The following is a 56,481-nucleotide window of genomic DNA, read 5'->3' as shown; positions in this document are numbered from 1 at the left end:
GGTGGGTGGGCCGTCGCGGCCCGAGGGGGCAGACACAACGGCGAGGGCCCTCTCATGGCGGTCGGTATGCTCGCCGACATGGCCATGCCCTCCGGAAACCCGCACTCCGCGCTCGCCGCCCCCATTGCTGCTGCAACTGGTTGCGCGGCTCCGCGGGAGCGGAACGACGCATGTCCGGGGGCGCTGCGGTTGCACCAGGCCGGCGACGGAGGGCTGGCCCGGGTACGGGTGCCCGGCGGGGTGCTCGGGGCCGGGCAGGCCGCGGCGCTCGGCGAGGCCGCGACACGGCTCGGGGACGGGGACCTGCATCTGACCTCGCGGGGAAACCTCCAACTCCGAGGGCTCGGCGAAGGTTCCGACGTCGGGCTGGCACGGCTGCTGGACGGCGCGGGACTGTTGCCCTCCGCCGCGCATGAGCGGGTACGCAACATCGTCGCCTCGCCGCTGTCGGGTCTGGACGGGTACGGGCACCGGGACATCAGGGACCAACTCGCCGAGTTGGACCGGCTGCTGTGCGCGAGCGAAGAAGCGCGCGGGCTGTCGGGCCGCTTTCTGTTCGGGGTGGACGACGGTCGCGGAGACGTGGTCACACTCGGCGCGGATGTGACATTGGTCGCCGCCCGGGAGGGCGGCGCACTGCTGCGCGTAGGGGCTGATCGGGACGCGGGAGCGCTCCGCGTCGACAGCGCACACGCCCCCGCTGCCGCCGTGACCGCCGCCGAGGTCTTCCTCGAAGCCGCGCGGGAGTGCGGCGTACGCGCCTGGCGGGTGGGCGAGCTGCCGATGACCGGTGGTGAGTTGGCTCACCGGGTCGCCCAACGGCTGGGCGACGCCGGGCGAATCGTCCCGGTTCCACCGCTTCCGGAGGTGGATGACCGGGGGCCTGCGCCCGGTCTCGTCACAGCCCCCGCCGGACCGGTCGCGCTCTCCGTACTCGCTCCCCTCGGCCGGTTGACCGGCCACCAGTGGACGCTGCTCGTCCGTACCGCCGAGCGGGACGGAAGCGGCGAGCTGCGGCTGACCCCGTGGCGCGGGGTCGTCGTACCCGGTCTCGCCCCCGGGCGGGCACCCGGAGCGCTGGCCGCGCTGGGCGACGCCGGACTGGTGGCGGACCCCGCCTCGCCGTGGCGCGGGGTGGGTGCCTGCGCCGGGCGGCCGGGCTGCGCCAAGTCGCTGACGGACGTACGGGCCGACGCCGCCGCAGCCTTGACAGGCAACGGCAACCGCAACGCCAACGGCGACGGCAACGGCAACGGCGACGGCGACGGCGACGGCAATGAAGGCGGGGCACAGGCGCTGCCCGTGTACTGGTCCGGCTGCGAGCGCCGGTGCGGGCATCCGCGCGGCGAGCGGGTGGAGGTCGTCGCGGGCATGGGCGGCTACCGGGTGTCCGTCGTCCGGGGCACCGGCGGCCCGCTTCCCGTACCCCTCTCCCGGCACGCCCCGCACACCCCGTATGCCCCGCACACCCCGCACACCCCGCACGCCGAGCTCGCCGCCACCGTGGCGGCAGCCCGCAACCCACGGTCCACCGACGAGCCGCGCCCCACGACGACGGCCCCCTCACGATGAGCGAGAGCACAGTGTTCGAGTACGAGAAGGACGGCGCTGCCATCTACCGGCAGTCCTTTGCCACCATCCGCGCGGAGGCGGATCTGGCGGGACTGCCCGCCGATGTCAGCCAGGTTGCGGTGCGGATGATCCACGCCTGCGGCATGGTCGATCTCGTACGGGACCTCGCCTACACCCCGCAGGTCGTCGAGCAGGCCCGCGCTGCCCTGCGCGCGGGGGCGCCCGTCCTCTGCGACGTCGCCATGATCGCCAGCGGCGTCACCCGCCGACGGCTTCCCGCCGACAACGAGGTGCTCTGCACACTGGCCGACCCCACCGTCCCCCGACTCGCCGCCGAGCTGGGTACGACCCGTACCGCCGCAGCCCTCGAACTGTGGCGGGACCGCCTCGAAGGGTCCGTCGTCGCGATCGGCAACGCGCCCACCGCGCTGTTCCGGCTGCTGGAGATGATCGAGGAGGGGGCGCCGCGGCCGGCCGCCGTCATCGGGGTGCCGGTCGGGTTCGTCGGCGCTGTCGAGTCCAAGCAGGCGCTGGCCGAGCACCCGTCAGGGCTGGAGCACCTGGTCGTGCACGGTCGCCGCGGCGGCAGCGCCCTGGCCGTGTCCGCGCTCAACGCCATCGCGAGTGAGGAGGAGTGAGCCGGGTGAGCAGCACCGACGGAGTGAGGAACGGCGTGGCCGGGGGCGCGACGGAGCAGCCGGAAGCGGGCGTCGGCACCGGGCGGCTGCTCGGCGTGGGGCTGGGGCCCGGTGACCCCTCGCTGATGACCGTGCGCGCCATCGAGGCGATCGCCGAGGCGGACGTCGTCGCGTATCACAGCGCCCGGCACGGCCGTTCGATCGCCCGCTCCATCGCGGCCGGGCACCTGCGCCCGGACCACATCGAGGAGGCGCTGGTCTACCCCGTCACGACGGAGTCCACCGACCATCCCGGCGGCTACCGGGGCGCGCTGGAGGAGTTCTACGCCGAGGCGGCTGCCCGGCTGGCCACGCATCTGGACGCCGGGCGCACCGTGGCCGTCCTCGCCGAGGGCGATCCGCTCTTCTACGGCTCCTACATGCATATGCACAAGCGGCTGGCGCACCGGTACCCGACCGAGGTCATTCCCGGTGTGACGTCGGTGAGCGCCGCCGCCGCGCGCCTGGGCACCCCGCTGTCCGAGGCCGAGGAGGCGCTGACCGTACTGCCCGGCACGCTGCCGGAGGAGGAACTGACCGCACGCCTCGCCTCCAGCGACGCGGTGGCCGTGATGAAGCTGGGCCGTACGTTCCCCAAGGTGCGCCGCGCGCTGGAGCGTTCCGGGCGGCTGGCCGAGGCCCGCTACGTCGAGCGCGCCACCATGAGCGGCGAACGCACCGGACGGGTCGCGGACATCGACCCGGACTCGGTGCCGTACTTCTCGGTCGCCGTACTGCCGAGCAAGGTGGGCAAGGTGGGGGCAGCCCCCGAGAAGGAGGGCGGCTCCCCCGGCGAAGTCGTCGTCGTCGGAACCGGACCGGCCGGGCCGCTGTGGCTCACCCCCGAGACGCGGGGCGCGCTGGCCGCAGCCGACGATCTGGTCGGCTACACCACCTACCTCGACCGGGTACCGGCGCGGGACGGCCAGCGCCGGCACGGCTCCGACAACCGGGTGGAGGCCGAACGCGCCGAGTTCGCCCTGGAGCTGGCGCGGCGCGGGCGGCGGGTGGCCGTCGTCTCGGGCGGCGACCCGGGGGTTTTCGCGATGGCGACGGCCGTGCTGGAGTCCGCCGACCAGGAGACGTACGCGGACGTACCCGTACGGGTACTGCCCGGCGTGACCTCCGCCAACGCGGCAGCGGCCCGCGCGGGCGCGCCGCTGGGCCACGACTACGCCACGCTCTCCCTCTCCGACCGGCTCAAGCCGTGGGAGGTCATCGCCGAACGCCTCCGCGCCGCGGCGGCGGCCGACCTGGTGCTGGCCCTCTACAACCCCGGCTCGCGCAGCCGCACCTGGCAGGTCGGCAAGGCCCGCGAGGTCCTGCTGGAGCACCGCGCCCCTGACACCCCGGTCGTGCTGGCCCGCGACGTGGGCGGCGACGGGGAGCGGGTACGGATCGTCCCGCTGGCCGAGCTGGACCCGGCCCAGGTGGACATGCGTACGTTGCTGATCGTCGGCTCCTCGCAGACCCGGACCTCCCGCGGACCCGACGGCACCGCGTACGTGTGGACCCCGCGCCGGTATCCGGAGGACGGCGACGGGGCCTGAGGCGCGGCGCGGCATGGCGTAGGGGCGCCGTATGGTGCCACTCGGTACCACTCCCCAACTCCCCTAAATTACTTGCTTGTTCACAATAGAAAAGCTCTGGACGAGGGCAACTGCCGGGCTATACTTCGATCGCTTTGCAGCCGTGCAGGAGAAAGGGTGCACATGAAGCGTTCTGTTGCCCTGGCAGTCAGCGCACTGTCGCTGGCCACATCGGGGCTGATGGGATTCAGCGCGACCGCCCAGGCCGACGCGCGGGGTCCGATATCCCAATGCGTCCCGGACATGAAGTTCTGCCTGTTCGAGCACGACAACTACAAGGGCAATTCCTGGGACGCCTGGACCGGGCGGGGCTGCGAGAATATCCGCAGCGAGGGCAGCTACGCCCTGAACAACAAGGCCAGCTCGATGTCCAACGGCTCCGAGGACCGGGTCCGGATGTACAACGACACCTGGTGTGCTGGCGCAGCGGGCTACTCCGCGCGGCCCGACAGCGACGACAAGGACCTGACGAACAACGGGTTCGACAACAAGGCCAGCTCCATCAAGTCGTAACGCAGGCAAGGCGTCACGCGAGCAACGCGTAACGCAATCAAGGCGTCTCATGAGGGAGAGGGCCGAACGGCGGGTGAGACCACACCCGTACGTCCGCTGCCGCCTCGCCGCCAATGGGGAAACGAGAAACGGGGAAGGGATTCTCATGAAAGCGAAGCGCACCATTGTGCTCGCTGCCAGTGCGCTGTCACTGGGCGCGTCGAGCCTGATCGGTTTCAGCTCGACCGCGCAGGCCGAGCCGCAGAAGATTCAGTCCGAGTGCGTCGTGGACACGCGTTTCTGCCTGTTCGAGCACGACGACTACGACGGGGACTCCTGGGAGACCTCCACGGAGAACGGCTGCCAGAATCTGCGCAGCCCCCATCCCAACCTGGACAACAAGGCGAGCTCGATGGCCAACGGCTCGAATGACAGGGTGTGGCTGTACGACAAGGCCGGGTGTTCCGGCGCGTCAGGATATTCGGCGAAGCCGAAGAGCGACGACGAGGACCTGACGAACAACGGCTTCGACAACAAGGCCAGCTCCATCTGGTCGTAGCCATGTAGCCATGTAGCCACCAAGCCTTGGTCGTAGTCAGAGCGAAGTGGCGTGCGGCACCGCTCGTGCCGCACGCCATGCATGGTCCGTACGGTTCGGAGGAGTGCAGCGTGTCTGTTCGGGTGTGGGGTCCCGCCCTGCTGCTCGCCGTGGCGGTCACGGGCTGCTCGGCGACGGCATCGGATTCGGACTCGGATTCAGATGCGTCGGCACACCAGCGGGCGAACACCCCGCAGATCACCAAGAACGTCCCTCTGCCGGGCGAGGAGGCGCGGAAAATCATCGTGCCCTTCGACGCCTACAACATTTCTCCCGCCGAGGGAATGACCATCGACCTCGCCGAGGACTCCCTCGTCGGCGACTGCCTGCGCGGCCGGGGCATGAAGTGGGCGGCCCTTCCGTACCCCGCCGAGCGGGACATCGAGCCGCCCAACCGCCGCCGCTACGGCGTTGTGGAGCCGGATGCCGCCCGCGTTTTCGGCTATCACGACCCCCAGGACCGGCCGTCCATGGCCAGGCTCCACGCGGAACGCGACGCCCGGACGGAAAAGCTCTCGGCCGAGGAACAGCGCGCCGCGTACGGCGACAAAGCGAAGTCGGGCCCCGGTGGCTGTCTGAAGAAGGCCCGGGACAAGCTGATGAAGGGGGCGCCCGAGATCAATGTGTCCCTCTTCAACAAGCGGATCAAGGATGCGTTCGACGCCTCCCAGCGGGACGGAAAGGTCAAGCGCGCCTTTCACGCCTGGAGCGGCTGCATGAAAGAAGCGGGCTTCCACTACAAGGATCCGCTCGCGGCCGTCACCGACGAGCGGTGGGGCGCGAAGAAGCCCAGTCGCCGTGAGATCCGAGCGGCGCGGGCGGATGTGCGCTGCAAAGAGAAGACCGGCGTCGTGCGGATCTGGATGGCCGCGGAGAAGCGGATTCAGACGGATTCCGTGCGCCGCCATCCCAAGGAATTCCGCGCGCTGAAGGCCAACAAGGGCGCCCAGCTGAAGGCGGCCCGCCGCATTTTGGGCCGAGGCTGAAGCGCAGAGTGGTCGCGCAGTTCCGCGCGCGCCTTCGGGGCACGTCCTCATCCTGCGAAGCCGCCAGACGCGCGAGCCTGTCGTGCCCGGTCAAGAAGGATGAGGGGCACAGCGGCTGCGGCGAGGGTGGCGCCTATCAAGCAGACCGAGGTGAGAGCGGCCCCTTGGGTGAGTGAGGCGGCTGCGAGAGCGGGGGTGATGCTGATGCCCAGCTGGAACGCCGACACGGTCGTGGCACCGGCGAGGGTCGGGGCATCGGCTGCGAGGACGAAGACGCGTCCGTAGACAGCGGGGTTCAGCACGAACGCGGCGATGCCGAGCAGGAACACCGTGGGCACCACCGCCCAGACCTGCTGGATCACGGCGACCATGACGGCCGACAGGATCACGAGCGCTGATGCGCCGGTGAGCAGTGCGAGGTGCGGCCGCCGGTCGGAGACGCGTCCGCCGATGGACAGACCGACGAAGGCGCCGACCCCGAACAGCGCGAGGATCGCCGGGATCCAGACCTCGGGGACGGCGGTGCTCTCGGCGAGCATGGCCGCCAGGTAATTGAACGTGATCATGTACGCCGCGGTGGTCAGGACCGTAATCGCGTAGATGCCCCAGAGCATCGGCTTCCGCATCGTGGCGAACTCCCGCGACACGCGTGGCGCGGAGCTCGGGTCGGCGTCCCCGGCGTCCCGTCCGGCGGCGGGGAGTCCGAGGAGGCAGCCGACGATCCCGGCGACCGTCAGGGCCGCGACGGCCCAGAAGCCGCCGCGCCAGTCGGTGAAATGGCTGAGCAGCGTGCCTGCCGGACCGCCGGCGACCACCGCCACGGTGAGACCGCTGACCACGACTCCGGAGGCGCGGGCGTTCCGGTCCGGCGTCACCAGGCTGATCGCGGTCACCGACGCGACGGCGAAGAAGCCCGCGTAGGCGATGCCCGTAACCGCTCTGGTGAGCAGCATTACCTGGTAGTTGCCGAGAAGTCCGACGACGATGCTCGCCGCGAAGACGCCCTGGGTCGCCACCAGCACGGTGCGGCGTGGCCAGTGCAGGCTGAGCACGGCGAACGGCGGCCCGCCGATCACCACACCGACCGCGAACGCGGTGATGAGCATCCCGGCCGAGGAGAGCGTGACGTCCAGGTCGGCGGCGACCGCGGGCAGTACCCCGGCCAGCAGGAACTCCGCGCTCCCCATCGCGAACAGGCTGAAGCCCAGCAGATACACCCCGGCCGGCAGCCGACCGGTCGTGTTGGTGGCGAGCGATCCGCTCGTCGAATCCGTCGTTACGTTCATGTGGGTCACCTCCGCAGGGAGTCTCGGGAGGCTCGGCCGGTATCAACAAGAACCGTTGCTGATTCCGGGAAACATTGATTGGCTGCGTCCCATGGACGACCAACCGAGCGTCGGTGCCGTGATCGAGCAGATCGCTCCGCGGCTGCGACGCGCCCGCGAGAAGAAGGACGTCAGCCTGGCCGACCTCGCGCGCGCCACCGGCATCTCGACCAGCACGCTGTCACGACTGGAGTCGGCCCAGCGCAAGCCGAGCCTCGAACTCCTGCTGCCGATCACCGCGGCGCTGGGCATCCCCCTCGACGAGATCGTCGCCGCACCCCGGGTGGTCGATCCGCGCGTGCCGCAGAAGCCCACCGGAAGAGACGGCCGGGTGCTGATCCCGTTGTCGCGGCAGCAGGGAGAGCCACGCGCGTACAAGATGACCATTCCGGCGCATGACGAACAGCCGCACCTGCGGACCCACGCAGGGTACGAATGGCTCTACGTGCTCCGCGGACGACTCCGCGTGAAGCTGGATGACCGCGACTTCCTCATGGGGGCCGGCGAGGCAGCCGAGTTCGACTGCCAGATTCCGCACTGGTTCGGTGCGGCGGGGCGAGGCAGTGTCGAAGTGCTCAGTCTCTTTGGGAAGCAGGGTGAACGGATCCATCTCCGTACCCCGCGGCGCTGAGGCTGATCGCGCAGTTCCCCGCGCCCTTACGGGGCGCGCTGCGAAGTTGGGGGGCAGGCGTTCACGCCTTGGCCATCAGGCGTAGTGCGTCCTCCTCGGGTGTGCCGGGTGCGGCGGTGTAGACGAGCAGGGCCAGTTCCGGGTCCTGCGGGAAGTGGGTGATCTCGTACGTGAGGGCCAGCGGGCCGGCGTCGGGGTGGTTGATGTGTTTGATGCCGTACGACTTCGTGCGCACCGTGTGCAGCTCCCAGTGCCGCCGGAACTCCGGGCTGTGTTCGATGAGTTCGGCGACCAGCCGCCACAGCTGAGGGTCCTCCGGGTGGCGGCCCGCCGCGATCCGGAGATGGCCCACGGCCTCCCGGGCGATCATCTCGCGGTTGGGGTAGCGGCTGCCGATCTCCCCGTTGAGCAGGTGCAGTCGGCACATGTTCCGCTCGGCCGGCGGTAGCGCGTCGAAGTCCGTGATGAGTGCGCACACGGGGCGGTTCCAGGCCAGTACGTCCATGCGCCGCCCTAGCACCAGGGCCGGTGCGGTGATCCAGTCCAGCAGCTGCTGCACCTCGGGCCGTACGGAGTCGGCCTCCGGCTCCGCCGTGCCCGCGGCGCCCCGCGCGGGGCCCGGTCGGTGCGGGCGGGCCAGCCGGAAGAGGTGCCCGCGCTCGTCCTCGTCCAGCCGCAGCGCGCCGGCCACGGCGTCCAGCACCGCGTCCGAGACGCTCTGATTGCGGCCCTGCTCCAGCCGTACGTAGTAGTCGACACTCACTCCCGCCAGGTGCGCCAGCTCCTCCCGGCGCAGCCCGGGCACCCTTCGATGGCCGGACCCTGAGGCGAACCCGACATCCTGCGGCTGGATTCTCGCCCGACGGGACCGCAGAAAGTCTCCCAACTCCGCGTGTATGCCCATGCGTTCATTGTCCCCGAACCTGGGCCCGGCGGACGGTGGGTACGCCAGACCCCCCGTACGGCAGAGCGGCCGGAGAACCCGCGCACCCGGACCACCATGGTCTTCCGGGCATGACGCGGGGCACGGGGCTCGACGTCATGAGGCTCCGGACGACGTGACACAGGCCGCCGTCGGCAGACGGCGGCCGACCAAGGCCGACCAAGGCCGACGAAACAGACCGAGAGACCGAGAGACGGGCGAGAGGTGGCGACGATGCGTGGATCCCTGCGCGAACACAGAGGACGGAGCGCGGCAACCGCGGCGGCAGCGGTCGCGGCGGTGGCGGCGGTGCTCGTCGCCGCGACACCCACGGCATCGGCGACATCCACGGCATCCCCGACACCCCCGACCTCCCCCGCACCCCGCGGCCTGCCCGGCGGAGCACCGCCCGACCCCACACCCGGTGGGCCGCAGCGCCCGTACGAGCCCGATGTCCCCGGACCACGCAACATCGACGGGCTCACCGCGACGGTGCGCCCTGACGGCGGCACGCGGGACGGTGTACGTGTGGCCTTCGACCGCACCAGCCGGGCCGATCCGGAAGGCCCGCCGGCTGCCGCGCGCCGCTTCGTCTTCCTCTTCGACGCATCGCTGCGCTTCCACCCCGCCGCCTTTCCCACCTGTGCACGCACGGTGGTCGAGCGGCAGGGCACCGACGGCTGTCCCGAAGGCTCCCGCATCGGCCGGGGTACGGCGCACGCCTACCCGCAGGGCACCTCGGCGGTGTACGCCTTCAACACCCGGTACGCGAACGGGATGCGGGGTGCCCTGGTCGTCATTCCGGCCACAGACACGATCCTGGAGCTGACCTGGGAACGCGTCACCGGTCCTTACCGGCAGCGGGGTTATCTGTGGGGTCTCGACGAGATCCTGCCGCCCTCCGACGTGCCACCGGAGGATCGGGTGGGCACCCGGCGGTTCCAGCTGGAGTGGGGCGCCGCACGCCGTACGGGCCCCCGTACCGTCAGCTTCGCCGAGACCACGGCCGAGCCCGGCACGAAGCTCCGCGTCGGGCTGTGGAGCTCCTTCGTGACAGGCCAGGTCGCCCTGCCGGAGGCCACACCCGTCCGCCAGGCATCGGAGCGACGCCGCTGAGAGCTGCCCGGGTCGGAGCTTGCCCCGGTCGGAGCTCACCGGTCGGACGACTCCGCACGTGACCGCCCGGAAACGTTCTAGCCCAGGCGCTCGACGGCTTCCTTGGCCTCCTTCAGGCCCTCGCCCGTCAACTCCCGGTATCTCTTGATCGCGTGGAGCTTCTTGCCGTTGCGGAGGAGTTCGATCACCTCGCGCAGCCGCGGGTCGTGCTCCTGCAACCCCATGTGCTCCAGCATCAGGTCAAGCTTGCGCTCGACCCGCGCCAACTGCCGGTCCGAACGCGAGATCCGGGTCTCGATGCTGAGGACCGCTCCGAACAGGAGCAAGGCCACCCAGGCCCAGCCAAGTATTTCCATGGGCGCGATCCAATCAGCCCCGCCCCGGGCCGTGCGTCCGGGGCCGTTCCCGGACCTTCATGCGCGGACGGCGGCGACGATGCGGAAGGCGATGCTGCCGCCGACGGCCGCGCCGATGGCTGTGAACAGCCCGATCTTGGTGTCGCCGATGACCAGGCCCATCCAGCCGTGGTGACCGCAGACGGCGCCCAGGCATACGGTGAACGCCGTGGTGACTACGAGGGCGGCGACGATGCCGCAGCCCTGTTCGCCGGAGCGCGCCACATTGCCCCTCTTGGACACGGCACTGGCGACGGCCAACGGCGCGAGCCCCAGCAGCGCGCCCACCCAGGCACCTTCCTCGTCGAACTCACCCAGCGAGATCACAGCGATGTCCAGCCCCCCGCCGTCGCCGATCCACCCGAGGACGAAGCCGGTCACGCACAGCGCCACGAGGACGAGAAAGCTGGTGAGCGCGGACCGCAGCCCGGCGACGATCCACGCGACGACGCCGGACAGCCCGCCGAGCCAGGCGCCGGTCACCGCGCCCAGATAGCTGGGGTGGAGCAGCCCGGCGGGGATCTCGGGCGCATCCATCGTCAGGAGGTGGGTGTGGAAGGACCGCTGGGACATGGGGATGAGATCGCCACTGTTGGCCTTCGTCGCGGCGATCACACCCCCGATCACGCCGAGAACGATGAAGGCGATATCCCTCGACCGTATGAGCACGCGGCGGGCCTTCGGCCCGGAGACGGCGGCCCTCAGGCGTTCCCGAAGGGGCGGATCCGGGCGGGGCGGAGTCCAACCGGCGGCCTGAGTAGTGGACTCGGGCCCGTCCGGCTCGCGACCGGCCGTACGTCCGCGCGCCGCACCCCCGTCCGTTGGTGAGCCGCCAGGCGATACGCCACGTACCGTCCGGGACGCCTCGCGGGTGAAGTCCCGTACCCAGGCGAACGCCCGGCGGGCCCACGCCGCGCCACCCTCCGGACGGGGCGGTACGACGACGGTCGGCTCCTCGGAGTCGGGTGGGACGTGCCGCTCGTCCGCCGCCATACGGAACCGGAGCACGTCGTCGCGCTGGGCCGCGATCATCTGGTGTATCTCGCGCGGCCAGGGCTGCTCGGGCCGCTCGGCTTGCATGAGCAACTCATGGGCCTGATCAAGGAGTTGGTCCGGGCCCGGCCGCTCGTCCGGCTCTTTGGCCAGACACGGCTGGATGAGTCCGCGCAGCCCGTCCGGTATCCCGCTGAGGTCCGGCTCGGTGTGCACGACGTTGTACATCATCTGCGGTGCCGAGGTCCCGTTGAACGGACCCTCGCCCGTGCACGCCATGACCAGCGCCGCGCCCAGCGAGAACACATCGCTGGCCGGGGTCAGCGGGTGGCCCTTGGGCTCCACCTGCTCCGGCGACATATAGCCGGGTGCACCGACCACCCAGCCGGTATGCGTGACCCAGGTGCCGTCGTCGCTGTCGGCGGCCCGCGCGATACCGAAGTCGATCACCTTGGCGTGCCCCTCGGCGAGCAGCACATTGGAGGGCTTCAGATCGCGATGCACCAGTCCGGCCTGATGGATGTCGATCAGCGCCGAGGCCAGGTCGGCGGCCAGCCGCAGCACCGCCTCCTCCGGCAGCCCGCCGGTGGCCTCCACCGCCGCGTGCAGTGAAGGTCCTGACACGAACTCCGAGGCCAGCCACGGCACCGGCTCGTCCGCGCCGTCGTCGATCACGGCCGCCGTGTAGTCGCCGGACACCTTGCGGGAGGCCACCACCTCGCGGCGGAACCGTGCGCGGAAACCGTCGTCCTCCACCAACTGCGCGCGTACGCGCTTGAGCGCGACCAGCCGTCCGCCAGGCGTATCGCCCAGCAGTACCCTCCCCATCCCTCCGCTGCCGAGTTCGGCGAGCATCCTGTACGGCCCGACCCTGCGCGGGTCGGAGGTCTCCAACGGTCGCACCGCCACCCCTTCCGGCTGCTGAGCCAAGAGATCGTAACCGAACACCCTGGGTAGCAGCGGGAGTTGAAATCGGGGGATTGGTGAAGACCTTCGGAGCTGCCCGCTCCGGGGGGCGGGTTCCGCCCTAGCCCATGCCCTGCTGCGGCGGTATCCAGGTGAGCTTGTTCCGGATGTGCGACGACATCTTCGCGTCCAGCCGCACATGCAACTGGACATTCCCGCAGGCCGCGCAGACGAAGGCATCGAATACCGTCTGTTTCGTCCCGAACGCTCCCGCGCCTGTCGGGCGGAGCCCGCCTTGCGCCACGTATTCGCCCCGGTACACCTCGCCGCCGCACGCGCCACAGCGTCCGTAGCGCAGGTCCCCGTTGGTCATACGGACCAGCCTAGCCCAGGCATTCGACAGCCTCCTTGGCCTCTTTCAGGCCCTCGCCCGTCAACTCCCGGTACTGCTTGATCGCGTGCGGCTTCTTGCCGCTGCGCAGCAGCTCGATCATCTAGCTGTGCCCTGCGGGCCTCCACGATGAGCGTTCCGAGGTCGCCCGGCTGGGGCGCGGGGAGAATGCGTGCCTCGACGTGGACGAAGCCGACGCGCTTGAGGATGTCCGCCCAGTCTTGCGGCGGGTACTGCCAGCGCAGCACGGTCAGTTCACCTTCGCGGCCCTCCAGCCATTTGCCGTGCATCTGCTGGGGCCCGTAGGCGCCGCCCGGCTCGGCGTGGGAGAAGACCAGGACGCCGCCCGGTGCGAGCCGTCGCAGGATGCGTGGCATCAGCTCTTCTGGGTCGGTGAACCAGGCCGCGCCCCAGTTGGAGAACACCGCGTCAAACGTGGTGTCGGCCTGGTCGAGATAGGCACACGCCTCCGCGCATACGAAGGTGATGCCGGGCTCGTCCGCCCAGAAGCCACGGGCGCGCTCGGTCTGTGCGGACGAGAAGTCGACGCCGGTCACCTGCACACCGAGCCGGGCCAGGTAGCCGGCTTCCTTCCCTTCGCCGGGCCCGAGTTCGAGGGCGGTCTGGCAGGGGCCGAGGAGTTCGGCGCCGGGCCCGTGACCCGGGTACTGGGTCCACTCGAACGTATCGGCCGGCGGGGTGGGCTGTTCGCCTTCGCCGCGGTACGGCTTGTACTTGTCCCAGTACTCCGGCAGGGACATCGGCAGTGTCGTGTGAGCCATGGATCTCCTCGGGCATCCGGTGGGGCCGGACACCGTAGCGAGTCCTGGGCTGCGACATGCCGGGGGGTGGGGCCGCTCACGGGCGGGGGCGAGAGCGGTGCTCTCGCCCCCGAGCAGTGCTCCTCTTCGAGGGCTCCGCTCTTCACAGCTCCGACGCACGCCCCCGGGCCGCCGCCCGCACGGCACGGATTCCAAAAACGTCACCGGTCAAGGGGGTGACGTCAACGGAAGGGCTGCGCTGGGTTGGCGGCTTCAGCCATCGAGAGCACCGCTCTTTACGGAGCTCAGGAACGCAGACCAAGCATCGGCCCGGAAGGCGAACGCGGGTCCGTCGGGCTGCTTGGAGTCCCGGACGGCCATGACGCCATCGGGCAGATGGGCACCCTCAACGCATTCGCCGCCCTGGTTGTCGCTGTAACTCGATTTGAACCAGGCGACCTCAGCCATCGAGAGCACCGCTCTTCACGGAGATCAGGAACGCAGACCAAGCATCGGCCCGGAAGGCGAACGCGGGTCCGTCGGGCTGCTTGGAGTCCCGAACGGCCATGACGCCGCTGCCGAGACGGGCTCCCTCAACGCAAGCGCCACCCTGGTCGTTGCTGTAACTCGACTTGAACCAGGCAGCGTCGTGCGGGATCACGGCCATGCTCTTCACGGACATCAATGCTCCTTGACTGCTCTCTTGATGAGGCTCAGGGACTCTTGCGGTCCTGGGGCCAGGGCTTGCAGGTCAGTGAACGCTTCCTTGTACCGCTCAATGTCCCCTTCCCTGCGACTGACCCACGCATCCGCCATATTCTCCAGGTACACGAGAGACCTCATCGTTGCTCCGTCCGGGAACTGGAGGACGAAGAACGGCCCGTTCATCCCTGAGTGGGCGCCGTAGCTGAACGGCACCACTTGGACGCGCACGTTCGGTAGCTCCGTGGCCACATCGACGATGTGGCTCAGTTGGTCACGCATCACCTTGGGTCCGCCAACCGTGCGGCGCAATACCGCTTCGTTGATGATGGCCGTCAGCTTCAGTGCCGAGCACGCACGCCGCAGAACTGCCTGGCGGTTCATCCGAACTGCGACCAGGCTATCCACTTCCTCCGCGCTCATCCCTTGGTGAGCACGCTCGTGGATCACGCGTACGTACGCCTCGGTCTGCAACAGACCAGGGACGAACTCCGACTCGTAGTTCTGCAGGGCGCTTGCTGTGGCCTCAAGTCCCAGGAACGCCTTGAAACCTGGCCGGATCACCGGCCGATACTCCGCGGACTGCCACCAGTCGCGCCGCGTCTTGGTCACCGCGGCGTAGCCCTCCAGCATGGCCCGCTTCTCAGGCGTCGCCCCGTAGATCTGGCAGAGAGCTATTACGTCGGAGGGCTCGACAGAGGCGTTGTCCCCCGTCTCCAGGCGGGTCAGTTTGGAGGAGCTCCACAGGAGCTTGCGGACGACTTGGCGGCCGTTCAAACCCGCGGCGTGCCGCAGCTGGCGCAGCTCGCTGCCGAGTTGCAGTCGGCACAGGGCGGGTGTTGCCGACTCGATGTCTGTGATCATGTGCGGACTTCCTTCCTCCGCCATTGCGCGCAACGTTCTGCGAATCTGCAGAACGTTGCGGTGAAGTGTGAACACCCCCGCTGAGCAGCAGGAATTGGCGCGGAAAGTTGTCCGCGCAAACTCCTCAACTCCGTTCCAACGCTAGCGTGCTGGTGCCAATCTGTAGGCGCCTTCTCACAGAGCGCGGCCGAAAGGAAGAATCCCGTGACGAGTTACCGCTCTGCGGCATGCGGTCTCGGCAGGCACACGGAGTGCCGTCATGCCACACCGCGGCAGGCGCCCCCGGGCGTCCCGGTGACGTATGAGGCATGCTGCTGCGTCTGCCATACAGGGGTGCGGGGGATCTGGATCTACGACCGGGAGCAGACCCCCATTCCCGCAGCCGGAGAGCTGCGGCTGCTGCCGTGGACCACCGGGTCCGGCAAACCGTGCTATCTCAGCGGCACTCCCGATTCCACCCTCTCCCGCTACGCCGACGAACTCGAGGAGGTCCAACTGGAGGACAGCGACCGGGCGTTGAAGCGGGTCCTGCCCTTGCTGACCAGGAAGGCGAGCGCCGACGACAAGACCATGCAGGCCACCGAGGAGGCCGCGCTCGCCCTCAGCAACGTCATCCGAGTCGCCGACAGTCGGGGTGCCCGGCTGCCGGAAGGCGAAGCCGAGATCAGGTGCATCCCGAAGTTCCGTGATGCGGGCAAGGAAGATCCAGGGCCGATGGGCCGATGAGGGTTCGGGCAATCCGAACCCCAGGAGGGGTGCCACCTCCATGGTTCCCGGCCGCCGGGGCCGGTGGAATGAGTGGCAGTCAGCGCGCGCCCGCCACCAGCCACGAAGAACACGAAGAACGGGGAAGACATGCGCCTTCACCGGCCTGCGCTCCTGTGCGCCCTCACCGTCCTCACCGCCGTCACGGTCGTCACGACCACGCTGCCCGCCGCTGCCGAGCAACGGCAGCCGGACAAGCACTCGCAGATCCACAAGGACTTGGCCGACATCACCCGCAACGGCGCCGTCGGCGCCCAGGTGCGGGTGACGGACAGGGGCGACAGCTGGACCGCACGGGCGGGCTCGGCAAGGGATCGGGGAACCGCACCCGTTCCCCGGGGCGGAGTGTTCCGCGCGGGCAGTACGACCAAGATGTTCACCGCGGTTGTCCTGCTGCAACTGGTCGGGGAGGGCCGCGTCGCGCTGGACGATCCCTTGTCGCGGTACCTGCCACCCGGCCTCGTACCGAACGCGGACCGCATCACCGTGCGGATGGTCCTCCAGCACAGGAGCGGCCTGCACGATCTGGCCCGCGACCTGCCACAGGGCGAGGAGTTCGTCAGGACGCGCTTCCGGCACCATGACCCGGCGGCGCTGGTGCGCGCGGCGGCGGCCAAGCCGGCCGACTTCCCGCCGGGCACCGACTACGGGTACTCCAACACCAACTACGCCGTCGCCGGACTCGTCATCGAGCGGATCACCGGCCGCCCGTACGCCGCGGAGGTCCGGCGGCGGATCACCGTACCGCTGGGGCTGCGGCACACCTCCGTGCCCGGAGACAGCGCAATACTCCCCGGGCCGCACGCACACGGCTACATCAAACTTGCCGACCGCGAGGACATCACCGAGCTGAACCCCTCGATGGCCGGCGCGGCGGGGCAGATCGTGTCCACCACGGGCGACTTGGACAAGTTCCTCACCGCGCTCACCTCGGGCAAGCTGCTGCGCCCCGCCGAGTGGCGGGAGATGAACCGCACCGTCGCCACCGGTGAGCCCGGCGCACGCTACGGACTCGGACTCAAGCACCGGAAGCTGAGCTGCGGACGTACGGTCGTCGGGCACACCGGCGGCATTCCCGGCTACGCGACGCTGGCTTTCACCACGCCCGACCGTTCACGGCGGATGGTGCTGTCCGCGAATCTCGCCGACTGGCCCGCGGACCCGGGTATTGGAGCCCCGCTCGACAAGGTGCTGGACGACGCGTTCTGCGACTGACGTCGGCCCGACTCTGCGCTCTCCCCCGCAAAACGCCAAAGCCCTCCTTATGTGGTGAGCTGCCGATACAGACAACACGGGGACGAAGGGCGGTGCGGACGGTGCGAACGATCGGGCTGATCGGCGGGATGAGTTGGGAGTCCTCGGCCGAGTACTACCGGATGCTGAACGAGATCACCAGGGAACGGGTGGGCGGGCTGCACTCGGCGCGACTGGTGCTGTATTCCGTCGACTTCGCCGAGATCGAGGTGCTGCAGGCGGAAGGCCGCTGGGAGGAAGCGGGCGGCATCCTCGCCGACGCGGCCGGCGCGCTTGCGGCAGCGGGCGCGGAGCTGCTGGTGCTGTGCACCAACACCATGCACAAGGTCGCCGGGCACATCGAGGAGGCCACTTCGGTGCCGCTGCTGCATCTTGCGGACGCGACCGCTTCGGCGGTGCGGGCGGCGGGGCTGCGGCGCGTCGGACTGCTGGGCACCGCGTTCACGATGGAGCAGGACTTCTACCGGGGCCGGCTGGCGGCCGGTGGCCTGTCGGTGCTGGTCCCCGACGCGGCCGACCGGGAACTGGTGCACCGCGTGATCTACGACGAACTGTGCCTGGGAACCGTGCGGGACGACTCGCGGGCCGCGTACCGGCGGGTGATCGACAAGCTCGTCGCGGACGGGGCCGAAGGGATCGTGCTGGGCTGTACGGAGATCGAGTTGCTGATCGGCGCGGACGACAGCCCCGTGCCCGTCTTTCCCACCGCACGGCTGCACGCGGAGGCCGCGTTCGAGGCGGCGGTCGCCGGAACCTGAACGGGGTGACGGGCGGATCTCAGAGCGCCCGCACCGCCTCCGCCGCCGCCTCCGGGCTCGCGCACACCCGTACTCCGTCCGGGACCGGCGGGCGTCGGACGACCACCACCGGCAGTCCGGCCTCTCGCGCCGCCGTCAGCTTGGGCGCGGTGGCCGTACCGCCGCTGTCCTTCGTCACGACGACATCGATGCGGTGGCGGTGCAGCACCTCGCGCTCTCCCTCCAGGCAGAACGGCCCCCGGTCCAGCAGGAGCTCCATGCGTGCGGGCGTCGGCTGCCCGTCCTCGGGCGGGTCGACGGTGCGGACCAGAAACCACAGCTCCTCGGTCCCGGGACCGGCGAAAGCGCTCAGCCCCAGCCGTCCCGTCGTCAGGAAGATGCGCCGCCCCAGCCGGGGCAGCAGCAGAGCGGCCTCGCCCAAAGAGTCCGCCATGTGCCAGTTGTCGCCCTCACTCGGTACCCAGCCGGGGCGGCGGAGAGCGAGCAGGGGAACATGGGCAGCGGCCGCGGCCTCGGCGGCATGGAAACTGATCGTCTCGGCGAAGGGATGGGTGGCGTCGATGAGTACGTCCACAAGGTGTGTACGCAGCCATTCCGTCAGCCCCTGGACGCCTCCGAAGCCGCCGATGCGTACGTCGCCCACCGGCATCCGCGGGGAGGCGACCCGTCCGGCCAGCGAGCTGGTGACGCGTACGCCGGTGGCACCGTCCAGCAGCTCCGCGAGGCGGCGGCCCTCCGTCGTCCCGCCGAGGATCAGTACGTGCACGGGCTGCGGTTCCTTTCATGGGTGAGGAGCCCAAGGGCGGGCGCGGCGCTCAACTGAAACACACCGGGTTGCGGCCGGGCTGGACGACCGGTGCCTGTGCGACCGCGGCGACGACCGCCGCGTACACCGCGCTGCTGACCGGCGACTTCCCCGACCCGGTGACGATCACGCTGCCCAAGGGCCAAACACCGGCCTTCGCCCTCGCATACGAGGAGTTGCGGCCAGGGTGCGCCACCGCAGCGATCGTCAAGGACGCGGGCGACGACCCCGACGTCACCCACGGCGCCGTGATACGCGCCACCGTGCGCCCCCTCGCGCCGGGCGCGGGCGTCGTCTTCCGCGCCGGGCCGGGCGTGGGCACCGTGACCCGTGCCGGGCTGCCCCTCGATGTGGGCGAGCCCGCCGTCAACCCGGTGCCGCGCCGGATGATGCGCGAGCACGTCGCGCGCGTGGCGCGGGAGTACGGCGGCAGCGGCGATGTGGAGATCACGCTCGCCGTCGACAACGGCGAGGAGATCGCACGCTCCACCTGGAACCCGCGGCTGGGCATCGTCGGCGGGCTGTCGATCCTGGGGACGACCGGCATCGTCGTCCCCTACTCGTGCTCCGCGTGGATCGACTCGATCCGGCGCGGAGTGGATGTGGCCCGCGCGGCGGGGCGTACGCATGTGGCCGGATGTACGGGGTCGACCTCGGAACGCACGGCCGTCGCCGAGTACGGGCTGCCGGAGGATGCGCTGCTGGACATGGGGGACTTCGCGGGCGCCGTCCTCAAGTACGTACGCCGCCACCCCGTCGACCGGCTCACCATCTGCGGCGGCTTCGCCAAGCTGTCCAAACTGGCCGCCGGGCACATGGATCTCCATTCGAAGCGCTCCCAGGTCGACTTGGGCTTCCTCGCCGAGCTGGCCGTTGCGGGCGGCGCCGACGCGGAGCTGTCCGCGCACATCTCTGAGGCCAACACCGGCCTCGCTGCCCTCCAGTTGTGCGCCGCTGCCAATGTGCCACTCGGCGACCTGGTCGCCGCCGCCGCCCGCGACGAAGCCCTCGCGGTGCTGCGCGGGGCGCCCGTCGCGGTCGACGTACTCTGCATCGACCGCGGGGGGACGATTGTGGGCCGCAGCACGGTGCGCTGACGCTGCGCTTCGCGGTGCCCCTGTCCGAAGAGTGCAGACTGCGGGCGAGCTGTGGTTGCTCGCGCAGTTCCCCGCGCCCCTTCGGGGCGCGTCCCCCTGCTGTGCTTGGGAGGTCTGCGCCTGGGGGTACCCCCTGCTCGAAGAGCTTGGGGGAGCAGGGCTGGCAAGCGCAGCCCACTGGGAGGGCAACCCGCAAGCGAGGGCTCAACAAACGTGCCGGTCGCGCTCCGCAGAATACAAATGGCTGTCCCGGAAGTGCTCCGCCGCAAGCGTGCGGCCCACCAGGATGACCGCCGTCTTGCTGATGCCCGCAGCCCTCACCTGCTCCGCGATGTCCTGCAAAGCACCCCGCAGCACGATCTCGTCCGGGCGGCTGGCGAAAGCCACCACCGCCGCAGGGCAGTCGGCACCGTAATAGGGAAGGAGCTCGGCGACCAGTTCATCCACGTACCGCACCGCCAGGTGCAGGACGAGCAGGGCGCCGCTGCGCCCCAGCGTGGCCAGGTCCTCGCCGGGCGGCATGGGGGTCGCCTGCCGGGCGATCCGGGTCAGTACGACGGTCTGCCCGACGGTCGGCACCGTCAGCTCCCGCTTCAGCGCTGCGGCCGCCGCTGCAAACGCGGGCACGCCCGGTACGACCTCGTACGGCACCCCAGCCGCATCGAGGCGCCGCATCTGTTCGGCGACGGCGCTGAAGACGGACGGGTCGCCGGAGTGCAGCCGTGCCACATCCAGCCCCTCACGGTGGGCGCTGACAAGCGCCCCCGTGATCGCGTCCAGATCGAGCTGCGCCGTATCGACCAGCCGCGCGTCGGGCGGGCACTCGGCGAGCAGTTCGCGGGGCACCAGGCTGCCCGCGTACAGACACACCTGGCAGGCGGCGAGCGTACGGGCGCCGCGCACCGTGATCAGGTCGGCGGCGCCGGGCCCGGCGCCGATGAAGTACACCGTCATGTGTCCCCTCCCACTGCCGAGTCGGTGCCCTTGCACACCGCCCATTGCGTCACCGGCATCGCCTGCCGCCAGCCCGTGAAGCCGCCCACCGGCACTCCGTGCGCCACCGAGAGCCGCACCAACTCGCCGCCGCAGCGCCGGTACCACTCCACCAACAGCGCCTCCGACTCCAGGGTGACGGTGTTGGCGACCAGCCGGCCGCCCACCGGCAGCGCCGCCCAGCAGGCGTCCAGCAGTCCCGGCGCGGTCAGCCCGCCGCCGACGAACACGGCGTCGGGCGTGGGCAGTCCGGCCAGCGCGCCCGGCGCCGTACCGGTGACGACACGGAGCGAGGGCACGCCGAGGCGCTCCGCGTTGCGCGAGATGCGCGAGGCCCGCTCGGGGTTGCGCTCCACTGTGAATGCCCCGCATGCGGGGTGCGTGCGCAGCCACTCCACGGCGATGGAACCCGCGCCGCCGCCCACGTCCCACAGCAGTTCGCCGGGTGCGGGCGCCAACGCGGCCAGCGTCGCGGCCCGTACATGACGCTTGGTGAGCTGGCCGTCGTGCTCGTACGCGGCATCCGGCAGCCCGGGGACGGCGCCCAGCCGCAGCCCGTCCGGGGCAGCCGCGCATTCGACGGCGACGATGTTGAGGGGATCGCCCGGCGGGTGCGGCCAGTCCTCGGCCGTCCCCTCGTACGTGCGCTGCTGCGCGCCGCCGAGCTGCTCCAGCACCCGCATCCGGCTCGGCCCGAAACCGCGCTCACGCAGCAGCGCCGCGACCTCACCGGGGGTGCGGGCACCCGCGCTGAGGACCAGCAGCCGCCGCCCCTCATGCGCTGCGGCGGCGATCCGGGCGAGCGGCCGGCCGACGACGCTGACGACCTCGCACTCCTCCAGCGCCCACCCCAGCCGCGCACACGCCAGACTGACGGACGAGGGGTGGGGAAGAACGCGGAGCGGCAGCTGCGGGAGCACTTCGGTGAGGGTGCGGCCGATCCCGTAGTGGTACGGGTCACCGCTCGCCAGCACCGCGATCCGGCGCCCGGCGTGCGCCGCGAGCAGCCCTGGCACGGCAGGCCGCAGCGGCGACGGCCACACCACCCGCTCCCCCGCGCACTCCTGCGGCGGCGGCAGCAGCAGATCGAGCTGGCGGCGGCTCCCGATGATCACCTCGGCAGCGCGCAGCGCCTCCCGCGCGGGCCCGGTCAGCCCCGGCCAGCCGTCGGCCCCTACCCCGACAATCGTCACCGGCTCAGCCGGTGACGCATGCGGAACAGCCGACGACGGGGACACCACGGACACACCTCAGGGCAGACAACAGACGTAGACAGGGGCGGCTCGAACTGTACTGTTCGGGACCCCGCTCCCCGACCACCGGTCCCGGTCCACAATGGGCGCATGGATCAGAACGCACTGCCCGACCACGCCATGCCCGACTGGGAGAAGCGGTTCAGGGCGCCGCGCGTCTCGCTGCCCGAGTGGGCCGAGGACGCACCCGCCCGGTCGCTGTTCGTATCGAACGCGACGGGCACGTTCGAGCTGTACGCCTGGGACCGTACGACCGGTGAACAGCGGCAGGTCACCGACCGGCCCAACGGCACCACGGACGGCACCCTGACGCCCGACGGCGAGTGGATCTGGTGGTTCTCGGACACCGACGGCGACGAGTTCGGTGTCTGGATGCGCCAGCCCTTCGACGGCGGGCCCGACGCAGTCGCCGTCGAGGGCCTGGACCCCGCCTATCCGGCGGGCCTGGCGATCGGCCGGGACGGCACTGTCGTCATCGGCCGCTCCACCGACGAGGACGGCTCCACCATCCACGTGCTGCGCCCCGGCTCCCCCGCGCCCGTCGAGATCTACCGGCACAGCGAGTCGGCCGGTGTGGGCGATCTCTCACACGACGGCACGCTGCTGGCGATCGAGCACACCGAGCACGGCGACGCCATGCACTCGGCGCTGCGCGTCGTGAGCCGCGACGGCTCCACCGTCGCCGAGCTCGACGACAGCGAGGGCGGCACGAAGGAGCTGGGCCTCACCGTGCTCGGCTTCGCCCCCGTCGACGGCGACCAGCGGCTGCTGGTCGGCCACCAGCGGCGCGGCCGGTGGGAGCCGATGGTCTGGGACCCGGTAGCGGGCACCACCAAGGAGCTGGAGCTGGACCTGCCCGGCGACGTCGCCGCCGAGTGGTACCCGGACGCCTCCGCGCTGCTGGTCGCGCACAGCTACCAGGCCCGCGACGAACTCTTCCGCTACGACCTGGCGAGCGGCGAACGCACCCGCATCGAGGCGCCCGCCGGCTCGGTCATGGGCGCGACGGCGCGGCCCGACGGCACGGTCGAGTTCCTGTGGTCGTCCGCCGCAGAACCGCCGCAGGTCCGTTCCACCACCGGCTCAGCTGTGCTCGACCCTCCCGGGATGACGGCACCGCGCTCCGTGCCGGTCGAGGACGCCTGGGTCGAGGGCCCCGGCGGGACGGTGCACGCGCTGGTGCAGAAGCCGGCCGGGCAGGGCCCCTTCCCCACCGTCTTCGAGGTGCACGGCGGCCCCACCCACCACGACAGCGACTCCTTCGCGGGCCAGCCCGCCGCCTGGGTCGACCACGGCTTCGCCGTCGTACGGGTCAACTACCGCGGCTCCACCGGTTACGGCCGCGCCTGGACCGACGCCCTCAAGCACCGCGTCGGCCTGATCGAGCTGGAGGACATCGACGCCGTCCGCACCTGGGCCGTCGACTCCGGGCTCGCCGACCCCGACCGGCTCGTCCTGGCCGGCGGCTCCTGGGGCGGCTACCTCACCCTCCTCGGCGTCGGCACCCAGCCGGAGGTGTGGGCACTGGGACTGGCCGCCGTGCCGGTCGCGGACTACGTCACCGCCTACCACGACGAGATGGAGGCGCTGAAGTCCATGGACCGCACGCTGCTCGGCGGCACCCCGGAGGAGGTGCCCGAGCGCTTCGAGGCGTCCTCACCGCTGACGTACGTCGACAAGGTGCGCGCCCCCGTCTACATCTCTGCGGGCGTCAACGACCCCCGCTGCCCGATCCGGCAGGTCGAGAACTACGTGGCCAAGCTGGCGGAGCGCGGCCACCCGCACGAGGTGTACCGCTATGACGCGGGGCACGGCTCGCTCGTCGTGGAGGAGCGGATCAAGCAGGTCAGGCTGGAGATCGACTTCGCGTTGCGGCATCTTCCGAGGACGGACCGGGAGGGTCGGCATCCCCTTCCGGAGGCTCCGGCCGGCTCTCCGGTCGGCTCTCCTGCTGGCCGTCCGGAATGAGCCCCAGCGCTGCGTCCCTGGCCAGCTCCGCCTCCCGGCGGAAGAAGCGGAACCACATGAAGACCACGAACCCGGCGAACACGAACCACTGCGCCGTATAGCCCAGGTTCTGGAACGCCTTCATGTCAAGGCCGGTGTTGTCGGGCGCGACCGGCGGCACCGGCCTCAGCGGCTGCCGGGTGCGCTGCTCGGTGATCCAGGCGTCCTCCACGCCGTACGGGACGACGTTGACGAGCGCCGCCGCACTGACGAATCCGAGCCGGCCGTCGGGCAGCGCGCCCGTGGCTCCGTCACCGGCGTCGTTCTGCGACTCGGACGCCTGGAGCACGCCCGTGACGGTGACCTCGCCCTTCGGCGGCGCCGGTACGCGGTCCGGATCGGCCTTGCCGGGCAGCCAGCCGCGTACGACGGGCAGCGCCTTGCCGCCTTCGGTGTCCTCGGTGCGCAGCAGGGACAGCACATAGAAGCCCCGCTTGTCCTTGACCGTACGGTCCGGCACCAGTAGCGGATGCGCCGTATCGAACCGGCCCGTCACCTTGGCCGTGCGGCCGGCCGTCTCCTCGGTCACCGGCAACAGCTCCCGCAGCGCCCGCGCCTTGGCATGCTCCTGCGCCGCCGACTGCTCCTGCTGCTCCTGATGACGGTCGACCCGGTCGTCGAACCGGCCCAGCTGCCAGCTGCCCATCAGCACACAGACCGGAATCGCCAGCACGGCGAAGATATTGATCGCCCACCACCGCGGGGTCACCAAGAACCGGTACACGCCCCCACAGTACGACCACGCAGATGCGGAGCGCCCCGCAGGGGGCGCGCCCCGAAGGGGCGCGGGACTGTGACATGTGCGGCTCCGCCGCGTGGGCGCGACAAGCCACAGCGAAGTGGCACACGGGCAACTCACCAGCGCGCAACGGCGAGACTCCGAACCGGTGCGGATCAGATCAGTTCTGAGGAATGACGCCCGTGCGGTACACCGTTCCACTGCCGCACTCGCCGGGAACGCGCGTACCGGCCACGGGCGCCCCGCCCTCAGGCGTGTGCGAGACCACAACTTCCGTGTCGCCGCCAGGGTCCCCGTTCCCACCATCGGCCTCACCAGGCGTCCCGGTGCTGCCACCGGACCCCTCACTTCCGCCATCCGCCGAGCCCGCATCCGCACCGGCGTTGGGCCCTGCGGTCTCGCCCTCGTACCGCCCACCCTGCGGCGAGGGCGAACTGCACCCGCTGGGCACCCAGGCGAACTTCACCACATACGCCTGACCGGGCCGCAGCACGACCTCGTCCCGCGCCTCGGCCGGATCGCCGAGGCCGGGCGCCGGATCGCCGGAAGTGTGGTCGACGACCGTGACCTGCCCGCCCCCGCTGCCCTGTACGGAGGCGCCGACGACGCCCTCGCCATCGACCGTGCAGGCGTCGCCGGAGACGTTGGCGACGCGGAAGCTGCCGTAGACGGTGCCCGAGCCGTCGGGCGCGCCCGACTGCGCCGAGCCGCCGCCCAGCTGGTCGCTGCCGCAGGTGGGCGCGCTGGCGCTGAGGGTCTCGTCGGAGTCGGCACTGCTGTCACCGGGGCCGCCGGACGGTGACGGGTCGGCGTCCGAGCCGCCCTTGTCGCCCTTGCCAGTGTCCTTGCCCTTGCCCCCGTCGTGCCTGTCCTCGCCCTTGCCGCCCGTCCCGTCGGCACCGGCGTCGGGGCCGCGGGTCTGGCCGTGGGTGCTGGCGGCGGTCAGCGGCTGATCGTCTCCGCCGACGCCCGGCACGACGCCGCCGTAGAAGAGTGCGGGCACTCCGACCACGGCGACCAGCGCCGCCGCCACGCCGCCGACCATCGCCTGGCGACGGTGCGCACGGCGCGCGGGCACGGCCCGGTGCAGGTGCTCCAGCGTGCGGTCGAGGCTGTCGGCGGGCGGCTCGATGCTGCGGACGCTGCTTCGCAGGAGCTCCCTGAGCGTCTCCTCCTCGGAGCTGAGCTCGGACTCGTCGAAGAGGTCCAGCGAGATCTCCTCGGCGGCGCCGGGCTCACTCCCCCCGTCAGCGCCCTCTGCGGGGTGCCCGGCCAGTTCCTCGCGCCCGGCCAGTTCCGCGGCGCCCTCTTCCGTGCCGTCACGCGACGCGGGCGTCTCGTGCGACGCAGGCGTCTCGTGCGGCTCACGCGGCTCTTCGCCGCCGGGGAGACCCGGTCCCTTGCTCATCACGCCGTCTCCATGGCGGTGCGCAGCGCGGCGATACCGCGCGACCCGTACGCCTTGACGGAGCCGAGGGAGAGGCCGAGCACCTCGGCCACCTGAGCCTCGGTCATATCGGCGAAGTACCGCAGCACCAGCACCTCGCGCTGGCGCCGCTGCAAGCCACGCATCGCCTGTATCAACTGATCCCGTTCGAGCTGTTCGTAGGCCCCCTCCTCGGCGCTCGCCATGTCGGGCATCGGCTTGGAGAGCAGCTTCAGCCCGAGGATGCGGCGGCGCAGCGCGGAGCGGGAAAGGTTCACGACCGTCTGCCTGAGATAGGCGAGGGTCTTCTCGGGGTCGCGGACGCGCTTGCGTGCCGAGTGGACGCGGATGAACGCCTCCTGGACGACGTCCTCGCACGAGGCGGTGTCGTCGAGCAGGAGCGCCGCGAGCCCGAGCAGGGACTTGTAGTGGGCGCGGTAGGTCTCGGTCAGGTGGTCGACTGTGGTGCCATGTGCCATCGCCTCGTCAGCGTCCCCATGCTGTGTGAGCGGGCGCGACGGGCGCGCGGCTGGCCACGGCGCGATCACAGGCATGCCTCCGGCCACCGGTAGCCCTCCGGCACCGGGGCCGGGGCGACCAGGGGCCGTTGCGATTCCGAGTACCTCTGCCACGCCTGTTTGACACGTTTCCCCCCGTCAGGGTTGTACGCGACAAGCACTGTGCCGGAAAACACACCACATGCCGTCATACACACATCTCTCAGTCTCCGCGAACGCCCTGTGGCTGCCAGGCCGTCGGCCGCGCTCCCCCTGCGCGTCGGGCTCTGGAGGCAACAAAGACGCTCCCCGCCTGCCTGCCGGTTGCAGGGGCGGGGAGCGCCATTGTCCGTCAGTGAGCACCGCCGTGGCCAGTGGGCCCGGCAGTCGGCCGAAAGGCGGCCTGTTCTCGCCCGGTCAGCGGCCGGTGCCCCCGTAGACCACGGCCTCGTCCGTCTCGCTGTCCAGCCCGAAGGCCGAGTGGACGGCGCGGACCGCATCGCCCACGGACTCCTCGCGAGTGACGACCGAGATACGGATCTCCGAGGTGGAGATCAGCTCGATGTTGACCCCGGCGTTGGACAGCGCCTCGAAGAACGTCGCCGTCACGCCCGGGTTGGTCTTCATACCGGCACCGACGAGGGAGATCTTCGCGATCTGGTCGTCGTAGCGCAGCGAGTCGAAGCCGACAGTGCCCTGCACCTTCTCCAGCGCCGCGATGGCCTTCTTGCCCTCGGTCTTGGGCAGCGTGAAGGAGATGTCGGTCAGGCCCGTGGAAGCGGCGGAGACGTTCTGGACCACCATGTCGAGGTTGATCTCGGCCTCCGCGACAGCGCGGAAGAGCGCCGCGGCCTCGCCCGGCTTGTCCGGCACCCCGACGACCGTGACCTTGGCCTCGGACGTGTCGTGCGCCACACCCGAGATGATCGCCTGCTCCATCGACTCTTCCCCTTGCCCGTCCGGCTGCTCGTTCGTGACCCACGTACCCTTCAGGCCGGAGAAGGACGACCGCACGTGGATCGGGATGTTGTAGCGGCGCGCGTACTCGACACAGCGGTGCAGCAGCACCTTCGAGCCGGACGATGCCAGCTCCAGCATGTCCTCGAAGGAGATCCGGTCGATCTTCCGCGCCTTCTTCACCACCCGCGGGTCGGCGGTGAAGACACCGTCGACATCGGTGTAGATCTCGCAGACCTCGGCGTTCAGCGCCGCGGCCAGCGCGACGGCCGTGGTGTCGGAACCGCCCCGGCCCAGGGTGGTGATGTCCTTGCTGTCCTGGGAGACGCCCTGGAAGCCGGCGACGATCGCGATGTTGCCCTCGTCGACCGAGTCCTGGATCCGGCCGGGGGTGACGTCGATGATCCGCGCCCTGTTGTGCGCGGAGTCGGTGATCAGACCCGCCTGGCTGCCGGTGAACGACTGCGCCTCGTGGCCGAGGGATTTGATCGCCATCGCCAGCAGGGCCATGGAGATCCGCTCTCCTGCGGTCAGCAGCATGTCGAACTCGCGGCCGGAGGCGACCGGAGACACCTCAGAGGCAAGATCGATCAGCTCGTCCGTCGTGTCACCCATCGCCGAGACCACGACGACAACCTGGTTGCCGTTCTTCTTGGCTTCGACGATCCGCTTGGCAACGCGCTTGATGCCATCGGCATCGGCAACGGAGGAGCCGCCGTACTTCTGCACGACAAGGCCCACGTGTGCTCGCTCCTCGAATCATTTCCCGGGACCCCGGCGCTCCGTGCCACGCTGCCCGGAAGGATGGGATCCACTGGTCGGCTCAGTGTAACGACCGGACGGAACCCGGTCCCGTCCGCGAAAGCCCCTGCCCACCTGGGCCGAAATGACACGGAAACGTGACTCTGTTCACGATGCGCCATCGACTACGCCCGCCCCCAGGCCGGGTACGCAAGATCCGCCGGGCAAGCCCTCGCCGCAGGGCGGCGGATCAGGCGCGGTCAGGCGTTCTTGAGCCCCAGCGGCTCGGCGATCTCGGCGGCCATCACGGCGCCCGCCTCGGCCTCCAGGGAGCCGTCCTCGTCCGCCGCGTTGCTGTCGGTGTCCAGGCCGTCGAGCTCTTCGAGGGGCTTGTCCAGCCGGACGTGCGCCACCAGCGACTGGAGGGCACGCAGCGCCGCCGAGGCGGTCGGGCCCCAGTTGGACAGGTAGGAGAACTGCCACCACCACAGGGCTTCGCTCACCCGGCCCGCGCGGTAGTGGGCCATGCCGTGCCGCAGATCGGTCAGCACGTCCGAGAGGTCGTCGGAGATCCGGCAGGCGACGGGCGCCGAGCGCGGTACGTACGGGTCGAAGACCTCCGAGTAGACGTCGACCGGGTCCAGCAGCGCGGCGAGCCGCTCGCGCAGCTCGTCCACGTCCGGCTCGGGGCCCACGTCCGGCTCGTACCGCTCGTCCGGGACGATGTCCTCGTGCGCGCCCAGCCGGCCGCCCGCGAGAAGGAGCTGCGAGACCTCCAGCAGGAGGTAGGGAACGGCGCTGTCCGGGTCGTCGCCCTTGGCGACCTCGGTGACCGAGACGATGAAGCTCTCGATCTGGTCGCTGATCTGGACGGCGAAGTCGTCAGGGTTGTTCTTGATGGAGTTCAGCGTCGCATCAGACATCGGGCAACCTCTCCCCTGTGGGCTTTTGCGCCCTTGGCTCGCACAGGCTCGCACGGGCTCGTACATCACGGGTCACGGGCTCACACATCAAGAAGCCGCCTTCCTTCGAAGGCCCGTCCCAGAGTGACCTCGTCGGCATACTCCAGGTCTCCCCCCACGGGAAGCCCGCTCGCCAGCCGCGTCACCTTGAGCCCCATCGCGGAGACCATCCGCGCGAGGTACGTGGCCGTCGCCTCGCCCTCCAGGTTGGGGTCCGTGGCCAGGATCAGCTCGGTGACCGATCCGTCGGCGAGGCGGGAGAGCAGCTCCCTTATCCGCAGGTCGTCGGGGCCGACGCCCTCGATGGGGCTGATCGCCCCGCCCAGCACGTGGTACCGGCCCCGGAACTCGCGGGTCCGTTCGATCGCGACGACGTCCTTGGGCTCCTCGACCACGCAGATGACCGACGGGTCACGGCGCGGATCGAGACAGACTCGGCACTGCTCCTCCTGCGCGACATTGCCGCACACCGCGCAGAACCTGACCTTCTCCTTGACCTCGGTCAGCGCACTGGCGAGCCGGCGTACGTCGGCGGGCTCGGCCTGCAGGATGTGGAAAGCGATCCGCTGCGCGCTCTTGGGACCGACGCCGGGCAGCCTGCCCAACTCGTCGATGAGGTCCTGGACCACGCCTTCGTACACGGATGGCTCCCGCCTGCTCTCTGTTCGTCTCTGCGTACGTTAGTGGTCCGTACGGGCCACCACTAGCCGCTGACCAGCCCTCGACCGCCACCGGCTGCCGCAGGTCGGCCACCGGTCGGCCACCGGCTCCCGGCCCTGTGCGCGCTGCGTGGGCCGGGAGCGGGTACCGCTTGGGCCGCTTGGGCCGCTTGGACCTGGTATCGCTTGGACCTGGTACCGCTTGGACCGCTTTCGGACCGCGGTCAGAACGGAAGGCCGGGCATTCCGCCCATGCCCTGCGCGAGGGGACCGAGCTTCTGCTGCTGGAGCTCGGCAGCCGCGCTGTTCGCGTCGCGGACGGCCGCGAGCACCATGTCGGCGAGGGTCTCGGTGTCCTCCGGGTCCACCGCCTTCGGGTCGATGACCAGCCCCTGAAGCTCACCGGAGCCGTTGACGGTCGCCTTCACCAGACCGCCGCCCGACGTGCCCTCGACGGATGTCTCGGCCAGCTCCTGCTGCGCCGCGGCCAGATCCTGCTGCATCTTCTGCGCCTGTTGCAGCAACTGCTGCATGTCAGGCTGTCCACCACCGGGAATCACGATTGCTCCTGGCTCACTAGACGCCTCTTCACGGCCCCGAGCCTACGTGTTCCCCTCTCCGCGGACCCGCCCCTCCCCGAACAGTCCCCACCTTCCGGCCGCACTGCCGTCAGTCGTGCTGGAACTCCTCCAGCACCGTCGCGCCGAGCTCTCGGACGATGAGGTCGTGGCCGGAGAGGGCGGAGTCGTCGAGGTCGGGGTCGTCCTCGGCGGGCATGTCGTCCTCGGGGCCGTAGCTCGACGGCGGGGGTGCCGCCGCGCGGGGGGCCTCCGGCGTGGGTGCCGATGCCGGGGCCGGAGTCGGCGCTGGCGCCTGGGGCGGCACCGGCGCGGTTCCGGCCCCCGCGGGCTGCCCCGTCCCGCCGGGTGCCCCGGATGTGGCTGCACCCGGCGCCGGCGCGGGCGCCGACCACTGCTGCGGCGGTGCCTGCGCGGGAGGGGGCGCCGTCACCGCACTCCGCGCGCCGGCCGCGCCGCCTCCCATGGCACCGGACCCCGCGCCGTACCCGGAGCCCGGCCCGCTAGGGCCCCCGGCACCACCGCCGCCGCCACCGTTACCGCCGCCACCCGACGGGTCGACGATGGCCTCGACCTGCCACTGCACTCCCAGCGCGTCGCCGAGCGCCTGCCGCAGCACCTCGTCGCTGCCGCCGTTGGCGAAGCTGTCGCGCGCGCCCACGTTGGGGAACCCGATCTGGAGCGTCTTGCCGTCGAAGCCGACGATCTGTGCGTTCTGGCTGAGCAGGATCCAGGTGAAGCGCCGCCGGTTCTTGACGGCCTCCAGGATCTGCGGCCACATCTGCCGGACCTGCGCCGGATCGCCGCCACCGCCCGCGGGGGCAGCCGCGGGCCCTCCGCTCGCCCCGCTCACCCCACTCGCCCCGCTCACCCCACTCGCCCCGCTCGCCTCGTTCGCCGACGGACCGGACGGGGCCGAAGCGGCGGGAGAGGGCCCGGCAGGAGAGGTGGCGGGGCCGCTGCTCGACGGCGGACCGGCCGCCTCCGGCCAGGCACCGGGACGCCGCGCGGAGTCCCCCGCACCGGCTCCACCACCGGCGCCGCCACCAGGCCCGGTTCCGCCGGGCCAGGCCCCGGGCCGTCGCGCCGACTCCTCGGCAGCGGGTGCGGAAGGGGCCGAAGCCGAAGGGGAAGAGGAAGCCGAAGGGGGCGGTGCGGGCGCGGGCACCGACTCGGCGGAGGGCTCCCCTCCCGGGCCGCCACCCGCATCGCCGGAGACACCCGCCCCCGTAACGGGCGGCCCCGCAGCAGCACCCCCGCCACCGCCGGGAGCCCCGGCACCAGAAGCACCGACACCCGGAGCCCCCACGCCAGGGGCACCGACACCAGGAGCCCCCACACCAGGAGCCCCCAGCGCAGCACCCGCAGCCCCTCGCTCCAGCCGGTCGAGCCGGGCCTGCACGGAGCGCTCGTCCCCGTACGTGGCGGGCAGCAGCACCCGGGCGCAGATCAACTCCAGCTGCAACCGGGGCGCGGTGGCCCCCCGCATCTCCGTCAGCCCGGTGTTGACGATGTCGGCGGCACGGCTCAGCTCGGCCGCGCCGAAGACCGACGCCTGGGCCCGCATCCGCTCGATCACGTCCCCCGGCGCGTCGATCAGCGACTTCTCGACGGCGTCCGGCACGGCGGCCAGGATCACCAGGTCCCGCAGCCGCTCCAGCAGATCGGTGACGAACCGGCGCGGATCGTGCCCGCCCTCGATGACGCGGTCGACGATCTCGAACGCGCGCGCCCCGTCACCCGCGGCGAAGGCGTCCACGATGTCGTCCAGCAGCGCGCTGTCGGTGTAGCCGAGCAGCGAGGTCGCCATGGCATATGTCACACCGTCCTCGCCGGCCCCCGCGAGCAACTGGTCCATCACCGACATCGAGTCCCGTACGGAGCCGGCTCCCGCCCGTACGGCAAGCGGCAACACCGCGTCCTCGACGGGGATCTGCTCGCGCTCACACACCTCGGCCAGATAGTCACGCAACGTACCCGGCGGGACGAGCCGGAACGGATAGTGGTGCGTACGCGACCGAATGGTCCCGATGACCTTCTCGGGCTCCGTCGTCGCGAAGATGAACTTCAGGTGCTCGGGCGGCTCCTCGACGACCTTCAGCAGCGCGTTGAACCCGGCCGGGGTCACCATGTGCGCCTCGTCGACGATATAGATCTTGTACCGGCTCGAGGCGGGCCCGAAGAACGCCTTCTCCCGCAGCTCCCGGGCGTCGTCCACACCCCCGTGCGAGGCGGCGTCGATCTCGATGACGTCGATCGAACCGGGCCCGTTCCGCGCCAGGTCACGGCACGACTGGCACTCCCCGCAGGGCGTGGGCGTCGGCCCCTGCTCGCAGTTGAGGCACCGGGCCAGGATGCGCGCGCTGGTCGTCTTCCCACAGCCGCGCGGGCCACTGAAGAGGTACGCGTGGTTGACCCGGTTGTTCCGCAGCGCCTGCTGGAGCGGGTCGGTCACATGCTGTTGCCCGATGACCTCGGCGAAGGTCTCGGGGCGATAGCGGCGGTACAGGGCGAGGGACGACACACCCCCGACGATATAGGCCACCACCGACAACTGGCCCACTCCGCGGCCGGGCCCACCGTCGCAAGCCCCCGGCAACGCAGACGCCCCTCACGCACCCGCCAGAGCCGACCTACCCTTGCTGCCTTCCGGCCCTGGGGGAGTTCAGTCAGTTAGCGCCACGTGAGGGGCTGCCGCCAGCCTACCCGATCCCCCACACCCCCTTCGACCTCCCTCCCCGCCCCCCGATACGGGTTCGCGAGCACTCCCCAAGGTCTTGTACAGTTTGCGGCGGAGGATTCGCCTAGTGGCCTAGGGCGCACGCTTGGAAAGCGTGTTGGGGGCAACCCCTCACGAGTTCGAATCTCGTATCCTCCGCCCAGCTCTCACCGGGCTGAACGTAGGGCCCCACCGCTTTGGCGGTGGGGCCCTACGTCGTTCATGGTTGCAGTTTTGGTTGCAGTTGACTCACAGCTGTCGCGTTGCCTGCCACTGGCTGAGCACCCCTTCACTGCCCAGGAGGCGGAGAACATTGCGCTGATGTTCAAAGCGCTCGGCGACCTGGTGCCCCTGGGGCTGGTCTCTCAGCCCGGGGTAATTGAGCGCTCCTTCTAAGGGGCTAATGCCACGTCCGCAGACGCTGGCACCGCCACGGCCCTACTCGGGGCCGGCCGCTGGCACGACATCCTCTTGGTCGAGCGCCGTAACCCTTCCCTCGTCTGGCAACACACCCATCAGGTCCACGTCTACTGGTACAAACCTGCCGCTTGCCTTCAAGGGCAGGTGCGATGCCCTTAACGCTGACGGCCACAGCTCCATGAAGGTGTGGCCACCAACTCGGCTGAGTTCGGATTCGCCAGATGTGGGACCAACTGCAGCCCTGGAGGTTACACACATCGCAGTTCAGCTCACACAGAGTCGCTGACCTCGTCTGCTTCGGAGCTGCCGTTCCACAGCTGACTGAAGGCGGTGAGCTCTTCTGCCATCAATTCGCTGGGAACGTAGGGGCGAACCAAAGTGGTGTCCCACTGGCGCCTTCCGCTGTTGTTCGGTGTGAGCATCACGCCGATGGTGACGAGGTCGTCGGGGCCGCCGGTACGTTCACCGACCTCATGGTGGCGCAACTGCACATAGCTGCTGAAAGCGGCTCTGACAGTCTCGTCGAAGCGGGTGGCGCACGCATAAACCGTCTGCTGAGTGGCGTCCCGGCTTAGGTGCCGACGAAAACGCCACTTGGTGTGGTCGTCAGGGACATCGACGACGTCACCGAGCATGTCCAGCAGAAGTTGTCCCCACTCCGCGCGGTCACCGACAGGCAAGCTGTCGAGTTCGAAGAGGATCCTGTGGCGATCGGCCTCGACGCCGACGCGGGTAGGGGAAGGGCGGTGACGTCTTCCAGCTCCAGACGGATCACCATGTGCGCACGGGTACCTGCTGTGCCGACCGGGGCCAGGGGCAGCAGTGGCGTGGAGTGCAGGGTGCCGCCTAGGCCGACCAGCTCGGGATCAATACCGCCGGGCGGGGCCGCGTCCGCCGCGGCGAACTCGTAGTAGCGCACCGGCTCATCGCACAACGGGATACGCGGTTCGGCAGCGGCACGAAAGAGATAGTCGAGCACTGCTGTGGTGGAGCGCGGTTGGTCGAACAGGACGTCCCAGTCGCGACGCGTCAGCGCGATCCCGGGCATATCGAGGGTATCCCAGGTAGCCACGATCCCGGCCGGAACCTGAGGGTGATCCAGCAGGAACACGGCGATCACGGGCGTACCTACTGAAGTGAATGCGTCATCGGCTACTTGACCGCCCACGACACCGACCAGCACCGACTCTGGGACCTGAACGACGGGTCACAGTACGGCAACCAGGACGACACCCTGCGCCCACGCATCGGCCTGGTCTGGGTAGCGGACGTATATCGCCGCCAAGGCGTCGGCGCCACGCTCGTACACACCCTTGCTGACGACTTCGGGTGCCAGATCGCCGATGTGTCCTGGTCGACCCCGCTCAGTGACGCAGGCCGACGCTTTGCACGCCAGCTCTCGCCCGCGGGCATCTGGGTCACCTGACCCTCCAGCAAGCGTGCGTGAGGGATGGCGCAGAGACCAGGCTGCTCGGTGCATCCCACGCGACCGCCTGCTCTTGGCGAGCATCCGAAATGCCTTACGGATCGTTACTGCGTGCGACTGGTGCGGCAAGGGGCAACTGATCATCTGCACGACGCCGACGGAACGCCTCTCACATATAGCGTGCTGTGTGTGCCTCCACGGGCCTGACCGCGCTGTTACGCAGCTACGGGGGGTTCCAGTGAACAGCTCCATTCCGCTCGTACGAAGGGCGCATCAAGATGGGATCTATGTGGGGGTGACCTGCGTGGGCAGCTCACCCCCATTTTTCGCCCGCGACGGCGCCGTGCGCCTAGCCGAGTCGCGTGACAGCCTTTAAGAAGCCACTCGCTCCTGATCGTGCAGGGGCACTCTCTCGCACCACACAACCCCTGCTGTCGCCTACCTCAGCCCAGGAACGCAGCAATTTACTGAGTGCTGCAAGGTCGTCGTTCGGCTGAGAGATTCCACTCGGCCAGCCGTCACCTCTGGGTCACTCGTAGTCGGCGACACCCAAGCTGGTCCTCATCTCGTGACGCATGTGACGCAGCAGGCCCCACAAGTCGTCGATCCTGTGCTGAACGGCGTCAAGTGAATCCTCGGGACGAGGTACGCCATTGTCCAAGCGTTTGATCATGCCGTACGTCGTATTGAGCGCTTTGCTGACGGTTCCTGCCATGCCAAGCACGGGGTCAGGCACGACGAGTTGGGCCTCGGCATAGCAGTCGCGGTGCGTCGCGCGAGCCTCGTCGAGCTGTCCACGGGACTCTTCTCGCTCCTCATCGCGCAGGAGGACGTGAAGGTGATCAGTGAGCGCCGTAAGGTACTGCCGCGCGGCCTTGTTGAGGGCGACGTAAGACGTACGCCGCTGCTCCATTCCTGTCTGCCGTCGCTCCGCGGCGAGATCCTCCATACGCTGCCGGTCCGCATGCTCGAGCTCATACCGCTTGGCTCGATCCGAAGCCCGCTGCGTCAGCAGCCCCGACAGCAGGGTTCCGAGGACGCCGACCACGGCTACCGCAAGCGCCGTATACGACCCTATGTTCATCTGCTCTTGCCCATCCCTTCGAAGCCAGCGGCACCCGAGCATCACATAACAATGGACACGTGGACGGAACCAGCGAGGGCCGAGCAGTGCCCGCAGAGACCGAGCCAAGCGTGTGTAGCCGCTGCGTTGACGATGACGCCCTGCAAGCGCTGCTCGCCCGGAACGCCGACACTATTCGCACCTGCCATTTCTGCGGAGGCGAACAGGCTGCGGACTTCGACACCTTCCTGGAAGCGTTCATGCGAGGGCTGCACCGCGAATTCAACAATGTCGACGACGAGGGGGTCGGATACGATTCGCGAGAGGGCGGCTACCAGTGGTCAGGAATCCGGGACTCCTGGGACCTGATCAGTGACGAGTTCAGCGATGTGCTCATCGGCGAAGGCTTGGTCGAGGCCGTGCAACGCAGCATGGAACCCTGCCTGTGGATCAAAAAGGATTTCGTTGAGCCGCACAGGGATGAAGCTCTGATGGATAGCTGGCAGGACTTCCGGCAAGCGATCCGGCATAAGACCCGATATGTTTTCTGGCAACGTCCGCGGTCGCACGAGGACGAGCTGCGCGGAGCTGGCGAGATCCCGCCTGAACAGATCCTCCAGAGGATTGGTGACCTGATCAGCGCACTCGATCTGGTGCGTCGGCTCAGTCCCGAAGAGCGACTGTGGCGTGCACGCGTGCACGCCCACGCCGAGAGAGTCAGGTCTGCCGCCGACCTGGGTACGGTCCCCCAGCACCTCTGCAACCAGTCCAACCGCATGAGTCCCGCAGGCATCCCCATGTTCTACGGCGCACTGACCGCGGGGACTGCCCTACAGGAGGCCATGGTTCGGCCCGGACATGCAGCCATCGCATCCCTGGGAGCCTTCACCTGTTCTCACGAGGTCAACATCGTCGACTTCACCGACCTTCCTCAGGTTCCGTCGCTCTTCGACCCCGAACTGGGCGATTCATGGCGCCAGGTACGGTTCCTACACGCTTTCGTGGAAGAGCTCGCACAGGAGGTACGGCCTTCGTACGAAGAGATCGACTACGTGCCGACTCAGGTCGTAACCGAGTACCTGCTTCATGCCTGGGGTGCTGGTGCGCCTATCGCTGGGCTGAAATACAGATCTGCCCGTACCGGAAAGCCTTGTGTGGTTTTGAACGTTCGATCCGAGCACTGCCTCGACGTCGGTTCCGCGGAACTCGGAGAAGGCGGGCTCCGCCTCTTGCTTCAGCCGGACTCGGTACATCAGAGGCCCCTGCCCAGCAGGCGGAAGTCGCTCAAGGAACGGCGTCTTCACTCGCCTCACTACCGGGTTCGTCTGCCGCGTAGGGGTGGACGTACCGGCCGTCGTTGAACGGTTTGAACCAGCTCGCGAGGTCCATGGGAGCGACGCCGAGGTGCGCACCCACCGGGCTCTCGTCGATGCCGTCCTTCGAGTCGTCGTACAGCCACTCGTGGTCCATGTCCTCGTAGACGAGATCGGCGAAGCACTCCAGCGCTGCCGAGACCCCGTCGGTGAGCAGACCGAACGTCTCCAAGGTCACCTCAGTGGTGTTCAGCAGCAGTCGCAGGGCCAGCTCCTCGGCGACACAGCTCAGCTGCTGGAAGCTGCCCTCCGTGAAGCGAGTGGTGAGGGCGACGGCAGTCACCAGGAATCGGCGTGCGAAGCGGGCGTCGTACTGCAGGGCATAGCGCGGCGGCAGGTCTTCCAGCAGCCAGAGCGGCTGATCGCACTCGGCGACGTTCGTCTTCTCCACTGACAGGGAGAAGGCGTCCTCAAACAGCTCGTCCAGGAGCACATCGGTTGCCCACACCACCGCTCCGGCTGCCAACTCTGCGTCCTCGGGGGACACTGCAGAGTCGGCGAACTCCGGGTAGGAGTCCTCATCGTCCTCGTCGACGGCCCCGAACATTCCCGGCCCGAAGGACCGCAGCCGCGCGGACAGCGCACGCATCCGGGTTGCCGCCGACTTCGAATCGGCAGCCACACGGGCCGGGTCGACAGCGGTTGCGGCGGCCGGCTCGGCCAGCTTGGCCCGTCGGGAGGCCACATCCGGCGGCGGCCCGTCCGGGCCGTCCGCCGCCTCCAGACTCTCCTTGGCAAGCTCGGGGTGGAGTTCGACCTCGCACCGCTCCACCGTCCAGTCGGCCAACAGCTCCGAGCGCTCAAGGACCTCCTCCGCCAGGGCACGGACCGCCTGCTCGGCGAACTCCAGCGCCGGCGCGTCCACGAACACTTTCAGCAGTGCCCCTCCGGGGTAGACACCCACGAAGGTGTCCTCGACGCACACCTCTACGCCGTCGGGGCCCTCAACCGACTCAGCTGCTGTGAAGCCCTGTTCCAGAAGGGCACCGGCGCCGACCCGATGCAGCTCGTCCATCTCAGGCGCGCCACTCGGTATCTGCGCGTCCACCGTCACCGCATACGTCACGGCCCCCAGCCTGTCAGGACGAGAGACCTCTTGCGGCAACAATGACAACTTCCACTCCACTGCCCGAACAGGTGCCGCGCCACCACTGCCGCGTCGCATCCGCTGCTGTCGAACCGCCTCTTCGCTGCCTGCCCACCCGTGCCATCCATGTCGGTCACCAGGGGTCAACAGGCGGAAGAGCAAGCACTCCCCGGACACTCCGAATCAGAGCATTACCGCAGCTCAGGCAACACATCAGCCCGGAAGCGCAGTTGATTTCCAAGCTCAGGAACGCCCCTATGCAGGCCCTATCGCCAGTGAAGATGGGTTCGGGCTACCGCTCAGAAACAACCGCAGCGCAGACGAGGTGTCCCGTACGAGCGCCCGCATGGTGGCGATCGCGCACATGGTGAGCCCTCATCTCCGTCGCCGGTACTCGACGATGACCTGAGGGCCATACACCGTGATCAGCACAGCAGCACCGGACCCCGCGATGACATAGCCCTCGATGGCCTGTGGGAGATCCAGCGACGCCACCGAGAAGACCGTGACGATCGTCAAGGCCACGGCTACGGCAGCCCGCAATCCGTCGCCAGTGCGATACCTCACCGCCGAAACATTCTGCAGTTCCTGCTCATCCAGCAACACGCCGACGCGGCCCTGGGCGTAGCGTTCGGCAATCCTCAAGAGGAGTTCGGCAAGCTCTCGCAGTGCCCTGTCGGGTTCCTTGTCAAGCTCCCGTTCCACTTCCTGGAGCTTGCCGACGACGAGCTTTGCGTGCTCTTTCAGGGCGGTTCGGCGGTGCGAAGGCTTCAGCCATGTCACGACGCCACGCGTACGGTGCGCCCGCAGCACGGTTCGGGAGGCGCGGGTGACTGAGGCTGACACCGTCGGCAGCTCGCCGACCCTCGCTTCGCCCACAGCGCGATGTGCCTTGGCGCACGCGCAGATCGCTTCAACGAATGTGCTGGCTGGTACGTGCGCTCGAAAGCGCGGGAGTTGCTGTCCAAGTAACAAGATCTCGGATATGGCCGATGTGCCGCGCAGCAGGCCCGCCAGTATGTAGCCCGAGCCGTAGACCCCGAGCACCGCGACTCCGCTGAATACCAGGATCACAGGCAGGCAGGGCGAGGGCGTAGACGCCCAGGAGAAAGCCGTTCTGTTCCCCCAGCCAGGCCATCGCCTGCGGCCAGGAGAAGGCAGAATCACTCCGCTGAGTCGAAAATACCTGGTAAAGCCTGGGCGCGAGGAGGGCGAAGAGAAACCCGGACCAGGACCAGACGAGCAGTGTGCCGACCATGTACCGGAACGGCATCTGGGGCTTGAACACTGCGTACACCCTCATAGTGACGCGGAGCCGTCCTCCAATCGGATGCGAGATCCCGAGGCGGCCCAGGGCGTTGCGCAGCTGTTCTATCTCCCGGTCGCCAAGGCGGCGTCGCCGAACTGCTCGCCTGTCACGTATGCGTCCAAGCACAAGCCGAGAATGCCAGCCGTGGTTGGGAACGCGCCCCCGAATCTGGAGAAAGAACGCTGCCGGTGCTGCGCCTCGCCGCCGCCAGTCCGCTGGTAGCAGGCGAGACGTCCCTTGGCCGCAGTCTGACGGCTCACCGATCAGTGGGTGGTACGTACAACGGTCGGACAGTGAGGTGTACCCAACTTACGCTGGCACCAGGTCGCTGAGGGTACTTCGCAGTGAGGCGTTGGTGGTTGGCGCGGCCGTTGCCACCCGGTGCAGGTCATCGCGTGTCATGTAGCGATAGCTCTGCGGCGGGTGGAATGAGCCAGCGGCCCTGAGAGCCTCCAGCCGCACCGGCTCCTCGAAGGTGACCGGGTCTTCCAACGTGAGCCCGCTGGCCTGGGTGGCACCTCTCATGTACGCGTCGTACTCGCGGCGGCTGATGCCGGCACGAGTACGACTGGCCGACCACAATTCGCGTGGCGAGGCGACCTGAACCGAGGCGAGTCGGGCCATGCCCACGATGGCCATCGTGGGAGCGGTGGCGTACAGCAGCACGGGAGTTCCGGGCGGGCTGGCGACGCGCTGGCGGCGTACCTCCACCGTCTTGCTTCCGGTCAGAATCGCGGCTGCGAAGCGGGGGTGGACGGACAGCAGCATCGCGCGCTCCGGAACGTTCACGTCTTTCTTTGCCCCTCTTCGTAGACCGCCTGGAACAGCGCACTGCTGATCTTCGACAGTGACATCAGGGACAACCGTAGACCCAGTGCGTCTGCCATCTCCTTCAATCGCGCGTGCGGCACCGTACTCGGGAAGATCTCGGTGTCCGAGAACCGCAAGGCCATGGTCTTCCCCGAAGCGTCAGCCGCCGCGCGGACCTCACCACGACCATATACGCCCAAGTGTTCGAATCGCGAGTAGAGAGCGTCCGGATCGTCGACGAGCACCTCGTCCAGCCGCGAACAGCCGATCACTATCTTCCCCTGTTGCCTCGCTGTGCCGTCACTGACGTACCAGAGGAGGCGCGCCGGCGTGCTTTCCCCCCGGTGCCCGGGAGACCTGTAGTAGACGTGTTCGCGGCTGATTCCGAGGTCGGCATCGCGGGGGAGAAGCATGGGCGGAACGTTGAAAAGCTCAGCGGCCCACCGGGGTTTGATGGGTACGACGAAAGACGGCAGGTCGGCGTCGATCAGCTTTGCCGGCCACCATGCTCGTTCGGCTACGCTCGCGGCCTCCGCCGAAAGACCGGCACCCAGATTGAGCGCAGGCAGCCCCCATCGTCCTGCGATCCTTCTCGCCGCTGCCGAGACCGCTTCAGCAGTGCCGCACTGGTCGACCAGAAGGGCGGTCAGACCACCGTCGCGCTCGGCGAAGCCATCTGCGCCCGATGCCGCCTTGGCGGCCGGTGAGGGGTGCGGGTCCAGAACGCGGACTGCTTGGGCGCCGTGCTCGCGTCCGAGCCGTTTGAGCATGAACAGAAGCTGGCGGGCCAGAGACTCCTCCAGCGCGTGCGAGGCGGTCCGCAGAAGGCCGACATTCACTGTGTGGCCGTCCAGAGCCCAGACATACAAGGCCACTGGACGCCCCTCTTCGTCCCGTAGCAGCTCCCGGTGCCAGTGGACCGAATCAGTGGCGAAGCTCTTCAACCGCTTTGCAAAGGCGTAACCGTGATCGGCGTCCGCCGCCTGGTCGAAGAAGGCCGCCAACTCGCCTTCACCGCCTGTGGCTACCTGCTCGGCAGAAAACGCGGTACCCATCAAGTCCGCCGGCCGGTAGACCTGGGCCTGCCGAAGCTCATCGACATGGATGGTCACCGTGGCCGGCGACACCACCTTGACCCGGGCGACGTCCCAGGCTAGGTCGGCCGACCTCTCCAGTGTCGGGTCGCGCGTCACCAGAACGTGAAGGCCCGCACAGGAAGTTTCAGCCACGTACCGCAGTCGGCTGCGCAAGCGAGCGTCCAACTGCCCCTCCAGGCAGTTTCCGGCAACAGCGTCTACCAGCTCCCTGTGACGGGCTTCCACGGCCTGCCCATCGGGCGACAGGGACCGCAGACCGGCGAGGCCGGCACTCTGGTGCTGTCGTTCAGTGCGCCTCGTGATGTCACGCACATCGCGGAGAAGCTGTGGAGTGAACGTCAGCTCGATCAGGTCGGCGAGCCATCCGGCTTCAAGAGCCCGCGCCTCCTCCACGCCCCGTCCCTTGCCGACGCCCTGCAAACCGGAGAAAACGCTGTGGTCCACAGCGACCACTAGCAGAGCATCACTAGGGGTGGCGGAAAAGAGGTCTTGGTGCCCCAGGTCGAGGCGCCAGGTGTCCAGCGTCTCCTGGTCATGGCCCCGCCCCAGACCTTCGCCGTGGGGGACGAAGCCCAGACTGGTCCACATACCGCTGAGCCCGTAGTCCCGTCGGCATCGCGCGCGGATCTCCAATCGCTCCGAGTGACGCTCTCGGATCTCGTCGACAAGCAGCCGGGCTATGCCCTTGCCGCGGTGCTCCTCAGCCACACACAAATGAGCCAGCCGCACGTAGAAGTCGCGCTTCGGCAGCCCGAAGAGCGCATAGCCGACGATGTCGTTCCCTTCCAGCGCGACGAGCAGACCACCGTCCTCGGCATATTTCCGGTAGGCCGGCGGCTTGAGGAGTCCCAGCCACTTGGTGTACCTGTTGCCCAATGCAATCGCTGCGTCAAGCAAGGGCGACTGGCCATCTGATACCTGTACAACCTTGATCGCCACCGGCTCCCCCTCCGACTGTGCACTGGCACGCACAGCCGATCACTGCCCCACTGCGCGCTCCCACTACCTCCACCGGCCGACCATTTCCGGTCGTACTCGGCCAGATCAGCTGGATCGCCGAGGCGAGCCGTGGTGAAGCCACAGAGCCACATGGGGTCGACCATCCGCAGGTGCTTCAGCGCTTCGTCGCTCACGTCTGGACCTGTATGGACGGTTTCCTGCTGTCATGCAGCTATTTGCCTTGCCTGTTTCCGATCAAGGCAGTTCGCTGACGATGGCTGTATCGCTACACAGGCCGTTGTGGCAGCGGCCCAGCGGCTTCCATACGAACGTTGCGACCTGACGGTCAGTAGCCCTGCCGAAAGGGCACGCGCCGCGATCTGTCTCAGGGGCACGCGGCGGAATCCGCCGTCCACGCTGGTGGGTTGCCCTTGTGGGCACGGCCGGAGCCTGGCCCGCGCACTCAGGTCCCCGTTCCCCTCTGAGCCGATACGCCTCTCTCTGTCAGTGTTCTCCGGCACGATGAAGTCGAACTGGTAAGCGCCGAGGGGGAGGGGCTTGTGAATCACTGGGTACTGAACGTTGAGTCCAAGTCTGGACATGACATGACGCGGGAGCTGAAGAAATGGGACCCAGTCCTTCGTGTCACCGCGCCTCATACAACTGGGGCAGGGGACTGTGTCCTGATGTGGCGCGGGGGACGAGGCGGCGGGCTCGTCGCGTTCGGAGAAATCATGAGTACCGCTGACTTGACCTCCAACGAACACAACTTGTGGCGTTTCGGTGTGCCAAAGAAGAAGGACAGCAGTGGGACCGAGCCGGCTCCAGTGAGGGCAACTGTCCAGTTCAATCGCCTTATGCTCTCTAGCCCACTCTCGGCTGGTGTGTTGCAAGCAGCTGGGCTCGGCCAGGTGGTCAAACGCGCGCGCACCAAGGAGACAGGGTTCAACTTGGTGGCACTTGACCTTACCAACTGTCAAGAACAAGAGCTGTTCCAACTTGCCGAGCAGGTAGAACCACCGACCGAATGGCCTGCTATGTGGAACATTCCGCCTGGTTCGGTGGTTAAGCGGGCTGAATTTCATGAGGTATACGGCGGCAATCGACTGGTTACGGTCACTTCCAGTGCAAAAACCCCTAACGCATTTCTCTTTCTGAAATCGAATCAAGCTGGTGACTTGGCGCCAGCATGGGACGGCTCTCTCTTGACGGCCCCTGGGTACGGACATTGGCGGGATGAGCCGTCTTTGGAGAATCTGGCAGTGCTTGCCCATCAGCGCCGCGGAGTGCCACTTCGGGTCTTTCTAGCTCAGGGTTCTGAGTGCCTCTACATCGGAGAATTCGCCGTCGAGTCACGACAGCCGATTGAAGGCTCGATTGTCACCGGCGAATGGCAAAATTCATTCGACCCTCGACTAGTACATGAGATCCGGACTCCGATCTTCCGGCTCCGTCAGTTGAACGGAGTGCCACCTGTCGTGCGCGGCGGGGAGGCCTTTAAGGGTGCGCCCCGGATGAACCTCCGCCTCCGTCCGTCCAGTGATCAGCCAGCCGACGCGTTGGTCAGCGGACTCTTGGAAGTGCTAGAACGCCAGCCCGGCATCGCTGCATCGCTCGGGGAGCTTGACGAGGTGCAACTACTCACGGGAATCGTTCAGCGCACCAGACGACAGGCGGATTTGGATGAACTGCGAGCCGCAGTCGAAGAAATGAACACTAAAGAGCAAGGCCTGCAGAAGATCATTGAGCGTATGACTTGGGTTTTCGGGGGTGAATTTATTCCCGGAACTGCTCGTCGTAACCTTACAGCAAGAGACCAGCTCGACTTGGCACTGCTCCGTCCCGACGGGACCCTGCACGGCGTCGAACTGAAGAAGGCCAATGAAAAGCTTGTGGGCGGCCATCGCGGCCACCGCATCCCTAGCTCGAAGGTTCACAAGGCAGTTTGCCAGGCGACGAATTACTTGCGCGAGTTGGATGAAAAGCGCCCCCAAATCCTCGCTGACTGGGGTATTGATTGTCGGCGTGCCTCGATGACTGTTGTGATCGGGCACAAGAGCTTCGTGCCTGCGGACGTTACCGAGAAGGAAGTGCATGAGACGATTCGGACCTATAACTCCGATCACTCCCGAGTGACCGTGACCACCTACGACCAACTGATCGAGAACGCTCAACGGGTTCTCGATCTCACGGCCCCACTTCGTTAGTTAGTGGTGGGTCGGTTGAGCGTGAACGCATCACTATCCCCGTTACCTGCATGGAGGATAGCCCGTCGCGAGCCTGGCAGCCTCGGCACACACCAGGTTCGGCCGGAGCTTCGGCCCTGCAACGGGGACGGGTTCAACGCCGAGCGGATGCTGAGCGCCGGGGAAGGAGCGGGCGCCGATGCACCCGCCAGGCCGACGACGTGCCCACCGGGCCCGCACGGCGACCGCAGGCGCCGGGGCACACGGGAGATCGCTCGCCCGTGCCCCCGGCACGGCCAGGGCCGCACCTATAGCTTGGCCGCAGGGCGGCTTCCCCCCAAACTCCGCGAGCCCTCTACTTCGCACAGTGCCCGCACCGCACCCGGGCAATGCGGTCAGTCCTGCCCTGCGTGGCCTTCAGTGGGCGCTGCTCGCTGATCAGATCCCAGACCCCCTCGTCCGGCCACATGACCCATCCCCATCCTGCTTCAGCATGACTTACCTCGGGATGGTGGTTGCACTTGCCCGGCAAGTGCGCCATGCCGTGGGGCGAGATCAAGATCTTCTCAACCTTGGGGCGGGCCCAATTAGGTACTTCACGGCCACTGTCCAACATCGCGGAGGGAACTTCGCCGCTCTTGCCCAGTGATACATCTGCGCGTTTCTCGTCATCCATGAAACCAATCCTGCCTGGGCTGTCGGCCACCAAGGTGAGTCTTGCGGAATATTCCAAGTTGACTAGAAGTAGCCAGCGCAGATAAGTGCCCGTGCCCCGCGCCGCCACCCTTACCCGTAGATGACTCGTGGCCCCATGGCTGACGTCGCCATCAGCTTCAACTTCTCTCGCTCAGCGAGGACGAAGCAGGCCGCAACCCATCATTGGCGTCGGGATGCGCTCCCGTGAGCGGTGCCCGAGCGGACCTGCCGCGAACTGTACGGAAGGCGTAGCAGCGATCACCTTCTCATCAGTTCTGACTTGGTGCGGACGGATCTCGTGGAGAGGGCCTGGTAGTGCTCAGCGAGAGATCGGGAGGACATTCGGTCGAAGTCGTTATGCCCGGTAGGTTTTCTTCCACCGAGCACGGTGCCGCCTATCGCCTCGTCCCGCACCGTTGACGTTGGTCAGCGACTCCAGTGAAGCGCCTTTGTTCCACATCCCCAGATGGTCGCGGTGGACGGAAAGAATGCCGTGCTCCAGAGCGAATGCCTCGGAGGCGCCGCTGCCGCTTCTTGACGATCTGCGGCTCGAAGGTGCCGGCGGTGTCGCGGGCACCTTCACCTCGACAGCCCCGACGTCGGTCAGCACGGTCTTGGACCGGGTGCCGTTGCGACTGTTGCCGCTGTTGCGGCCGTCCGCGTCGTGCTTCTCGTAGCCGAGGTGGTCGGTGACCTCACCCTCCAGGGCGGACTTCAGCACCCGCTTGGTCAGCTGCTGAAGCAATCCGCTCTCACCGGTCAGCTGCAGAACCTTCCGACCAGGCCCGGTCCACGAGCATCCCGACCAACTGGTCGTCGGTGGCCGCCGACACGGCCTCCGCCGCTGGTTCATCGACCGCTATCCACTCGATGGCGGTGTCGCTCATCTGGCGTCTCCTTGATCATCGGATCCGCCGTTGATTAGACACTCCCCATGCCGGGTGCGCAGTTCGCCACGTTCATCGCCGGCCTGCGCACCGGGCACCTCGGCACCTGAGCACGCAGGCACCACACACGCTGGCCAGTCGAGCAACCCCGGGCGTGCTGGCTGGCCAGCACGCCCGCGGCCCGCGGCTCCGTATCAGGCGGCCACGCGAGCCAGTGGCACAGTGGGCACATGCAGCCGCCTCCCTGGGCGGGGACCGGGGACACCCCGATATCCGCGCCCGACGCCTTCAACATCCCCGTGTTTCTCTACCGCAGCTCCCCGCTGTCTCCGGCGCCACGGCCCTCCCCCGCACAGGTGGCCTCGGCCTACCAGCCCTGGCCCATGGGCGCAGGCGTCCCTGCAGACGGCGCGTATTTGGTCGGGACGACATGGCGTGCCCTCCTCGACGCCACGACCACCGTGGGACGGGACATCGGCCCCTGGATCGCCGCCACCCCTCGTCTCGCACGCTGCGAGATCATGGCACGCCGGTACCCTCTCTCCGCCTACCTCGTCCGTACCGGGCACGAGGTCGTGCCCAGCGTCGTCTACTCCCACGGAACGGAGAGTTCGACTCGCACCGCCTTCGGCTACCACGTCGGCATGACAATGGCCGAGTGGGCCTGCCGGATGATGGGACTCGGTCCCACAACGCATGCCGAGAGCGCGATACCACAGGGTGCGGCGCCCGGTTGGGCCAAGACGTCCAGTCTGCCGGACCTGTTCGGCACGCACCCGGCCACGTCCGAGCTCTGGCTGGTCGAGGCAAAAGGGAGCCGTCGGCTCGGCCTGCGTCCCCGGGCCAAGGGAGCTAAGCAACTGGACGTCGGCGCCATTGTGCTCGTTCCGCACCAGAAGGTGCTGTGCGGCACCAGCTTGGAGCGACGTCTGTTCATGATGATCGATGTCGAGGACACCCCGGCGGTTGGAAACGCCAGTGACACCCCTACGGACAGCCCGGCCGGAGAGACGCTGGAACAGGACGACGAGGCGCTCCTGGAACTCGCTCGATCGCGCATGCTGACGTATCTGGCGCTGGCATCGCTGCCCCGGAACGGGTTGCGCATCACGGCGGTCGGCAGGCCCGAGGAAGGACCAGCAGCAGAGCGAGGGAACCTGGTCCGACCGCTGGAAAGCGACCGCACGACAACCGAGCTGCGCCGCCAAGTCACGCCGGATGCCGAGGCCGAGTCCCAGGCTGAGGCCATCAGACAACAGAACGGCCTGGACATGCTGGCAGGACGGCTGCCGGGAACGGACCTCATGCTCGGAATGTCCCGGCGCCTGTACGGCGCGTGCCGTTCGCTGGCCTACGCCGAGCGCCGCATCGTCGCCCGAGTCCGAGAAGAACGGCCCATGTACCTGGAGGGACCACTCCGCGTAGTTCCGCCCACAGACGGCGTGGTCGCACAGTCGCTCGAACAACAGATGAGTGCGGGCTCTTACGAGAAGAGGGTCACCGAGGTCCAGGAGTACATGCGCGAAGTCCGAGAGGAACAGCGGCACGAGCAACTCCGGGCCGTGCGCGAGGGTTTCACGGCAGGCGACAGCGGTTCCTGGACGAGCCTCATCAGCCTGGCTCCGCGCCTCGCACTCCCCAGAGAGGAGGGCTTTCTGGAGGCAGCGACTACAGACACCTACCTCGCGGTCGAAGAGGAGGCGCTCGACCTGGACACTGAGATCGACTAGCGGCGACCGTCCAAGACGAGTTGGCAGCGGCTGGAAGGAGGCAGCAGTCGTCGAGCTGCCCTCTGGGGGGGCTTGTCCACCGGATCCCTCGACTCGCCCAATGAACAGTGGCCTCAGTTTTGGTCTCATTCGCATACGTCCGGAGCTGTTCAGACAGCCCACTCGCCCCGGCTGTGCCGCAGGTCAGGTCGCGGATGGACACGCGCGAACCCCCGGACGAAGACTTGGAAAGCGTGTTGGGGGCAACCCCTCACGAGTTCGAATCTCGTATCCTCCGCCCAGCCTCACCGGGCTGAACGAAGGCCCCGACCGCTCTGCGGTCGGGGCCTTCGTAGTTGCGTGGTTGCACTTTTGGTTGCCGTCGCCCTCACACGGTGTACGCCTACCTGCTCCATGTGTATCCGATCAAGCTCTCGCAGGGGTTCGACTGGTACGACATGGGCCGGGTTGATCAGCCAGTGAGCCGTGTCGCTCTGACCGTGCTCGCGGCAGGGGGGATGACTCTTCTGTGTACGTCTCCCGTGCGGAAGCTTCTCCGTTCCCTGATGGAGCCGAACAGGTCCTGGTTCTTCTGGAGTGGCCAGGGCGCAAGAGGCGGGACAGAGGCCGAGCTGTCGAGACGGGGCCGCTCGACGCACTGATCGAGCACTGCACCTACAGGACAGTGGCGATGGCAGCACGGGACACTCGTCGGCGACTCGGTGCCCCGGTGATCAAATCCGGCGGCGGAACCTCCATCAAGATCCGTAGGGGCCTGGGCCGGCAGGCTGCGCCGCGCCGCGCAAGGGCTTCCTCCCCAAGCTCACCGCCCCCGCGACATCGACCTCGACGCCTCTGCCGTACCCCTTCGCCGCAGTTAGCGTGAAGACGGTGCGTAAGCGGCCTGGCCGGTTCGCCGTCGGCCAGGATCAGGCCGTGCCGAAGCCCACCCCCGGAATCCATGCAGCAGCACCTGTGCCAGCGCCTCAACACCCACGCCCAGGCACGCCGGCCGCAACCGGGCCAGGTTCCGTCGACGTCCGCCTCCGCGCCCGATTCGCCTACGTTGGCAGCCGAACTGAAGGGCGGGGAGGAACTCTCCTTGTGCCGCCTGTGCTTCACCGGCGTCCTGCACACCTGGAGCTTCGCCCTTTACCTCGCAAGCCGGGGCGGTTCCCAGGGCAACTTCCTCCCCCACAGGCCTGCCCTCCGGTCAGTCCCGAAGACTGCCTCGACTGCGCCGGCGGCCTCTACCTCCACACCCCACATCTGAACAACCGCAGTACCCCTCCACGAACTAACGCGATGCCCTCGGACGCTTGTTGATCGGTGCGTTCATGGGGCTGCTGAGGGCCGTGCGGGGACGGTGCACCGACTTGTGTGACTGTTCCTTGACATCGGGATGTTGGGCAGTTTCGACATGTTTCTTCCCTACGCTGGGATATTCCGCGTCTGGTGGACACGGGGCGAGGTTGGCGCCGTCTGATCGACTGCGACTGGAGGCAGGCATGGCCCCTTCGACGATGCGCTCGACGGGCAGGGGGCTGCGGGCGATGGTCTTCACCGGGGAGAACGACCTGTGGAACCGTAAGCCGGTGTACAGCGAGATCGTTCGCCGGGCCCGCAAGGCAGGGCTGGCGGGGGCAAGCGTGTTCCGGGGGATGGAGGGTTTCGGGGCCTCCTCACTGATCCACACCTCCCGGCTGCTGTCGCTGTGCGACGACCTGCCCGTCGCGGTGGTGATCGTCGATGAGGAAAGCCGCGTCCGGGCGCTCCTGCCGGAGTTGAGTGAGGTGGTGGGCGACGGCCTGATCGTCCTCGATGAGGTCGAGGTGATGCGCTCGGCCGACGAGGGCCGCACAGGATGAACGGCTGAACCGTCTGCTGGTCATCGCCGGGGTCGGTGCGGTCCTCAACGGGATCTTCAGCTACGGGACTTCAACGCCCCCCGGATATCAATCCCGGACTGGCAGCTCCTCCGGGGTCGTTGTCCCGCCATCGCCCTTCGCCGGTGCGTGCGGCCGATCCTCTGAGACGAACCCGGGGTCCCTTGCCAGCGCCCGGGTCAGCCACGCGCCGGCCAGTTGCGAGGTGAGGATGGACAGCAGCACGAGAGCGACGAAGAATTGGCCGTTGATGATCCCGGCGCCGTAGGTCACCGACGCCAGGATGATTCCGGGGCCGCCGCGGGCGTTCATCGCCACCGCGAAGTGGGTCGACCACGACGGGCTCTTGCCGGCCAGGAGTGCGCCCGCCCAGACGCTGCCGAACTTGACCACGCAGGCCAGGACGAACAGCCAGCCGAAGAAGAGCGGATCCAGGTCATGCACAAGGTCGAGACGGAAGCCGACGAGTGCGAAGTAGATCGGCACGAAGAAGGCCAGCGAGAATCCCCGCACCGCGCTCAGCCCGGGTGAATCGGTCTCCTTGCCTTCCGCTTGTTCGGCCATGGCGATGCCCGCCATGAGCGCGCCGAAGATCGGATCGATCCCCAGGCCGATGCAGCACAGGCAGAGGGCGAACAGGAACACCATCCGGAAGGCCGCCGGACTGCGCCGCTCCAGCACACCCAGGGGGCCCGAGACGAGCCAACGGAACGCCGACCGCCCTCCGGCAAGACAGACAGCGAAGAACAGCAGCGACGCAGCCGCGTAGTAGGCCACGTCCCAGCCAATCGAATCGAGAGAGAACAGGGCGTGCAGGCCGAAGGAGGTGTCCGCCTGGACATGGGCGAGGCCGAGGATCACTGCCAGGACGACGTAGAGGAGAACATCCTCGACGACGGCGACCGTGAGCACCGTCCGGGCGAAGAGGCTGCCCATGATGCCGAGGTCCATCATGATCCGGGAGATCACCGGGATGCTGGTCACCGCGATGGCCAGGCTCAGGACCAGGGAGATGTTCAGGGCGGATCCGTGCGGGCCTGCCAGCTCGCCGGGGTCCACCAGCCGGGCGATGGCCAGTCCCGCAGCGAACGGGATCACCAGGCCGGTGACGGTGGTGAACAGGACGGTCCCGCGCTCGGCGCCCAGACCGCCCTGGCGCATCTCCAGCCCGGCCAGGAAGACCATCAGGATCGTACCGAGCTGGTAGACCGCGCCCAGCACATGGGCGGTCGGACTGGCAGACGGCGCCAGCCAGCCGCTCACCGACGGGGCGACAAGGCCCAGGGCGCTGCCTCCGAGCAGCAGTCCCCCCACGATCTCGCCGATCACCGGAGGCTGGCGCAACCGTGCGAAGACGAATCCGCCGAGGTGCGCCGCCACCAGGAAGACCGTCAGCACGATCAGGATCCGGGACAGCTCGGCGACCGACAGGGACATGAGCTCGCCTCCCCTTCATCGATGACACGAACTGTTCGGGTACCGAAGGTGCGGGACGACCGCTCCAACAAGCGAGATACATAGCCCTAAAAGGCGCATACCATGCAATCGAATCCATGTCTGCAACTATCAGGATTCTTCCGGGGGCAGGCCATGCGACGGCCGCTACCCGTGCGGTGGCAGCCGCCTGCCGGTGCCGACGGCATCGGTCAAGGCTTGCAGCGCGGGCAGGATGCCTTGCCCGGCCATGCTCGCCACCAGCGGAGCAGCGTGCTCGACCGTCAGTCGCGAGTCGCGAGTCGCCCTATGGGGCCACCGCACGGTCAGGCGAGCAGGCGGAAAGGCAAAGAGCTTCCTCCGTCGTCGCATTTTGCAGCGCCGCGTAACAGACATCGGCGAACGGCTGGTTGCGCATGCGGTACACCTTGCGGCGCATGTTTCGAGGTCATGAGGTCATGAGGTCATGAGGTCATGAGGTCATGAGGTCAACCGTGCCTTGGCACGCTTGTTGAAGGCCAGGCCGGCGAGCGTCTCCTAGATCAGCCGGTGGGCGTTGTTGACCGTCAGGTCGGCGTGGTCGTACGGACTGGAGACCTCTCGGTGACGTCGAGTGCCACCACGTTGGTCTCCAGGGCGATCCGGCGGACGGCTCGTAGCAGATCGGCCGGAGCGCGACCCAGGCTCAGGTGTCCCTGTCCCCGGGGCGAACCCGGGGTCGAGCACTGAGGTCTATCGATCGTCGTGACTGAGCGGTTGTCGTGACCCGAAGGTCGCGGTGTCCTCGAAAACGGCTTCGAGCTGTGTCGACTCGACGATCTCGGCCAGTCGAGCGGCCGAATCCGGGTGAACCAGAGAGGCGAGCACCTGAGGAAAGTCCTGCGGAGTGGCGTCCACCTCGAAGATCGAGATGATCTGCCGTTCGTCGGTGATGCTGTGGCTGATGCTGACCCCCGAGGGGTAGGAGTGCCTGGTTACGCCAGGGGGAAGCCAGGCTTGGATGAACTCCTCATCAGTGACGCCGGGCTTCAAGGTGCGGACGAACACGGCGCGCAGCATGCGTTCTCCTCTGGTCGGCTGAGGGCCGGGCAGGCGCCCTGCCAGGTGATGCACAGTATGTGTCAACGGTGTTCGTTCGTGAGTGTTGAAGCGTCACGTAACTCAGCGCCGCACCATGTGTGACGGTTGCCGCAATTCGCCGCCCTCAGCTCGTACGGCACCCGGCACCCTCGCTCGGATGTTCCTGGACCGCCCTACCCGTGGTTCGGGGCGGAAGGCTCAGTGGTGGCCATGGCCGCCGCTCCCTGCCCTGCCCGGCCTTCCCGGCTTCTCGCCGGGCTCGACCACTACGAACTGGCCCATCAGCCCCTGGTCTTCGTGGTACAGGATGTGGCAGTGGTACATGTACGGCATGGTGCGGTCGCTGTGGTCGCGGAAGCGCATGGCGAGGCGGAAGGGGACGCCGGGACGGGTGTGGACGGTGTCCTTCCAGCCCGCGAGTTCAGGGGGAGGCGGTTTCCCGTCGACGGAGAGCACCTGGAACTGGACGTCGTGCACATGGAAGTTGTGTGGTGTGCCGTCGGTGGCGGTGACCTCCCAGACCTCGGTGGCGCCCAGGTCCACCGCGAAGTCGGTGCGGCGCATGTCCATGCTCTTGCCGTTGATGGTGAAGCCAGTCAGGTCGAACTTCCGGTCCACGGCCGCGGTCCTGGTGGCCAGCGCCGGAGCGGCGGCGAGTTCGTCCGGCAGCCGGGGTGAGGGTTGCAGCGCGCGGGCGGCGCGGAGTTCGAGGATGCCCAGGGCGTCGTCGCCGCCGGCGAAGCGGCGGTCCCAGACGTTCAGGCCGAGGTCCGGGGGGAAGCTGCGCAGCACGGTCCGCTCGCCGGGGCGCAACCTCACCACGATCTCGGCGCGTTCGGCGGGTGAGAGCTGGATACGGGTGGTCCTGTGCGGGGCCGGCAGCAGTCCGCCGTCGGTGCCGATGAGCGCGAAGGGCCGGTCGTCGTCGAAGCCGAAGCGGTAGATCCGGGCGTTGGAGGCGTTGAGCAGCCGCAGCCGGAGGCGTTCCGTGGTGACCGGGTGGTACGGGCCGGTGGTTCCGTTGACGCAGATCACGTCGCCGAGGAGGCCGACCTCGCTCATCCGGGGGTGGCTCTCGTCGAGCTGGTTGGCGTCGTCGAAGCGCTTGTCCTGCACGATGACGGGGATGTCGTCGACGCCGTAGCGGCTGGGCAGAGCGCGGTCGCCCGGGCCGGTGGGCTCCGTCTTCGGCTCGTCCAGGATGAACATGCCGGCCAGCCCGCGGTACACATGCCGGGCGGTCGCTCCGTGGGGGTGCGGGTGGTACCAGAGGGTGGCGGCGGGCTGGTCGATGGTCCAGGCCGGTGACCAGGTCTCGCCCGGCTTCACCGGCTGGTGCGGGCCGCCGTCCATGCGCGCGGGCAGGTGCATGCCGTGCCAGTGCAGGCTCGTGGTCTCGCGCAGCTCGTTCCGTACGTTCACGCGCACCGTCTCGCCGCGGGCGGCCCGGAGCGTGGGCCCGAGGTAGGGACCGTTGATGCCCCAGGTGGCGGTTCGGCGGCCGGGGCGCAGCCGGTGCTTGCCCGGCGCAGCGCGGAGTTCGAACACTTTGCGGCCCTCGGCGTCGCGGCGTGCGGGTGCCAGGGGCGGAATGACCAGGCGCCGGTTGAACTCGACGCGGCCGACGGTGTCGATGTCGGCGGCCGACCACCACCATCCGAAGGTGCCGCCCGTGCCGACCGCGGCGGCGCCCACGCCGCCCAGTCCGGCCTTCAGCAGCGTACGGCGCTTCACCGGCGGCCCTCCCTGGTGGCGATCGCGTCGGCGTGTGCGGGGGCCGGCGTCCGGTGCGTGGGCATGTGGAGACTCCTGTGGGCAGTGTGGGCAGGGGGTTTTGGTGAGGTGCGGTGGGTTCTCACAGGTCGAGGGCGATGCGCCGGCCGCGTGCCCGGGAGACGCAGGGGTAGATGACGTCGCGGCGGTCGCGCTCGTGCTCGTGCAGCACGCTGTCGCGGTGCTCGGGGGTGCCGCCGACCACGCGCGTCTCGCAGCTTCCGCAGACGCCGTCCGCGCAGGAGAAGTCCAGTGTGGGCTCGACCTCCCGGATCGCCTCCAGCAGGCTGTGGCCGGGCTCGACCCGTACCACCTCGCCGCTGCGGGTCAGTTCGGCGTCGAAGGGCTCGTCTGCCTCCGGTGCGGGCCGGTCGGCGGCGGCGAAGCGCTCCGTGTACAGCCGCCCGTGGGGGCAGGCCGTCCGCATGACGGCCGAGACCGCGTCGAGCATCGGCGCGGGCCCGCAGCAGTAGACCGCCACGCCCTGCGGTGCGGCGCTCAGGAGTTCTTCGAGGGCGGGACGCCGGTCGGTGTCCGAGGCGGTCACCCCGACCCGGCCCGGGTACCGGCGGAGCAGGTCGTCGGCGAACGCCATGGCCGGGCGCGTACGGCCCCGGTAGAGCAGCTTCCAGTCGGCACCCTCGGCGTCCAGCCGCCGGATCATCGGGAGGAACGGGGTGATGCCGATCCCGCCCGCGAGAAACACATACGCCGGGGCCGCGACCAGCGGGAAGTTGTTCCGGGGGCCACGGATCGCTGCGGTGGCACCGGGGCGGAGCGCGTGCGCCTCGACGGAGCCGCCGCGGCCGTCGGGCTCCCGCAGCACAGCGATCCGGTAGGCGGCCACGGCTCCCTCGTCACCGCGCCCGTCCTGCCCGCTGCCGAAGAGGGAGTACTGGCGCACCTTTCCGGACGGCAGGACCAGGTCGACATGTGCCCCCGGCTGCCACGGGGGCAGCGCGCGACCGTCCGTGCGCCGCAGCTCCAGCGAGACGACGCCGTCGGCGAGATGCTCCACTCCGCTCACGGTCACCGGGGTCTCCGGGGCGGGCGTCCGCCGCGCGGCCGACGGGCTCTGGGCCGCGGCTCGCACCCCGTCGCGTACGCCGTAGCGGCGTGCCCCTTCGCTGCCGTGCCCCCAGCGGGTCCTGCCGCCGGGCTTGACGACGGAGAGGATGACCGCGCCCCACAGCAGCGCGGTGAACGTGGCCAGGCAGATTGCCAGGGCGAGGCCGGTGCCGCCGGGCTCGGCGGCGGGGTCCTTCGTCAGCGCCTGAAGACTCCTGATCCACTTGCTCTCGAGCAGGGCCGCGAACGTCGGCAGGCTCAGCGCGATGACGAACTTGAGCAGCACCCACCAGTGCCTGACCAGGCCCCACGGCGTCCCGAGCGAGAGGACCAGGCCGGAGAGCACGGCCACCGCCATGCTGGGGATCACGAGGGTGAGATCGAAAAGGTGCATCAGCTCGTAGGCACCGTGCCGGACGGCATGGGTGTCGGCGGTGAGACCGGCCACGGCCAGGACCGTCATCGCCGTGGACAGGCCCAGCCAGCTCACGGCGACGCCGATGTGCACCGTCAGCCAGGTCTTGCGGGCCCTGCGCCCCAGCCGTGGGAAGCGCGGCTTCAGCAGCACGACGAACACCGCGGACAGCACCATCCCCGCCAGCGGCTCGAAGTTGCCGAAACTGAACAGGAACTGCAGCGGGATGAACAGGAGATGGAAGCCGATGAGCGTCCTGCGGGCACGCGCCGCGCGCGCCGAGCGCCCCAGGGCCACCGCGCAGACGGTCACCAACGGCGCGGCCAGGAGATAGCCCACCACGCCTGCCGACTGGATGACCGGGAAGACGCCGTCCTCGCGCAGGCTCAGCACCAGCGCCGTGCCGACGCAGAAGAGGGCGAAGAGGAGCTGTCCGTTCCGCACGAGGCCGGATCGCCGGGGTGCGGGGGAAGGCCGGGAGCCCCGCGCCCCGGCCCCGGCCCCGGGCCGGGAACGAGGCATGCGGACGGGAGTGGATGTCGTAGGCATGCTGCCAGCGTCGTGAGCGCGAGGCCGCCGCGCGTCCGCCGATCACCGCACGCCGCGTCAGCGGAAAGACGCACGCCCGCGGCGGCCCCGTACAACTATCGATGGACGCTCCCCCGCCACGGCGTGGCTAGCCTCAGCTCATGA

General features: G+C 68.8%; 50 protein-coding genes, 1 tRNA gene, 1 other RNA gene and 2 pseudogenes (1 of these 54 only partly in view). 20 read left to right on the top strand and 34 right to left on the bottom strand.

The window, feature by feature from the left end; translation table 11 throughout:
- Positions 1-66: 66 nt before the first annotated feature.
- From ACTWQF_RS25580 to ACTWQF_RS25555, 6 genes are all read left to right on the top strand, one after another.
- On the top strand, positions 67-1,572 hold the full coding sequence (locus tag ACTWQF_RS25580; RefSeq protein ID WP_443282011.1) for a precorrin-3B synthase: 1,506 nt from the start codon (positions 67-69) through the stop codon (positions 1,570-1,572).
- Between the two features lie 11 nt (positions 1,573-1,583).
- Complete coding sequence (locus ACTWQF_RS25575) at positions 1,584-2,210, top strand: precorrin-8X methylmutase (protein WP_443282009.1); 627 nt, start codon at positions 1,584-1,586, stop codon at positions 2,208-2,210.
- 125 nt (positions 2,211-2,335) lie between these two features.
- On the top strand, positions 2,336-3,799 hold the full coding sequence (gene cobJ, locus ACTWQF_RS25570) for a precorrin-3B C(17)-methyltransferase (RefSeq protein ID WP_443282008.1): 1,464 nt from the start codon (positions 2,336-2,338) through the stop codon (positions 3,797-3,799).
- A gap of 162 nt (positions 3,800-3,961) precedes the next feature.
- On the top strand, positions 3,962-4,351 hold the full coding sequence (locus ACTWQF_RS25565) for a peptidase inhibitor family I36 protein (RefSeq protein ID WP_443281999.1): 390 nt from the start codon (positions 3,962-3,964) through the stop codon (positions 4,349-4,351).
- 145 nt (positions 4,352-4,496) lie between these two features.
- On the top strand, positions 4,497-4,889 hold the full coding sequence (locus ACTWQF_RS25560) for a peptidase inhibitor family I36 protein (protein ID WP_443281998.1): 393 nt from the start codon (positions 4,497-4,499) through the stop codon (positions 4,887-4,889).
- A gap of 110 nt (positions 4,890-4,999) precedes the next feature.
- Positions 5,000-5,914, top strand: a complete 915-nt coding sequence (locus ACTWQF_RS25555; RefSeq protein ID WP_443281997.1) for a hypothetical protein — start codon at positions 5,000-5,002, stop codon at positions 5,912-5,914.
- Positions 5,915-5,961: 47 nt separating this feature from the next.
- On the opposite strand, the gene ACTWQF_RS25550 is transcribed toward ACTWQF_RS25555, so the two are convergent.
- Positions 5,962-7,200: an MFS transporter gene (locus tag ACTWQF_RS25550; RefSeq protein ID WP_443281996.1), complete on the bottom strand. Its 1,239-nt coding sequence runs from the start codon at positions 7,198-7,200 to the stop codon at positions 5,962-5,964.
- Positions 7,201-7,291: 91 nt separating this feature from the next.
- Between ACTWQF_RS25550 and ACTWQF_RS25545 the strand changes: the two genes are divergently transcribed.
- Positions 7,292-7,870 carry a helix-turn-helix domain-containing protein gene (locus tag ACTWQF_RS25545; RefSeq protein ID WP_443282006.1) on the top strand — a complete coding sequence of 193 codons (579 nt, stop codon included), beginning with the start codon at positions 7,292-7,294 and terminating at the stop codon, positions 7,868-7,870.
- Positions 7,871-7,931: 61 nt separating this feature from the next.
- Here ACTWQF_RS25545 and ACTWQF_RS25540 read toward each other — a convergent pair whose 3' ends face one another.
- A complete protein-coding gene (locus tag ACTWQF_RS25540; RefSeq protein WP_443281995.1) occupies positions 7,932-8,774 on the bottom strand; it encodes a helix-turn-helix transcriptional regulator in 843 nt (280 codons plus the stop codon).
- Positions 8,775-9,026: 252 nt separating this feature from the next.
- On the opposite strand from ACTWQF_RS25540, the gene ACTWQF_RS25535 reads away from it, so the two are divergent.
- The gene (locus ACTWQF_RS25535) at positions 9,027-9,908 is read left to right on the top strand and encodes a hypothetical protein (protein WP_443281994.1); all 882 of its coding nucleotides are present in this window, start codon (positions 9,027-9,029) and stop codon (positions 9,906-9,908) included.
- 77 nt (positions 9,909-9,985) lie between these two features.
- On the opposite strand, the gene ACTWQF_RS25530 is transcribed toward ACTWQF_RS25535, so the two are convergent.
- The 7 genes from ACTWQF_RS25530 to ACTWQF_RS25500 all read right to left on the bottom strand — a co-directional run bounded on the left by ACTWQF_RS25530 (position 9,986) and on the right by ACTWQF_RS25500 (position 14,920).
- Positions 9,986-10,264: a ribosomal protein L7/L12 gene (locus ACTWQF_RS25530; protein WP_443281993.1), complete on the bottom strand. Its 279-nt coding sequence runs from the start codon at positions 10,262-10,264 to the stop codon at positions 9,986-9,988.
- A 57-nt stretch (positions 10,265-10,321) separates the two neighbouring features.
- On the bottom strand, positions 10,322-12,199 hold the full coding sequence (locus ACTWQF_RS25525; RefSeq protein WP_443281992.1) for a serine/threonine-protein kinase: 1,878 nt from the start codon (positions 12,197-12,199) through the stop codon (positions 10,322-10,324).
- 124 nt (positions 12,200-12,323) lie between these two features.
- The gene (locus ACTWQF_RS25520; RefSeq protein WP_443281990.1) at positions 12,324-12,575 is read right to left on the bottom strand and encodes a hypothetical protein; all 252 of its coding nucleotides are present in this window, start codon (positions 12,573-12,575) and stop codon (positions 12,324-12,326) included.
- Complete coding sequence (locus tag ACTWQF_RS25515) at positions 12,572-13,375, bottom strand: class I SAM-dependent methyltransferase (protein ID WP_443281989.1); 804 nt, start codon at positions 13,373-13,375, stop codon at positions 12,572-12,574. Before ACTWQF_RS25515 ends, ACTWQF_RS25520 begins: the two co-directional genes overlap by 4 nt.
- A gap of 252 nt (positions 13,376-13,627) precedes the next feature.
- Entirely contained in the window at positions 13,628-13,822 is a 195-nt protein-coding gene (locus ACTWQF_RS25510; RefSeq protein ID WP_443281988.1) for a DUF397 domain-containing protein, read from the bottom strand.
- A complete protein-coding gene (locus ACTWQF_RS25505; protein WP_443281987.1) occupies positions 13,815-14,036 on the bottom strand; it encodes a DUF397 domain-containing protein in 222 nt (73 codons plus the stop codon). The genes ACTWQF_RS25510 and ACTWQF_RS25505 overlap by 8 nt, the downstream gene beginning before the upstream one ends.
- Positions 14,036-14,920, bottom strand: a complete 885-nt coding sequence (locus ACTWQF_RS25500) for a helix-turn-helix domain-containing protein (RefSeq protein WP_443281986.1) — start codon at positions 14,918-14,920, stop codon at positions 14,036-14,038. Before ACTWQF_RS25500 ends, ACTWQF_RS25505 begins: the two co-directional genes overlap by 1 nt.
- A gap of 333 nt (positions 14,921-15,253) precedes the next feature.
- On the opposite strand from ACTWQF_RS25500, the gene ACTWQF_RS25495 reads away from it, so the two are divergent.
- The 3 genes from ACTWQF_RS25495 to ACTWQF_RS25485 all read left to right on the top strand — a co-directional run bounded on the left by ACTWQF_RS25495 (position 15,254) and on the right by ACTWQF_RS25485 (position 17,697).
- On the top strand, positions 15,254-15,646 hold the full coding sequence (locus tag ACTWQF_RS25495) for a hypothetical protein (protein WP_443281984.1): 393 nt from the start codon (positions 15,254-15,256) through the stop codon (positions 15,644-15,646).
- A 129-nt stretch (positions 15,647-15,775) separates the two neighbouring features.
- On the top strand, positions 15,776-16,900 hold the full coding sequence (locus tag ACTWQF_RS25490) for a serine hydrolase domain-containing protein (RefSeq protein ID WP_443281982.1): 1,125 nt from the start codon (positions 15,776-15,778) through the stop codon (positions 16,898-16,900).
- A 101-nt stretch (positions 16,901-17,001) separates the two neighbouring features.
- A complete protein-coding gene (locus tag ACTWQF_RS25485; RefSeq protein WP_443281981.1) occupies positions 17,002-17,697 on the top strand; it encodes an aspartate/glutamate racemase family protein in 696 nt (231 codons plus the stop codon).
- A gap of 19 nt (positions 17,698-17,716) precedes the next feature.
- Here ACTWQF_RS25485 and ACTWQF_RS25480 read toward each other — a convergent pair whose 3' ends face one another.
- Positions 17,717-18,463: a cobalt-precorrin-6A reductase gene (locus ACTWQF_RS25480; protein WP_443281979.1), complete on the bottom strand. Its 747-nt coding sequence runs from the start codon at positions 18,461-18,463 to the stop codon at positions 17,717-17,719.
- A gap of 17 nt (positions 18,464-18,480) precedes the next feature.
- Between ACTWQF_RS25480 and ACTWQF_RS25475 the strand changes: the two genes are divergently transcribed.
- Complete coding sequence (locus ACTWQF_RS25475) at positions 18,481-19,599, top strand: cobalt-precorrin-5B (C(1))-methyltransferase (RefSeq protein ID WP_443281978.1); 1,119 nt, start codon at positions 18,481-18,483, stop codon at positions 19,597-19,599.
- A gap of 204 nt (positions 19,600-19,803) precedes the next feature.
- Here ACTWQF_RS25475 and cobM read toward each other — a convergent pair whose 3' ends face one another.
- Both cobM and cbiE read right to left on the bottom strand, forming a co-directional pair.
- On the bottom strand, positions 19,804-20,553 hold the full coding sequence (gene cobM, locus ACTWQF_RS25470) for a precorrin-4 C(11)-methyltransferase (RefSeq protein ID WP_443281977.1): 750 nt from the start codon (positions 20,551-20,553) through the stop codon (positions 19,804-19,806).
- Positions 20,550-21,839: a precorrin-6y C5,15-methyltransferase (decarboxylating) subunit CbiE gene (gene cbiE / locus ACTWQF_RS25465; protein ID WP_443281975.1), complete on the bottom strand. Its 1,290-nt coding sequence runs from the start codon at positions 21,837-21,839 to the stop codon at positions 20,550-20,552. The genes cobM and cbiE overlap by 4 nt, the downstream gene beginning before the upstream one ends.
- Before the next feature lie 96 nt (positions 21,840-21,935).
- Here cbiE and ACTWQF_RS25460 point away from each other — a divergent pair, with 96 nt between their 5' ends.
- Positions 21,936-23,813 carry a S9 family peptidase gene (locus tag ACTWQF_RS25460; protein ID WP_443281973.1) on the top strand — a complete coding sequence of 626 codons (1,878 nt, stop codon included), beginning with the start codon at positions 21,936-21,938 and terminating at the stop codon, positions 23,811-23,813.
- Between the two features lie 133 nt (positions 23,814-23,946).
- Here the strand turns inward: ACTWQF_RS25460 and ACTWQF_RS25455 are convergent.
- The 9 genes and pseudogenes from ACTWQF_RS25455 to ffs form a co-directional block, all read right to left on the bottom strand.
- A pseudogene (locus ACTWQF_RS25455) lies at positions 23,947-24,498 on the bottom strand (SURF1 family protein); the annotation flags it as partial.
- Positions 24,499-24,751: 253 nt separating this feature from the next.
- Complete coding sequence (locus ACTWQF_RS25450; protein WP_443281972.1) at positions 24,752-25,999, bottom strand: hypothetical protein; 1,248 nt, start codon at positions 25,997-25,999, stop codon at positions 24,752-24,754.
- Complete coding sequence (locus tag ACTWQF_RS25445; protein ID WP_443247677.1) at positions 25,999-26,571, bottom strand: SigE family RNA polymerase sigma factor; 573 nt, start codon at positions 26,569-26,571, stop codon at positions 25,999-26,001. The genes ACTWQF_RS25450 and ACTWQF_RS25445 overlap by 1 nt, the downstream gene beginning before the upstream one ends.
- Positions 26,572-26,931: 360 nt before the next feature.
- Positions 26,932-28,212, bottom strand: a complete 1,281-nt coding sequence (locus ACTWQF_RS25440) for an aspartate kinase (RefSeq protein WP_443281971.1) — start codon at positions 28,210-28,212, stop codon at positions 26,932-26,934.
- 260 nt (positions 28,213-28,472) lie between these two features.
- Entirely contained in the window at positions 28,473-29,135 is a 663-nt protein-coding gene (locus tag ACTWQF_RS25435) for a DUF5063 domain-containing protein (protein WP_443281970.1), read from the bottom strand.
- Positions 29,136-29,215: 80 nt separating this feature from the next.
- Positions 29,216-29,815, bottom strand: a complete 600-nt coding sequence (recR, locus tag ACTWQF_RS25430) for a recombination mediator RecR (protein ID WP_443281969.1) — start codon at positions 29,813-29,815, stop codon at positions 29,216-29,218.
- Between the two features lie 242 nt (positions 29,816-30,057).
- Positions 30,058-30,393, bottom strand: coding sequence for a YbaB/EbfC family nucleoid-associated protein (locus ACTWQF_RS25425; protein WP_443247672.1), 336 nt, complete (start codon positions 30,391-30,393; stop codon positions 30,058-30,060).
- A 109-nt stretch (positions 30,394-30,502) separates the two neighbouring features.
- Positions 30,503-32,935: a DNA polymerase III subunit gamma and tau gene (locus tag ACTWQF_RS25420; protein WP_443281968.1), complete on the bottom strand. Its 2,433-nt coding sequence runs from the start codon at positions 32,933-32,935 to the stop codon at positions 30,503-30,505.
- 76 nt (positions 32,936-33,011) lie between these two features.
- Positions 33,012-33,106, bottom strand: an RNA gene (gene ffs / locus ACTWQF_RS25415) — signal recognition particle sRNA small type.
- A 98-nt stretch (positions 33,107-33,204) separates the two neighbouring features.
- Between ffs and ACTWQF_RS25410 the strand changes: the two genes are divergently transcribed.
- Positions 33,205-33,289: transfer RNA gene (locus tag ACTWQF_RS25410), tRNA-Ser, on the top strand.
- 530 nt (positions 33,290-33,819) lie between these two features.
- Here ACTWQF_RS25410 and ACTWQF_RS25405 read toward each other — a convergent pair.
- Both ACTWQF_RS25405 and ACTWQF_RS25400 read right to left on the bottom strand, forming a co-directional pair.
- On the bottom strand, positions 33,820-34,185 hold the full coding sequence (locus ACTWQF_RS25405) for a hypothetical protein (protein WP_443281967.1): 366 nt from the start codon (positions 34,183-34,185) through the stop codon (positions 33,820-33,822).
- Entirely contained in the window at positions 34,122-34,670 is a 549-nt protein-coding gene (locus ACTWQF_RS25400) for a hypothetical protein (protein WP_443281966.1), read from the bottom strand. Before ACTWQF_RS25400 ends, ACTWQF_RS25405 begins: the two co-directional genes overlap by 64 nt.
- Before the next feature lie 27 nt (positions 34,671-34,697).
- Here ACTWQF_RS25400 and ACTWQF_RS25395 point away from each other — a divergent pair, with 27 nt between their 5' ends.
- Positions 34,698-34,976, top strand: coding sequence for a hypothetical protein (locus ACTWQF_RS25395; protein ID WP_443282004.1), 279 nt, complete (start codon positions 34,698-34,700; stop codon positions 34,974-34,976).
- Between the two features lie 529 nt (positions 34,977-35,505).
- Here the strand turns inward: ACTWQF_RS25395 and ACTWQF_RS25390 are convergent.
- A complete protein-coding gene (locus tag ACTWQF_RS25390) occupies positions 35,506-36,060 on the bottom strand; it encodes a hypothetical protein (protein ID WP_443281965.1) in 555 nt (184 codons plus the stop codon).
- 59 nt (positions 36,061-36,119) lie between these two features.
- On the opposite strand from ACTWQF_RS25390, the gene ACTWQF_RS25385 reads away from it, so the two are divergent.
- Entirely contained in the window at positions 36,120-37,400 is a 1,281-nt protein-coding gene (locus ACTWQF_RS25385; protein WP_443281964.1) for a HEPN-associated N-terminal domain-containing protein, read from the top strand.
- On the opposite strand, the gene ACTWQF_RS25380 is transcribed toward ACTWQF_RS25385, so the two are convergent.
- The 4 genes from ACTWQF_RS25380 to ACTWQF_RS25365 all read right to left on the bottom strand — a co-directional run bounded on the left by ACTWQF_RS25380 (position 37,324) and on the right by ACTWQF_RS25365 (position 42,654).
- Positions 37,324-38,478, bottom strand: coding sequence for a hypothetical protein (locus ACTWQF_RS25380; RefSeq protein WP_443281963.1), 1,155 nt, complete (start codon positions 38,476-38,478; stop codon positions 37,324-37,326). The genes ACTWQF_RS25385 and ACTWQF_RS25380 overlap by 77 nt on opposite strands.
- 396 nt (positions 38,479-38,874) lie before the next feature.
- Positions 38,875-39,573 (bottom strand): hypothetical protein, encoded by a 699-nt coding sequence (locus ACTWQF_RS25375; RefSeq protein ID WP_443281962.1) that lies wholly within the window; start codon positions 39,571-39,573, stop codon positions 38,875-38,877.
- 544 nt (positions 39,574-40,117) lie between these two features.
- On the bottom strand, positions 40,118-40,597 hold the full coding sequence (locus tag ACTWQF_RS25370; RefSeq protein ID WP_443281961.1) for a hypothetical protein: 480 nt from the start codon (positions 40,595-40,597) through the stop codon (positions 40,118-40,120).
- A complete protein-coding gene (locus tag ACTWQF_RS25365) occupies positions 40,594-42,654 on the bottom strand; it encodes a GNAT family N-acetyltransferase (RefSeq protein WP_443281960.1) in 2,061 nt (686 codons plus the stop codon). The genes ACTWQF_RS25370 and ACTWQF_RS25365 overlap by 4 nt, the downstream gene beginning before the upstream one ends.
- A 734-nt stretch (positions 42,655-43,388) precedes the next feature.
- Here ACTWQF_RS25365 and ACTWQF_RS25360 point away from each other — a divergent pair.
- Complete coding sequence (locus tag ACTWQF_RS25360; protein WP_443281959.1) at positions 43,389-44,861, top strand: Shedu anti-phage system protein SduA domain-containing protein; 1,473 nt, start codon at positions 43,389-43,391, stop codon at positions 44,859-44,861.
- A 334-nt stretch (positions 44,862-45,195) separates the two neighbouring features.
- On the opposite strand, the gene ACTWQF_RS25355 is transcribed toward ACTWQF_RS25360, so the two are convergent.
- Positions 45,196-45,516, bottom strand: coding sequence for a hypothetical protein (locus ACTWQF_RS25355; protein WP_443281958.1), 321 nt, complete (start codon positions 45,514-45,516; stop codon positions 45,196-45,198).
- 526 nt (positions 45,517-46,042) lie between these two features.
- Positions 46,043-46,336 (bottom strand): annotated as a pseudogene (locus ACTWQF_RS25350) (transposase); the annotation flags it as partial.
- A gap of 317 nt (positions 46,337-46,653) precedes the next feature.
- Between ACTWQF_RS25350 and ACTWQF_RS25345 the strand changes: the two are divergent.
- Complete coding sequence (locus tag ACTWQF_RS25345; protein WP_443281957.1) at positions 46,654-48,153, top strand: hypothetical protein; 1,500 nt, start codon at positions 46,654-46,656, stop codon at positions 48,151-48,153.
- Positions 48,154-49,640: 1,487 nt separating this feature from the next.
- Entirely contained in the window at positions 49,641-50,000 is a 360-nt protein-coding gene (locus tag ACTWQF_RS25340; protein ID WP_443281956.1) for a DUF190 domain-containing protein, read from the top strand.
- An 87-nt stretch (positions 50,001-50,087) separates the two neighbouring features.
- Here ACTWQF_RS25340 and ACTWQF_RS25335 read toward each other — a convergent pair whose 3' ends face one another.
- From ACTWQF_RS25335 to ACTWQF_RS25320, 4 genes are all read right to left on the bottom strand, one after another.
- Complete coding sequence (locus ACTWQF_RS25335; protein ID WP_443281955.1) at positions 50,088-51,455, bottom strand: cation:proton antiporter; 1,368 nt, start codon at positions 51,453-51,455, stop codon at positions 50,088-50,090.
- A 729-nt stretch (positions 51,456-52,184) separates the two neighbouring features.
- Positions 52,185-52,511 carry a hypothetical protein gene (locus ACTWQF_RS25330; protein ID WP_443281954.1) on the bottom strand — a complete coding sequence of 109 codons (327 nt, stop codon included), beginning with the start codon at positions 52,509-52,511 and terminating at the stop codon, positions 52,185-52,187.
- A 219-nt stretch (positions 52,512-52,730) separates the two neighbouring features.
- Positions 52,731-54,266, bottom strand: a complete 1,536-nt coding sequence (locus ACTWQF_RS25325) for a multicopper oxidase family protein (protein ID WP_443281953.1) — start codon at positions 54,264-54,266, stop codon at positions 52,731-52,733.
- 121 nt (positions 54,267-54,387) lie between these two features.
- Positions 54,388-56,232, bottom strand: coding sequence for a 2Fe-2S iron-sulfur cluster-binding protein (locus ACTWQF_RS25320; RefSeq protein WP_443281952.1), 1,845 nt, complete (start codon positions 56,230-56,232; stop codon positions 54,388-54,390).
- A gap of 245 nt (positions 56,233-56,477) precedes the next feature.
- Here ACTWQF_RS25320 and ACTWQF_RS25315 point away from each other — a divergent pair, with 245 nt between their 5' ends.
- Positions 56,478-56,481 carry the 5' portion of a sensor histidine kinase gene (locus tag ACTWQF_RS25315; protein WP_443281951.1) on the top strand. The gene runs 1,250 nt beyond the window's last position, so the window shows 4 of its 1,254 coding nt (coding positions 1-4); its start codon is at positions 56,478-56,480; its stop codon lies off the right edge, out of view.

It is taken from the genome of Streptomyces sp. 8N114 (genome assembly GCF_052245835.1).
In the GTDB taxonomy this organism is placed as follows: Bacteria; Actinomycetota; Actinomycetes; order Streptomycetales; family Streptomycetaceae; genus Streptomyces.
This window is presented reverse-complemented; position numbering and strand designations above follow the sequence as displayed.

What these genes read in the sequence shown, in the direction of transcription:
- ACTWQF_RS25460 (WP_443281973.1), top strand. Translation starts at nt 21,936, where the DNA reads ATGGATCAGAACGCACTGCCCGACCACGCCATGCCCGACTGGGAGAAG.
- ACTWQF_RS25490 (WP_443281982.1), top strand. Translation starts at nt 15,776, where the DNA reads ATGCGCCTTCACCGGCCTGCGCTCCTGTGCGCCCTCACCGTCCTCACC.
- cobM (WP_443281977.1), bottom strand. Translation starts at nt 20,553, where the DNA reads ATGACGGTGTACTTCATCGGCGCCGGGCCCGGCGCCGCCGACCTGATC.
- ACTWQF_RS25390 (WP_443281965.1), bottom strand. Translation starts at nt 36,060, where the DNA reads ATGAACATAGGGTCGTATACGGCGCTTGCGGTAGCCGTGGTCGGCGTC.
- ACTWQF_RS25475 (WP_443281978.1), top strand. Translation starts at nt 18,481, where the DNA reads ATGGGTGAGGAGCCCAAGGGCGGGCGCGGCGCTCAACTGAAACACACC.
- ACTWQF_RS25360 (WP_443281959.1), top strand. Translation starts at nt 43,389, where the DNA reads ATGAGTACCGCTGACTTGACCTCCAACGAACACAACTTGTGGCGTTTC.
- ACTWQF_RS25560 (WP_443281998.1), top strand. Translation starts at nt 4,497, where the DNA reads ATGAAAGCGAAGCGCACCATTGTGCTCGCTGCCAGTGCGCTGTCACTG.
- ACTWQF_RS25450 (WP_443281972.1), bottom strand. Translation starts at nt 25,999, where the DNA reads ATGAGCAAGGGACCGGGTCTCCCCGGCGGCGAAGAGCCGCGTGAGCCG.
- ACTWQF_RS25535 (WP_443281994.1), top strand. Translation starts at nt 9,027, where the DNA reads ATGCGTGGATCCCTGCGCGAACACAGAGGACGGAGCGCGGCAACCGCG.
- ACTWQF_RS25355 (WP_443281958.1), bottom strand. Translation starts at nt 45,516, where the DNA reads ATGGATGACGAGAAACGCGCAGATGTATCACTGGGCAAGAGCGGCGAA.
- ACTWQF_RS25545 (WP_443282006.1), top strand. Translation starts at nt 7,292, where the DNA reads ATGGACGACCAACCGAGCGTCGGTGCCGTGATCGAGCAGATCGCTCCG.
- ACTWQF_RS25565 (WP_443281999.1), top strand. Translation starts at nt 3,962, where the DNA reads ATGAAGCGTTCTGTTGCCCTGGCAGTCAGCGCACTGTCGCTGGCCACA.
- ACTWQF_RS25330 (WP_443281954.1), bottom strand. Translation starts at nt 52,511, where the DNA reads ATGCTGCGCGCCGTGTTCGTCCGCACCTTGAAGCCCGGCGTCACTGAT.
- ACTWQF_RS25500 (WP_443281986.1), bottom strand. Translation starts at nt 14,920, where the DNA reads ATGATCACAGACATCGAGTCGGCAACACCCGCCCTGTGCCGACTGCAA.
- ACTWQF_RS25510 (WP_443281988.1), bottom strand. Translation starts at nt 13,822, where the DNA reads ATGGCTGAGGTCGCCTGGTTCAAATCGAGTTACAGCGACAACCAGGGC.
- ACTWQF_RS25435 (WP_443281970.1), bottom strand. Translation starts at nt 29,135, where the DNA reads ATGTCTGATGCGACGCTGAACTCCATCAAGAACAACCCTGACGACTTC.
- ACTWQF_RS25505 (WP_443281987.1), bottom strand. Translation starts at nt 14,036, where the DNA reads ATGTCCGTGAAGAGCATGGCCGTGATCCCGCACGACGCTGCCTGGTTC.
- ACTWQF_RS25340 (WP_443281956.1), top strand. Translation starts at nt 49,641, where the DNA reads ATGGCCCCTTCGACGATGCGCTCGACGGGCAGGGGGCTGCGGGCGATG.
- ACTWQF_RS25445 (WP_443247677.1), bottom strand. Translation starts at nt 26,571, where the DNA reads ATGCCTGTGATCGCGCCGTGGCCAGCCGCGCGCCCGTCGCGCCCGCTC.
- ACTWQF_RS25335 (WP_443281955.1), bottom strand. Translation starts at nt 51,455, where the DNA reads ATGTCCCTGTCGGTCGCCGAGCTGTCCCGGATCCTGATCGTGCTGACG.
- cobJ (WP_443282008.1), top strand. Translation starts at nt 2,336, where the DNA reads ATGACCGTGCGCGCCATCGAGGCGATCGCCGAGGCGGACGTCGTCGCG.
- ACTWQF_RS25405 (WP_443281967.1), bottom strand. Translation starts at nt 34,185, where the DNA reads ATGCTCGGTGACGTCGTCGATGTCCCTGACGACCACACCAAGTGGCGT.
- ACTWQF_RS25530 (WP_443281993.1), bottom strand. Translation starts at nt 10,264, where the DNA reads ATGGAAATACTTGGCTGGGCCTGGGTGGCCTTGCTCCTGTTCGGAGCG.
- ACTWQF_RS25520 (WP_443281990.1), bottom strand. Translation starts at nt 12,575, where the DNA reads ATGACCAACGGGGACCTGCGCTACGGACGCTGTGGCGCGTGCGGCGGC.
- ACTWQF_RS25540 (WP_443281995.1), bottom strand. Translation starts at nt 8,774, where the DNA reads ATGGGCATACACGCGGAGTTGGGAGACTTTCTGCGGTCCCGTCGGGCG.
- ACTWQF_RS25345 (WP_443281957.1), top strand. Translation starts at nt 46,654, where the DNA reads ATGCAGCCGCCTCCCTGGGCGGGGACCGGGGACACCCCGATATCCGCG.
- ACTWQF_RS25515 (WP_443281989.1), bottom strand. Translation starts at nt 13,375, where the DNA reads ATGGCTCACACGACACTGCCGATGTCCCTGCCGGAGTACTGGGACAAG.
- ACTWQF_RS25550 (WP_443281996.1), bottom strand. Translation starts at nt 7,200, where the DNA reads ATGAACGTAACGACGGATTCGACGAGCGGATCGCTCGCCACCAACACG.
- ACTWQF_RS25580 (WP_443282011.1), top strand. Translation starts at nt 67, where the DNA reads ATGCTCGCCGACATGGCCATGCCCTCCGGAAACCCGCACTCCGCGCTC.